The sequence below is a fragment of the Terrimonas ginsenosidimutans genome (genome assembly GCF_022012415.1).
GTDB classification, from domain to species: Bacteria; Bacteroidota; Bacteroidia; order Chitinophagales; family Chitinophagaceae; genus Terrimonas_A; species Terrimonas_A ginsenosidimutans.
The window spans coordinates 115,344-173,014 of sequence record NZ_JAKLTR010000004.1 but is presented as its reverse complement, the minus strand read 5'-3'; the positions used below and the strand labels follow the sequence as shown (position 1 = coordinate 173,014).

At 45.9% G+C, this 57,671-nt stretch carries 41 protein-coding genes and 1 riboswitch (2 of these 42 cut by a window edge); of the genes, 25 read left to right on the top strand and 16 right to left on the bottom strand.

What is annotated here, in order from left to right:
• Window positions 1-117 carry the 3' portion of a SusD/RagB family nutrient-binding outer membrane lipoprotein gene (locus tag LZZ85_RS08300; RefSeq protein ID WP_237870555.1) on the top strand. It extends 1,398 nt beyond the left edge of the window, so the window shows 117 of its 1,515 coding nt (coding positions 1,399-1,515); its start codon lies off the left edge, out of view; its stop codon occupies window positions 115-117.
• A 185-nt stretch (window positions 118-302) separates the two neighbouring features.
• Here LZZ85_RS08300 and LZZ85_RS08295 read toward each other — a convergent pair whose 3' ends face one another.
• From LZZ85_RS08295 to LZZ85_RS08285, 3 genes are all read right to left on the bottom strand, one after another.
• Complete coding sequence (locus LZZ85_RS08295; protein WP_237870553.1) at window positions 303-2,690, bottom strand: TonB-dependent receptor; 2,388 nt, start codon at window positions 2,688-2,690, stop codon at window positions 303-305.
• Window positions 2,691-2,927: 237 nt separating this feature from the next.
• Window positions 2,928-4,010 (bottom strand): helix-turn-helix domain-containing protein, encoded by a 1,083-nt coding sequence (locus LZZ85_RS08290; protein ID WP_237870551.1) that lies wholly within the window; start codon window positions 4,008-4,010, stop codon window positions 2,928-2,930.
• Between the two features lie 217 nt (window positions 4,011-4,227).
• Window positions 4,228-5,106 carry an NAD(P)H-binding protein gene (locus LZZ85_RS08285; protein ID WP_237870549.1) on the bottom strand — a complete coding sequence of 293 codons (879 nt, stop codon included), beginning with the start codon at window positions 5,104-5,106 and terminating at the stop codon, window positions 4,228-4,230.
• 80 nt (window positions 5,107-5,186) lie between these two features.
• Here LZZ85_RS08285 and LZZ85_RS08280 point away from each other — a divergent pair, with 80 nt between their 5' ends.
• On the top strand, window positions 5,187-5,546 hold the full coding sequence (locus LZZ85_RS08280) for a winged helix-turn-helix transcriptional regulator (protein ID WP_237870547.1): 360 nt from the start codon (window positions 5,187-5,189) through the stop codon (window positions 5,544-5,546).
• A 117-nt stretch (window positions 5,547-5,663) separates the two neighbouring features.
• Here LZZ85_RS08280 and LZZ85_RS08275 read toward each other — a convergent pair whose 3' ends face one another.
• The gene (locus LZZ85_RS08275; protein WP_237870546.1) at window positions 5,664-6,863 is read right to left on the bottom strand and encodes a peroxiredoxin family protein; all 1,200 of its coding nucleotides are present in this window, start codon (window positions 6,861-6,863) and stop codon (window positions 5,664-5,666) included.
• A 107-nt stretch (window positions 6,864-6,970) separates the two neighbouring features.
• Window positions 6,971-7,081, bottom strand: a riboswitch (SAM riboswitch).
• Window positions 7,082-7,320: 239 nt separating this feature from the next.
• On the opposite strand from LZZ85_RS08275, the gene LZZ85_RS08270 reads away from it, so the two are divergent.
• Window positions 7,321-7,935, top strand: coding sequence for a Crp/Fnr family transcriptional regulator (locus LZZ85_RS08270; RefSeq protein ID WP_237870544.1), 615 nt, complete (start codon window positions 7,321-7,323; stop codon window positions 7,933-7,935).
• A 136-nt stretch (window positions 7,936-8,071) separates the two neighbouring features.
• The gene (locus tag LZZ85_RS08265) at window positions 8,072-8,512 is read left to right on the top strand and encodes a carboxymuconolactone decarboxylase family protein (RefSeq protein ID WP_237870542.1); all 441 of its coding nucleotides are present in this window, start codon (window positions 8,072-8,074) and stop codon (window positions 8,510-8,512) included.
• On the opposite strand, the gene LZZ85_RS08260 is transcribed toward LZZ85_RS08265, so the two are convergent.
• Entirely contained in the window at window positions 8,484-8,723 is a 240-nt protein-coding gene (locus LZZ85_RS08260; RefSeq protein WP_237870540.1) for a hypothetical protein, read from the bottom strand. The two genes, LZZ85_RS08265 and LZZ85_RS08260, sit on opposite strands and share 29 nt — an antisense overlap.
• Before the next feature lie 149 nt (window positions 8,724-8,872).
• Between LZZ85_RS08260 and LZZ85_RS08255 the strand changes: the two genes are divergently transcribed.
• Both LZZ85_RS08255 and LZZ85_RS08250 read left to right on the top strand, forming a co-directional pair.
• On the top strand, window positions 8,873-9,205 hold the full coding sequence (locus tag LZZ85_RS08255; protein ID WP_237870538.1) for a DUF2185 domain-containing protein: 333 nt from the start codon (window positions 8,873-8,875) through the stop codon (window positions 9,203-9,205).
• 118 nt (window positions 9,206-9,323) lie between these two features.
• Complete coding sequence (locus LZZ85_RS08250; RefSeq protein ID WP_237870536.1) at window positions 9,324-9,887, top strand: cupin domain-containing protein; 564 nt, start codon at window positions 9,324-9,326, stop codon at window positions 9,885-9,887.
• Window positions 9,888-10,003: 116 nt separating this feature from the next.
• Here the strand turns inward: LZZ85_RS08250 and LZZ85_RS08245 are convergent, their stop codons facing one another.
• Entirely contained in the window at window positions 10,004-12,421 is a 2,418-nt protein-coding gene (locus LZZ85_RS08245; RefSeq protein ID WP_237870534.1) for a TonB-dependent receptor, read from the bottom strand.
• A 1,309-nt stretch (window positions 12,422-13,730) separates the two neighbouring features.
• On the opposite strand from LZZ85_RS08245, the gene LZZ85_RS08240 reads away from it, so the two are divergent.
• Together LZZ85_RS08240 and LZZ85_RS08235 are read left to right on the top strand one after the other, a co-directional pair.
• On the top strand, window positions 13,731-14,405 hold the full coding sequence (locus LZZ85_RS08240) for a hemerythrin domain-containing protein (RefSeq protein ID WP_237870532.1): 675 nt from the start codon (window positions 13,731-13,733) through the stop codon (window positions 14,403-14,405).
• Between the two features lie 28 nt (window positions 14,406-14,433).
• Window positions 14,434-15,261 carry a helix-turn-helix domain-containing protein gene (locus tag LZZ85_RS08235; RefSeq protein WP_237870530.1) on the top strand — a complete coding sequence of 276 codons (828 nt, stop codon included), beginning with the start codon at window positions 14,434-14,436 and terminating at the stop codon, window positions 15,259-15,261.
• Between the two features lie 157 nt (window positions 15,262-15,418).
• On the opposite strand, the gene LZZ85_RS08230 is transcribed toward LZZ85_RS08235, so the two are convergent.
• The 8 genes from LZZ85_RS08230 to LZZ85_RS08195 all read right to left on the bottom strand — a co-directional run bounded on the left by LZZ85_RS08230 (window position 15,419) and on the right by LZZ85_RS08195 (window position 21,589).
• Complete coding sequence (locus LZZ85_RS08230; protein WP_237870528.1) at window positions 15,419-15,979, bottom strand: hypothetical protein; 561 nt, start codon at window positions 15,977-15,979, stop codon at window positions 15,419-15,421.
• Between the two features lie 47 nt (window positions 15,980-16,026).
• Window positions 16,027-16,422 (bottom strand): hypothetical protein, encoded by a 396-nt coding sequence (locus LZZ85_RS08225; protein WP_237870526.1) that lies wholly within the window; start codon window positions 16,420-16,422, stop codon window positions 16,027-16,029.
• A 135-nt stretch (window positions 16,423-16,557) separates the two neighbouring features.
• Window positions 16,558-17,208 (bottom strand): porin family protein, encoded by a 651-nt coding sequence (locus LZZ85_RS08220; protein WP_237870524.1) that lies wholly within the window; start codon window positions 17,206-17,208, stop codon window positions 16,558-16,560.
• 430 nt (window positions 17,209-17,638) lie between these two features.
• Window positions 17,639-18,880, bottom strand: a complete 1,242-nt coding sequence (locus LZZ85_RS08215; RefSeq protein WP_237870522.1) for a sensor histidine kinase — start codon at window positions 18,878-18,880, stop codon at window positions 17,639-17,641.
• Window positions 18,877-19,917 carry an ATP-binding SpoIIE family protein phosphatase gene (locus LZZ85_RS08210; protein WP_237870520.1) on the bottom strand — a complete coding sequence of 347 codons (1,041 nt, stop codon included), beginning with the start codon at window positions 19,915-19,917 and terminating at the stop codon, window positions 18,877-18,879. Before LZZ85_RS08210 ends, LZZ85_RS08215 begins: the two co-directional genes overlap by 4 nt.
• Complete coding sequence (locus LZZ85_RS08205) at window positions 19,910-20,323, bottom strand: anti-sigma regulatory factor (RefSeq protein WP_237870518.1); 414 nt, start codon at window positions 20,321-20,323, stop codon at window positions 19,910-19,912. Before LZZ85_RS08205 ends, LZZ85_RS08210 begins: the two co-directional genes overlap by 8 nt.
• On the bottom strand, window positions 20,307-20,717 hold the full coding sequence (locus tag LZZ85_RS08200) for an STAS domain-containing protein (protein ID WP_237870516.1): 411 nt from the start codon (window positions 20,715-20,717) through the stop codon (window positions 20,307-20,309). Before LZZ85_RS08200 ends, LZZ85_RS08205 begins: the two co-directional genes overlap by 17 nt.
• Window positions 20,718-20,722: 5 nt before the next feature.
• Window positions 20,723-21,589, bottom strand: a complete 867-nt coding sequence (locus LZZ85_RS08195) for an STAS domain-containing protein (protein WP_237870514.1) — start codon at window positions 21,587-21,589, stop codon at window positions 20,723-20,725.
• 413 nt (window positions 21,590-22,002) lie between these two features.
• Between LZZ85_RS08195 and LZZ85_RS08190 the strand changes: the two genes are divergently transcribed.
• The 9 genes from LZZ85_RS08190 to LZZ85_RS08150 all read left to right on the top strand — a co-directional run bounded on the left by LZZ85_RS08190 (window position 22,003) and on the right by LZZ85_RS08150 (window position 41,894).
• Window positions 22,003-25,101, top strand: coding sequence for a SusC/RagA family TonB-linked outer membrane protein (locus LZZ85_RS08190; protein ID WP_237870511.1), 3,099 nt, complete (start codon window positions 22,003-22,005; stop codon window positions 25,099-25,101).
• Between the two features lie 11 nt (window positions 25,102-25,112).
• Window positions 25,113-26,828 (top strand): RagB/SusD family nutrient uptake outer membrane protein, encoded by a 1,716-nt coding sequence (locus tag LZZ85_RS08185; RefSeq protein ID WP_237870509.1) that lies wholly within the window; start codon window positions 25,113-25,115, stop codon window positions 26,826-26,828.
• Between the two features lie 24 nt (window positions 26,829-26,852).
• Window positions 26,853-29,993 carry a SusC/RagA family TonB-linked outer membrane protein gene (locus LZZ85_RS08180; protein ID WP_237870507.1) on the top strand — a complete coding sequence of 1,047 codons (3,141 nt, stop codon included), beginning with the start codon at window positions 26,853-26,855 and terminating at the stop codon, window positions 29,991-29,993.
• A 43-nt stretch (window positions 29,994-30,036) separates the two neighbouring features.
• Window positions 30,037-31,842: a RagB/SusD family nutrient uptake outer membrane protein gene (locus tag LZZ85_RS08175; protein ID WP_237870505.1), complete on the top strand. Its 1,806-nt coding sequence runs from the start codon at window positions 30,037-30,039 to the stop codon at window positions 31,840-31,842.
• Window positions 31,843-32,028: 186 nt separating this feature from the next.
• Window positions 32,029-33,342, top strand: coding sequence for a BNR repeat-containing protein (locus LZZ85_RS08170; RefSeq protein WP_237870503.1), 1,314 nt, complete (start codon window positions 32,029-32,031; stop codon window positions 33,340-33,342).
• 14 nt (window positions 33,343-33,356) lie between these two features.
• Complete coding sequence (locus LZZ85_RS08165; RefSeq protein WP_237870501.1) at window positions 33,357-34,511, top strand: glycoside hydrolase family 88/105 protein; 1,155 nt, start codon at window positions 33,357-33,359, stop codon at window positions 34,509-34,511.
• A gap of 367 nt (window positions 34,512-34,878) precedes the next feature.
• On the top strand, window positions 34,879-35,886 hold the full coding sequence (locus tag LZZ85_RS08160) for a glycoside hydrolase family 43 protein (protein ID WP_237870499.1): 1,008 nt from the start codon (window positions 34,879-34,881) through the stop codon (window positions 35,884-35,886).
• Between the two features lie 47 nt (window positions 35,887-35,933).
• Window positions 35,934-39,074, top strand: coding sequence for a beta-galactosidase, LacZ type (lacZ, locus tag LZZ85_RS08155; protein ID WP_237870496.1), 3,141 nt, complete (start codon window positions 35,934-35,936; stop codon window positions 39,072-39,074).
• Window positions 39,075-39,446: 372 nt separating this feature from the next.
• Window positions 39,447-41,894 (top strand): ABC transporter permease, encoded by a 2,448-nt coding sequence (locus tag LZZ85_RS08150; protein ID WP_237870494.1) that lies wholly within the window; start codon window positions 39,447-39,449, stop codon window positions 41,892-41,894.
• Between the two features lie 255 nt (window positions 41,895-42,149).
• Here LZZ85_RS08150 and LZZ85_RS08145 read toward each other — a convergent pair whose 3' ends face one another.
• The gene (locus LZZ85_RS08145; protein WP_237870492.1) at window positions 42,150-44,327 is read right to left on the bottom strand and encodes a T9SS type A sorting domain-containing protein; all 2,178 of its coding nucleotides are present in this window, start codon (window positions 44,325-44,327) and stop codon (window positions 42,150-42,152) included.
• Window positions 44,328-45,227: 900 nt separating this feature from the next.
• Here LZZ85_RS08145 and LZZ85_RS08140 point away from each other — a divergent pair.
• Window positions 45,228-46,574, top strand: a complete 1,347-nt coding sequence (locus tag LZZ85_RS08140) for an FAD-binding oxidoreductase (RefSeq protein ID WP_237870490.1) — start codon at window positions 45,228-45,230, stop codon at window positions 46,572-46,574.
• A 535-nt stretch (window positions 46,575-47,109) separates the two neighbouring features.
• Window positions 47,110-47,751 carry a porin family protein gene (locus LZZ85_RS08135; protein WP_237870489.1) on the top strand — a complete coding sequence of 214 codons (642 nt, stop codon included), beginning with the start codon at window positions 47,110-47,112 and terminating at the stop codon, window positions 47,749-47,751.
• Between the two features lie 92 nt (window positions 47,752-47,843).
• On the opposite strand, the gene LZZ85_RS08130 is transcribed toward LZZ85_RS08135, so the two are convergent.
• Window positions 47,844-48,875, bottom strand: a complete 1,032-nt coding sequence (locus LZZ85_RS08130) for a GntR family transcriptional regulator (protein ID WP_237870487.1) — start codon at window positions 48,873-48,875, stop codon at window positions 47,844-47,846.
• Window positions 48,876-49,098: 223 nt separating this feature from the next.
• On the opposite strand from LZZ85_RS08130, the gene rhaT reads away from it, so the two are divergent.
• From rhaT to LZZ85_RS08100, 6 genes are all read left to right on the top strand, one after another.
• Window positions 49,099-50,187 carry an L-rhamnose/proton symporter RhaT gene (rhaT, locus tag LZZ85_RS08125; RefSeq protein ID WP_237870485.1) on the top strand — a complete coding sequence of 363 codons (1,089 nt, stop codon included), beginning with the start codon at window positions 49,099-49,101 and terminating at the stop codon, window positions 50,185-50,187.
• Window positions 50,188-50,334: 147 nt separating this feature from the next.
• Window positions 50,335-52,458, top strand: a complete 2,124-nt coding sequence (locus LZZ85_RS08120; protein ID WP_237870483.1) for a bifunctional aldolase/short-chain dehydrogenase — start codon at window positions 50,335-50,337, stop codon at window positions 52,456-52,458.
• A gap of 145 nt (window positions 52,459-52,603) precedes the next feature.
• The gene (gene rhaM / locus LZZ85_RS08115) at window positions 52,604-52,918 is read left to right on the top strand and encodes an L-rhamnose mutarotase (RefSeq protein ID WP_237870481.1); all 315 of its coding nucleotides are present in this window, start codon (window positions 52,604-52,606) and stop codon (window positions 52,916-52,918) included.
• 14 nt (window positions 52,919-52,932) lie between these two features.
• Window positions 52,933-54,207 carry a sugar isomerase gene (locus LZZ85_RS08110; RefSeq protein WP_237870479.1) on the top strand — a complete coding sequence of 425 codons (1,275 nt, stop codon included), beginning with the start codon at window positions 52,933-52,935 and terminating at the stop codon, window positions 54,205-54,207.
• Between the two features lie 173 nt (window positions 54,208-54,380).
• Window positions 54,381-55,745, top strand: a complete 1,365-nt coding sequence (locus LZZ85_RS08105; protein ID WP_237870477.1) for an FGGY-family carbohydrate kinase — start codon at window positions 54,381-54,383, stop codon at window positions 55,743-55,745.
• A 271-nt stretch (window positions 55,746-56,016) separates the two neighbouring features.
• Window positions 56,017-57,671, top strand: the 5' portion of a protein-coding gene (locus LZZ85_RS08100) for a SusC/RagA family TonB-linked outer membrane protein (RefSeq protein WP_237870475.1). It continues 1,525 nt past the right edge of the window; the window shows 1,655 of its 3,180 coding nt (coding positions 1-1,655); the start codon lies at window positions 56,017-56,019; its stop codon lies beyond the right edge, outside the window.

Below are 57,671 nucleotides of genomic sequence, written 5' to 3'. Positions count from 1 at the left end.
ACTTCAAGACCGTTGCGATTGATGTATCCCGAGACAGAAAGAATGACCAATAATGCAAATGCGTCTGCCCAGGGATCGGATGATATGCTGAACTCACCGGTTTGGTGGGATAGATAATCCGGACCAAAATATCTCTTGCCCTTGTTTGGCGTAGGAGTATCGCAGAGAGCGCAAAGAGCCGCAAAGAGCCGCAAAGTTCGCAAGGTTATTTCTTTGCGTCCTCTGCGGCTCTTTTCGTTCTCGGCGATGCTCCTTCGCTATCCAGGTCTGAGAGCCTTCGCAACTAATAGTTGCCTCTTTATTTACTGCTGCAAACCCGTCCTTCCTTCTTCTTCAACCCGCCTTCCCTGCTTGCTTTTATAAGTCGATTTCCCAAACGAATAGCTGATGGAAACTGCGACCCTGCTCGTGCCGAACCAATGCGCCAGTTCATTATTGATGATCTGTTTTTCTCTGAAGATATAATACACTTCGAAATCATTAAAGATGTCATAGTAGTTAATACGCGTATTCAGCCTGCCGTTTATCCATGTCTTCTGCAAGCCCATATCGATGAAGAAATATGACTTGTATCGGTATAATCCATTTCCTCCTTTTGACTGATACTTGTAAGTAAGATCGAAATTGAAAGAGCGGGGCAGACTGAAAACCTGGCTTCCATTGATCATATACTCCCAGATACCAATAGCAAATGTTTTGTCGTGGTACGGTGTCAATTCTTTTTTATAAAAAATATTAAGAGTATGATTCAGCTTCCACCATTTTGTAGGGGAGAACGCATAACTGAGTTCTGCATTACCGAAATGATTGTATGGCAGATTTCTTCCAAGGTATTCAAGCACATGAGTGGTGTCATTGTATTCCGGATACCTGTTCAAGGGATCGGTTTCTTTGCCACCGGATATTCTTGCAGAGAATGTTTTATAACTGTAGCCAATATTAAATGAACTCGTTTTTGATGGCTGTAGCAGGGGATTTCCTACATGGTAGTTCAACGGGCTCAGGTAAAACCGGAACGGATTCAATTGAGTAAATGTAGGACGGGTGATCCGGCGGGTAAAAGAAAAATGATATTGCTGTTGATCTTTTGTATACGTAATGCTCAATGAGGGCAACAGGTTCAGGTAAGATCGTTTCGTGATCTGCCGGTTGGTGATTGAGTTGGCTGTGCTGTTAGTTTGCTCACCACGGATACTTGCTGAGTAAGTGAGATTATTTTGCGTGCGCTCGTATTGCAAATAGGCAGCGCTGATGTATTCATCATAGGTGAAGTTATTGGAGCGACCCGCATCCAGTACAAAATAGCCGGAACTATTAAGCGTATCATAACGCAGGTCATTCTTTGTGGTAGTGAAAGCAAATTTTCCACCCCAGCTGATCCTTCCATCAAAAGCTTCTTGCGAAAGATCTGCCTGTGCGGTTCTGATCGTAATATTATTTTTAAGCAGGGTTGTCCAGTGGCTGATCAGTTGACTTCCCGCTGTCTGGCGACTTTGAATGTCCTCCTGTTGGCGGTTGCGTATGTCAAGCCAGGTAGCCAGGAATTGCAACGCTGTTTTGCCCAGAACTCCGGAATAGTTGAGGTTTGCCCCATAATTGTTCTGCTTTGGTGTTGCCGCATTGACGGTATGGGTATTTAAGACGATTTGGGTTTCCGTTGGATCTGTCGCGAAGAGCGTATTACGTGATCGCTGTTCCCTGTCAACCATGAATTGCCGGACCTGAAGTTCTACCTGGTGATTTTTGCTAATGCTATAATCTGCACCGAACTGGTAGTTGAAATTGTTATTGCTATTGGGTGTGTACGTCCTGGTGGAAAGAATTGTTTTGTCGGATAAATGCTGCCTTGCGCGATACCGGTAGATCTTTTTACCGGTAGCATAATTACCCCGTAATGTATACGCGATCTTTTTTGTTTTATAAGTAAGCAGCAGGTTCTGTTCCGCGTACGTGTATTGATTTCGTTGAACCGTACCAGTTATATTGCCTTTGAGACCCAGGTTTAGATCACGTTTTAGTTTTATATCAATAATGGCTTTGAATTCGCCGTCGTACCGGGCAGGTGGATTTGTGATCAATTCAATGGAAGCGATCATCTCCGGGTTAAGCGTAGACAGATAGTTTTGTATTTCTTCGGCGCTCATAGGGATCGGTTTGCCATCGATGAAGATCCCGGGGCTGTTCCGGCCTTCCACAAGGATGGTTCCGTCCCCGCCAACGGATATACCGGGGATCTTCCTGAAAATATCCAGCGCGCTGGCGGAGGTTTTAAATAGCTGGTTGCCGGAAACGGGCATGACCAGTTTGTCGCCCTTGCGCTGGAAAATAGGACGTTCGCTAGTGACGGTCACGCCTTCCAGCAACCGGTTATCCGGGGCCAGGAAAATGCTGTCGATCGCCTTTCCGGTGTTGATCTCGATACTGCGGTTGAGATAACCAACGGCTGTGATCTGCAGTTGATAAATTCCTTCGGGAAGATTGGTGATCGGGAACCGGCCGATGGAATCGGCAGTAAAAATCTGATTGGTTAACATATTGCTCTTTGAAGAAAGATGGATCGTTGCGAACGGAATGGGTTGCCGGGTGAGAGCATCAAATAGGCGGCCTGACCAGGTAACGGATTGAGCGAGGCTATTCGACTGGCAAAAAAGAGCAATGATCGAGAGCGTAAAGAAGGGGATGATTTTCACCGTTTGGGTTTTGAGCAAACCTATTGGTGAATGCGATTGGAAGAGTTTAGGGATTGAAAATCAGGAGTACGGAATTATAAAACCGGACGCTGTACCTACTATTTTTCCGGGGAATGTATGCTGAGAGAGTGGCGTAGGAGTAACGCCATGGCCGCAAAGGACCGCAAAGAACGCAAAGAATGATTGCGAAGGGTGATCACGTTGTGACCTTGCCGGCATTTGATCGTTCCCTTATTCTTATGCCGGGCCGGCTGCCGAAAGCTTTTCCTTGAACAAAGCCGGAGTCGTTCCTGTTACTTTTCTGAACGAGGTATAGAAAGTCGATTTTGAATTAAATCCGACTTCATATCCGATCGCTTCGAAGCTCCGCCGGTCGTCGGTCGCAATCAGTTTACATGCTTCATTGATCCGGTACTCATTGATAAATGTCGGGAAATTCTTTCCTAAATGTTCATTCAAGAGCTGGGATAACTGGTGTCCTGTTATATTGATCTTTTGAGCCAGATCACCGATCTTCAGATTGGGGTCTTTATATAGTTCCTTCCCTGCAAGTATGGCTTCCAGTTTTTCCACCCATGAGATCGCATCTGCTTCTGCGATCGTCTTCTTAATGGTCTTCGTGCGCGCCGCTTCCGGGATCTGCAGGATGTTCTCCATTTCCATTCCATACAGATAGTAGAAAAGTGTTACAAAAAGTATCACGGAAAATGCCATCGCGCCAGCAAGGCAAAGTCCGGAGAAGATGCCGGTCAGCGAAAGCTGATACGACAGGAAGATGATGCAGTTTCCGCCGTACAGCATCATCCAGAATTTCTCTGTTGTACTTAAAGCCGTTTCATGGGAGATCAGCCGCTGAAATACGGGCTTTAACAGAATGCCTGTTGCAATTAAAAAGAATGCCCACTGTGCATATACAATGTATGGAATAACGGTGCACCAGAATGGTGTTCTTTCAGTATAAGGAAAGGCCAGGCCGCCGATCACAATGATCGCACAGAGGATGCCCCAGACAAGTTTTGCGGAATGGGGTAAACCCGTTACCGGTTTATTAAGAGCAGCACGAAAAAAAAAGTACACAGCAGGACCGACCAGGAAGGCAGCGGAGTGACCAACCTGCAGATACAGCGTGGACAGATCATTGTTAAAATATACAAAGACCGTATTGCCGATCCGTATGCTGATCGCGAGCAGCATTATACTTAACAGGATCGCGGGAAGGGATCGCTGCTTTTTACGGAACAACAGGTACAGGCTTAACAGGATGCCATTCAGTGCGCCAAGAGCGCTGATCAGAAAAAGGATTTGTTGGCCGATACTCATCGCTGCGTGACGTTATTTGCTGATAAATATATCAGAAAAATAACGGATCGGCTTGCCATTTATAGAAAAGTAATGGCCGGGGACCGATGACCGATGGCCGGTTTGCAACAAACTTGGGTTGCGACTGCTTTCGGGGGCAGAGCAAATTGTTATTCAAACTCTTCTGAAGCTGGCCCTCGGTCATTGGTCCCCGGCTAATTACCGGATTTTACCAATGTCAATACTTCGCAGCGAATTCTCTTGCGAAATCTGCCAGCTTGATCTTTCCTTCAACGGGAGAACCCTCCTTTATAAAGTGAGCCGGGATGCGGCCTTCACGGAAACCTTTTCCCATTTCTGTATACAGTCCGGCCAATTCTGCCGGTAATCCCGCCTGTGTGAGTGCTCCGAGAAATTGTTCATCGGTCATTTCTGCCCAGGGAAGATTTTCTTTGCCCACAGCTTTGCCAAGTGTTGCAGCCAGTTGTTCCGCTGTTTTGATATCACTGATCACGTAACGGATCTTTTTACCGGCAGAAACCTGTTGCAGTTCTTCAGCCGCGGCTGCTGCGATGTCTGAAGGATGAACAAGGGGAAGGTTTGTTGCTGCAGGATAGTTTGCTCCCATGATGCCTAAGGCGCGGATCACAGGTAAGTCATTATAGAAGTTGAGATAGAAATATCCGGCTCGAAGGAATGTTACAGCAACTCCATCAAGTTGGTTATATAGTTGTTCAATATTATACAGACCTGCGATCGGTCCTGTGCCCGAAGGAAGGTCAGCGCCAATGCTGCTAAGCATCACCACCTTTTTTACGCCTGATTTTTTGATGGCTTCAGCGAATGACTTACCAGCTTCTGTCGTATTACTGATGATATTGCTTCCGCCGAGGTTGGGAGGGGTCATTGCAAATACTGCGTCCGCGCCGGTGAATGCGTTCGCAAGAAAGATGGCGTCCGTCACTGATCCGACTGCAGCTGTGGCGCCGATCGCCCCGATCGCAGCTGTTTTTGCTTCATCGCTTGTGATGATCGTAACAGCATGACCTGCTTTTACTAATTGTTCTGCCAGTGGTTTGCCTGTATTCCCGAGGGAACCTGTAAGTGTAAATTTCATGTTGAATGTGTTTTGATTTCCGGGAACAAAGTTATCTTTGTACTTACTTTTAGACAAGTACTTACCCTAAAGTAAGTGATATGGCAAAGATCAAAGAATCGTCAACAATACAGGAGAACAAACAGTATGCGATCCAGAAATGTCCTGTTTCGTATGTGATGGAAATGATCGGTGGTTACTGGAAGCCGATCATTATTTATCATCTTTCATCGGGTGATAAGCGGTACAATGAATTAAAAAAAGCGATCCCGGCGGTTACAGAAAAGATGCTGATCCAGCATCTGAAACAGCTGGAGGCGGATGGGTTGGTAGTGCGGGAATCGAAACCTGTTGTACCGCCCTTTGTTACATACAGGTTGAGTTCAGCAGGCAGGGGTATGATGCCCATGATCAACGCTATGGCGGAATGGGGCCTTGATCATATGAAGGGCAAATTTTAGAGTGTTTCTTATATAAATGTAAAGCGGCCCCAGGAATAGGGCCGCTTCTTTTCAAAAAATAACTGCTAAAATGGGTAAGTACTAAAACACTCTTCTATTGACGCTTTCTTCAAGCGACTATTTGATAATCTCTTCGAGGGTTGTCTGTAACTCTTCGCCACGGACATTCTTTGCAACGATCTTGCCGTCTTTGTCAAGAAGGAAATTCTGAGGGATGGCTTTTACATCATACAGCTTTGCCACTTCATTGTCCCAGAAGTTCAGATCGGATACGTGGGTCCAGGTCAGCTGATCATCATGGATCGCTTTCAGCCATTTTTCTTTTGCCCCGGGACGATCAAGAGATACGCCCAGCACGGTGAAATCTTTATCCTTGAATTTTTGGTATGCCAGTACAACATTAGGGTTTTCTGCGCGGCAGGGACCACACCAGCTTGCCCAAAAATCGACCAGCACATATTTCCCTTTAAAAGACGCGAGGCTGATCGGGTTACCTAAGGTGTCATTTTGTGTAAATGCAAAGGCTGGTTTACCGATCTCCAACTCCCGCGCGATATTGATCCTGTTCTGAAATGCAATGCCCGCAGGAAGCTTTTTCACAGATGCCCCCAGCAGATCATAGACTGGCTGCGCTTTGCTTGCATCTATGGAATAGCCTGTGTATTGAGCAAGTGCATAAATAGCGACAGGCGATTTCTTACCATTTACCTTTACGAATTCCTTGTATACTTTTTCATTGAGTTCTTCTTGCAGGTTGTCGATCTGTTTACGGATGCCGACTCCCGCGATTGAATCTTTTGATTTACGCGTTGCGCTAAGATCTGCATACAATTTTGTGAATCGTTCATCGTAAGAAGCAACCTGCTTCTTTAATGACTCATAGTCTTTGTTGGAGTTGGAGCCGGTTACTACCGTCGCACCCAATGAATCACCGGCTACTGCTTTCAATTTGCCTGGCTCTATATAGAGACTGAAATTGTCCCGGTTGAAAGATGGTCTCGCTTTTACGTTCTCATCTTTTACCGCCACAACACGCAGCTGGGCGAGAATAGGTTCGTCAAGTAATGAATTAAAGACAACCGATTTCTTGTCGGGCGTGATCAGTACACTATCTGTAAAACGGAATTTTGTAGTGGTATTATAGTACGTGAAAAACACTTTCTCTACAGGATATTTTAGTGACGCCAGATCAACGGTCAGTTGTAATGGCTTTCCTGTTGGTTTTGGCTGTGGTTTTACTTCTGTTTGCTGCGCCATGGCTGGCATAAAAGCTGCTGTTGCCAGGGTGAATGCAGCGATCTGTTTAATGCTTCTCATACTGGTTGATTCCCTTTTGATAATGATGAAATGAAAGTATTTATGAAGGCGGGGACAAAACATACAAGGAAGCCGGAACGCCTGTGGAGGCGAACTTATAAGCAGCAATCTCATCATCCCACCGCATCGGATGCGGGGTAGGATTTGGCACCTTTTATCAACCGATAGAGGTTGCCAAGACATCATCGGGCCTATCCCTCCGTCTTTCTTGATAAGTTTTAAGATCTCCGTCGATGACACGAAAATAAAGAAAAAATATATTAGTCCACCAAATTAATGGACTTTAATTTCAGCCGGCAGGCAAAAGAGATTAATGTGGGGGAGTAATTGGCAATGAGCTGCCCGTCTTTACCGGTTTAGCGCGGCCTTTGGCAATTGATCAGGGATTGAGCCCGATCATGTAAATGCTGTAAGTAATGACTATTTTTGTGCCGCCATACCACAAACTACCGGCTGCATGTCAATCGAATTGATCAATCATATCAGTAAGCACATATCTATCGATCGGAAAGACCTTGAGTCGGTCGCCGGATTTTTTACGCCTGTACAGGCGAAGAAGAAAGAAAACCTTGTAACAGCAGGGCTGCATTGCAAATACAACTACTTCGTGGTAAAGGGATGTATGCGCATGTATTTTATTACAGAACATGGCTCAGAGCAAACCATTCAATTTGCGCTCGAAAACTGGTGGATGACAGATCTGGAGGCTTTTAACAAAGGTAAAACGGCCTCGTTATCTGTTCAGACCATTGAGTCCTGTGAACTACTCGCAATAGATAAGCCTTCTATGGAGAAAATGCTGGCGACTCACCCCCAAATGGAGCGCTACTTCCGAATGATCTATGAACGGGCTTATTCCGCTTCTTTATTCCGTGTACAATTTATCTTCCAGTTTTCTAAAGAAGATTCCTACCTCCATTTCAGCAATGCGTATCCGAATTTCGTTCAGCGGATCCCTCAAAAGATCCTGGCCTCCTTTCTTGGATTCACGCCAGAATACCTCAGTGAGCTCAGACGGAAAAGAGTAAAAATAGGACTAAGAGGAAAAGCGGGAAAAGATCGAAAATCTTAGATAAACCGGTTTTCGAAGATGCCAGCCTATTTTCCAACCTTCTCCTCAGCTTCTTAAACCAGCTTAAGTTTTTTCTTCCCTGTTCTTCCCATTTTTGTGGGGTCAAAGAAAATTATCATAGTAAAAAATAAATAACATGGAACCAAGATTCAACATTCAAAGCGTTGTGCCAGCAGCGTACAAAGCGATGCTGGGCCTGTCAGCTTACCTGGGATCAACTCAGCTTACAAAAGTTCAGCAGGAGCTGATCAAGATCCGCGCCTCCCAGATCAACGGCTGCGCTTTTTGTATTGATATGCATACGAAAGAGGCGCTTAATATTGGTGAGACGCCTCAACGGATCTTTCTTTTGAATGCCTGGAAAGAAACAGATCTGTTTACGGAAGAAGAGAAAGCTTTACTGGCCGTTACAGAAGAGATCACGCTTATTAGTCAGCATGGTCTGACCGAAGAGACCTATCAGAAAGCAAAGCGGTATTTTTCTGAAGAGTTTATAGCGCAGACCATTATTGCGATCGTAACGATCAATGCGTGGAACAGGATTGCTGTTAGTACACATCTGCCAGTGGCGAAATGATCTTGATTGCTTTGCTCATCTGGAAGCCTGGAGTGAATGTATGGCTTCCATGTGAGGCGGTCTCAAGTGGCTTATGGTCGTAGGAGTATCGCGAAGAGCGCGAAGCAGCCGCGAAGGACGCAAGGAAATACCTGGCGACTTCTGCGGCTGCTTCGCGTTCTCTGCGATACTCCCGATGTTGCTGTATTGACCTCACGGCTATAAGTCTCAAACGGCGCCTTCCGCTGTTTAAAAGAGTAGATAGTAGTTTAATTTTTTATTAAGGAATTGAAATCTCAGCTGTCTTCTTTGCTGTCCCTTTCAATAAAAGTTATCTTTAGGTTACTACTTCTGAGAGGAGTATCGATCAAAAGAGAATAGATGAAAAAGCAATTCAAGCTTAAGGAAGAAGATATCAGGCAGCTCATCACTCCGATGGGTGGTTGTGTTGCTACAGATAAAATTACTGTACATGGCGAGCCCGTGGACTACATGGTAAGGGAAGAGCCTTTGAATGATATTGATAGCGGCTGGCAATTCTTCTCAGGAACAGAAACGCAGGAATATCTCGACGATGCAAAGAACAGCATGGTATTCGATGTTAATACCATTGCGAATTATGATCCCTCCATTATCCCTTACCTGAAACTACCTGTTGGATCCCAATTGGAGAGGGTGAGAGGAACGAATCATTTCAATATTATTCCCGGATGACCTGAAAAGTCCATTCACGGGTCTTTATTCCGTAAGTTTCGCACAGCGGTTTTTTTATCGGTTTTTTCAGGTAAATTAGGATAACGGATATTTCCGGTGATCATTAAACCTGAGAACCATGAAACGCTTTCATTTCCTGACCTCAGTAATGGCGATTGCTGTTACGCCATTTTCTGCTCTTGGCAGAAACCTGAATTTCTTCACGCGCAGCAAAGTATTTAAAACAAGATCCGGTGAGGGACGAAAACATGGTCATATCCAGCTGAAAGGTGTTAATGCAAATGTTCTCGATGTGAAAATATCCGGGAATGATACCGATGGTGATCTTGCGGTCTTCGAGCAAACATCTTTGTCTCCCGGCAGGGGCACTCCGTATCATATTCATCCGAACCAGGACGAGATATTTTATGTGTTGGAAGGGAGTTATCGCTTTAAAGTTGGTGAGGAACTTTTTGACCTGACTGTGGGTGAGTCTATTTTTCTTCCACGCGCTGTTCCTCATGCCTGGACACAGGCTTCGGAAAAAGGGAAGATGATGGTGATATTGCAGCCGGCCGGTAAGTTGGAGAACTTTTTCATTGCCATGGCCGCATTGAAAGCAGAGCCTGATCAGGCAACAATTAAAAAGATATTTGCTGAAAATGAAATGGAAGTGGTTGGGCCGCCATTGGCATTGAAGTAAAAAGGATGGCATTGTGGGATGGTCTTTGATATAATTAGCGACCCTGAAAGTTAATACCAATAACAAAGCCGCCGGAAATTCCCGGCGGCTTTGTTATTGGTATTGCATTGATGCTCTTAGAACTTGTACGCCACGCTCAGTCTAAGGCTGCGCGGAGCTTCAGACTGCCAGTAGTATGCATTCAGCCATGAATACCATGAACCGGAGTACAGGTATTTGTTGAGCACATTAAAGACATTACCGGTAACACGTACGTTGTTTTTCTCCCAGAACAAACCTGTATCAAGTTTGAAGTAGTCAGGAATTTCCGCACCACCTGCAGGAGGTGTTTCCCAGTAGGTCATCCGATCGCCCAGGTAAGAGAAGCCTGCAGAGATGCCTGTTCCTTTCAATGCGCCATCCTGAACTTTATACGTCAGCCACGCATTAGCCGTGTGTTTTGCATAGCTGGGCACATAGTCGCCCACTTTCATACCCGGGATATTATTTGCGTTCAGTTCGGTTATTTTAGATTCGGTGAGCGCATAGTTTGCCACAAGTGTAAGACCTCTTGCAACAGTACCTCTCAGATCGAACTCAATTCCCTGAGATCTTTTTTGACCAAGTTCAATGCTGAAGCCTGAGTTGGGCGGGCTGTTGGGATCAGCAACAAGCTCGTGCTCTTTCAGGATGCGATAAACTGCCACCGTTGTGTTCCAGCGTCCATTCGCCCAATCCCGTTTGATGCCGAACTCAATATTATTTCCTGTCAGTGGTTTTACTTTAGCGCCACTGGTAAGACGGCCATTCTGCGGTGTGAATGCCTGGTCATACAAGGCATAGATAGCTGTTTCATGATCGATGGATGCGCTTAATCCAAAACGTGGAGTGAAACGTTTTGCTTCCTGCGGTTCGCCTCCATAAGAAGCTTGTTTGATATTTGTATAACGTCCGGCGATGGTAAGACGAAGGCGGTTGTCAAGGAAGCTGATCTCATCCTGCAGGTAGACACTGCTGTAACGCTGATCGATCAAACCTCCGGCAGTTGTGGCGCGTTGCTCAATCGGCAGGCTTCGGTCAAATGAAGGATAGCCATTGTTGGGTGGTCCGAGATAAGGATTTCTTGGATCGAACTCACCGCCAGCTGTATCAAGATCGTGAGACTGTGACCAGTCAGCAAAGTATTCTTTGTTGCTGAGATCAAGGCCACCGAGGATCTTATGCATTACACGTCCTGTTTGGAACTGACCGTTTACAAAAGCCTGACCCATGGTCATACGGCTTTTCGCATCCCAGAGACTGATATTGCGGATCATGGTACCATCTGGGTTTACAATGCTCGGCCAGCTGGAAGAACCTTCCTGTCCGTAGTTATAGTAAGCCAGTTGCGCTGTGAAGCTCCAGTCACTGTTGAATTTGTGATCCAATTGAACTGAAGCGCTATGGTCATTGATCTTTGTACCGGGTACACCTGCAGGCAGCATCGTGAATTCTTTAGGATACACTGCATAGCCGTCCGGAGCAAATACGTAGTAGGATCCGACGTTGCTCATATTTGCACGCTGATAAATGTATTCAGCAGTCAGCTTTGTTTGTTCATCGAGCTGGTAGGAGATGACCGGTGCCAGCGTGTATCGGTCATTGTATTCATTGGGGCGGTGGGATTTTTTATTTTGTGCCGCCATATTCAAACGATACAGCAGTTTACCGTCTTTGCTGAGTTTGCCATCAAGATCGAGCGCAGTACGATACAGGTCGAAGCTTCCAACGGTCAGTGATACTTCACCTTTGGTTTGACCTGTCGGACGTTTCGTTACAACATTGTACAGGCCACTTGGGTCACCGCTTGAAAGCATGAATCCTGCCGGACCTTTTACAAATTCGATATGGTCAACAAAGCTCATGTCTTCAGTGAGCGGGCCCCAGTAGGAGCTTACTACATTGAAGCCATTACGGAATGCCTGCACCTGGGAACCGCGGGAGCTGATATTCGTATACATATCACCCCAGTGTTCCAATCGAACGGCGCCACTGACATTACGCACCAGTCCATCGCTCATGCTGATGATTTGTTGATCCGCCAGTGCTTTATTGGTAACGATCTGAATATTCTGAGGCGTTTCCAGTACTGGTGTTCTTAAACGGAGCGAAGAAGAAAGTTTATTTGTTTTATAACTGTTGATCTGGCTTTGCACAATTACTTCTTCCAGTTCTCCCTGCGTCAGTTTTAATTGAATGTTGACCTCCTTTTGCTCATTGTCAGCAATGGTCACGGTTTCCTGGAAGGTTTCATATCCTACAAATGATACTTCGAGTTCATAAGTGCCAGCATTGAGGTTGCGGATCTGGTAAGAACCATCTGCTCCGGTGGTTGTACCACGAACGCTTTTCTTGATCTTAACGTTGACGTTTGCCGCTGGCTGCCCTTCAGAGGTAGTTACCTTGCCGTGAATACCGCTATTGACTTCATTGGCCAGCAGTTCGACGGTGAATAGTAACATGCAGACAGGCAACAGCATGATGTTTTTAAATAATGTCAGATTAGGTAGTCTCATTGTTGATCGATTTTGCATTGAAAAAAAAGCAAGTCAGTCGTTAGTGCCGCCATTAGCAGCGCGATAAAAGTGTGCGAAAGTACAGGCGTTGTAAAGAGGCTTGCTTGCTAAGAAGGGAAAAGCGTCTTACGAAATACGGAAACCGGGGATAAGATGACAGCAGTATGACAGACCTTACAGGTGGTGAGCGCAAAATGGGATCAGATTATTTTAATGTATAAACTTTGAATTGATCAGGATCATTTTTGCGAAACGGGTAGTGGCGGAATTTGGAGGGCTTGTAGTGCCGGTTTTTTCGACGGGAGCGTTGAAAGACTCTGTTTACATTTTTTGCCGGACGGGCAAGGCGTTTTTTTTCGACGGGAGGTCGAAGGGTCCGTTTACTTTTTTTGCCTTGATGCAAAAAAAGTAACAAAAAAAGATCAAGGCTACGCGCAAATAGCCAGCCCCGCACTCGATGCGGGGGCTAAAAATTATGGGCTGCACCTGGCACTAAAATAAACTCGCCGGAGGAGGGTTTTGGATTGAGTGGCGTGTTGGCTCAGACAATATTTTAGCGCCCTCGCCTGCGGCTCGTCGGTTATGCCCATAATTTTTTTAACGCCATTTGCGCTAGGCCGCCGCTCTTAAAGCGGGCAGAAGGCCTTGACATAAATGTAGCCTCACGGTTCTCGCAGGTTTTCTGTTCTCTTATTACAAACGTATAAATAGAAGAGTGCCCTTTTCAAATTATGATACAGCAACTGAGATATAACGAATCTTCTTCGCAACCGAATCTTCCCCTCTCAACGCCCCCGGCCTTGGAAAAAATGGCGTTAAGAAAATGGGAGGCTGGCACCGTCTGAGCCACACCGAAGGTGTGCGAAGGCGCCAAAAACTGTCTGAGCCCAACACGCCAATCAATCCTAAACCTGGACGGGCGAGTTTTTTTTGGTGCAGGTGACATCCTCCCATTTTTAGCCATTTTTTCCCAGCCTTGATCTTTTTTTGTTACTTTTTTTGCATCAAGGCAAAAAAAGTAAACAGAGTCTTCGACCTCCCGTCGAAAAAAAAAGCGCCTTGCCCGCCGGCAAAAAATGTAAACGGAGCCCTTCGACCTCCCGTCGAAAAAAAACGCCTTCCCGTGCACGCTGTACTGCCGGCAGGCAGTTCATTCCACTATCCTGCTGTTTCATCCATTTCCCTTTGCAATTCCCCCGCTCTTCGTCCACTTTTACTGGTTGAATATCAATGAGCTCTTTAAAATGTCGTTTTTCTTCTATCCCACGCTCCTTGGGCCCGGTAGTTTTGTGTCCTAAATCAAAAAATAATGAACCGATACAACGTTTTCAACACGATCCACAAAGGCCTGAGATCTTTGATGTATGACACGGCAGCAATGATTCAGCGGACGGATTTTAGTGTAAACACCGCTGCTGAAACAGTAGCCCGTGTAAACTGGGTGATGGATATCTTTGATGAGCATGCACGTCATGAAGATAAATTCCTGCTTCCCCTGGCATTCAAGAACAATGAAGCCCTGGCGCAGGAATTTGAGAAAGAGCATGAGGTAGATCATCGTTTATCAGACGATCTCCGCACCGCTTTGAAGTCATGGGAAAATGCGGGCAATGATGCAGAACGCATCACGGCAGGTCAGGCGATCTTCTTTGCATTTAATGAGTTCATCGCTTTTAACCTGTATCACATGAATAAGGAAGAGAACGTTTTATTACTGAACTTGTGGACGCATTATACTGATCAGGACCTGCTGGCTGCGGAGAATGCAATTGTGCAAAGTATTGATCCGGCAACGCTGATGGAGGAAAGTAAATGGATGATGCGCAGTATCAGTAATCCTGAGATCATCGGATGGTTGAGTGGCATTCGTCACGCTGCGCCGCCACCGGTATTTGATATTTACCTGTCATTGGCAAAACAGGAAGTGCCGGCCGACAGGTTCGCTGAAGTAGCCGCTGCTTTAGGTGTTTCTACAGCGGCCTGATCAACATTAACCTGCTAAACCTTATCTAATGCAGATCACTTACAAGGAGTTCAAACCATCCTTTCACCTCAAACCTTTTGTGGAGGATTACTGGTACCAGGTCTTTGATGGTGCACCGGATGAATATTCGCCACTGCAGGTTTGTCTTCCCTTAGGTATGGCACAGATCATCTTTCATGTTAACGGTCAGGAATGCTCTGTATTTGCCGGAGGAGAATGGCATCGTTTGCCCGATGCGTTTTTTGTGGGCGTTTATCGAGAAACAGTCACCTGGCGTGCAAAAGGTAAATGCGTTTGTTTTGGTATAAACCTCAAGCCGGAGATACTCGTGCAGTTGTTCAAGGTCCCTGCTTCTGCTTTATTCAATTATTATACAGATGTAGCAAACTTCATGAATGCACGCATCAGTTCTTTTGCAGACCAATTGATGGGAGTGGAAGATGCGGACACACTTGTTCAGTTGACGGAAGCTTACCTGGAGAACAGGATCCGCCAGATCCGTTTTGAAGAAAGCTGCCTGCATCATGCAACAAGATTGATCCGTGATTCAAAAGGGACCATCACTGTCGATAATATTTGCAAAACATTGTACATCACAGAGCGGCAATTGCAACGTAACTTCAAGGACAATATTGGCGCAAGCCCTAAAACTTATACACGGATCATCCGTTTTAGGAATACCTATCGGGATCTGAAGAAGAATTCCTGCGAAAAGATCTCCTGGGCATCACTTTCATTTGATCATGGCTTCAGTGATCAGTCACACATGATCAGGGATTTTAAGGAATTTTCGGGCGTGAATCCTTCGCTGATCGTTTCAGCAGACGCCCCATATTACCAGCTAAGCTGTTCTTGATCCTTTATGAAAAACAGACATGGTAGTAGCACCCTGGCTCTGTTATAGAAAAAAATAAAGGTTTAAAAGTTGATTGTTCAGTTGTCAGAAAGTTACCAGGTCTTTCAACGCTGAAACTTTTAAACTTTTAAACCCTTGACTATAGATAGCCACCAGCTTACAATCCCATTTTCTCTTTGCAGGTTTGCTTACCGCGTTTAAAGAGCCAGAAGTTTCGTCCTGTTGCTGCCAGCACTCCGGCGGCACCGCCAAGATAGCTGAAGTTGTGCATCATTCCCACTGCGAGATAATTCCTGACATGTTGGACATTCCCATTTATATACCATTTAGAAGGAGTGCCTGACAGATTTGTAAAACCATAGATCAAGCCGATAAGTCCAAATATCAATGCAATGGTCAGCACTATTACAAATGATTGAATTGCTCTGATGAACATGGCCTGCCAATCCCTGAAGATCAATGATGACAGGCCAATAAAAAGCCCGATCCAGAAGCCGAACCACCAGGTGGCACGAAACCCCACTACTGCAGCTGCCCATCTGGGGTGGCTAGGGAGGTTGTCACTGGAGTGGCTCATCATCCCAAACTGAATAAACTTGAACTTAGTATAATATTCTTCTGAAATTGAATAGGTGAGTTGATCATGAAGTGCTCCATAGATGCCCGCAGCCAGCATAGCACAAAAAACGATCAACAGCAGTGTCAATGATTTTTCCATTTTATTTTAGATCCTTCTCCCGGAAGAATTCCATAGAAAAGTAAAGATTATGCTATCGGAATTATTCCTTCATCCGCCAGATCCATGATCGTTAAAAATAAAAGTATTAATTCAAGCAGCAGAAATACAACAATAAAGATCATAAACAGCCTTTGCGTATACTTTCTGCGTCGGAATGTGAACGATGCGATCAATAGCGATAGTTGGGTAGCGATGAATGGAATCAGGACAAATGTTACGATAAGAAAAAACAGGAATGCCGAGAGGCCGGAAAGAAATACCGGGGAGACCATTGTACCATCAGCATAGCCTGTGGTAAGAACAAGAATACAGTGAACGATCACTGTCAGGATCGCCAGCGTGAATAGCAGCCCAAATCCGGGAGGGATTTTGCGATCTCTACGCTCGATCTCGGTCAATTCTTTGTCAAGAAGGTCATTCATCCGGTGATTTGAGTATACAAAATAAGAAACGGGACCTGATAAATCAAGCCCCGTCTCACTGACAAGTTCAATCGTTGAGGAACTGTATGAACTTATCGTAAACCTACCACCTGCGAAATATATGAAACCTGTAACCTATAATTTGTATTTAAGACCGATCTCCAGACCCAGCGTTGAGTTGTATGTTTTGGCTCTGTTAGCCGGATAGTTCACATACTCTTTGTCTTCTGCATTAGTGAAATCGTAATCGAACCTCACGCCGGTTGCGAGCAGGATATTTTTAGACAAACCAAATTCAACACCTGCATTTGCCACACCGCCGAAAGTGATGTCTTTGTATACATCTTTGGTATCTGTTTTAAGACTACCTGCTTTCAATTCTGAATTAGTGAGTATGCTTAATTGGGGACCAAGTTTACCTACAAACGCAACATTCTTGCTGAATGGCGTGCGATAGCTCGCGTACAGGGGGATCTTTACATAGTCATTCTTCTGATCGTATTCTGTACCTGCAAGATCAAATTTTCTTCCCTGCAATGAATACAAGGCATCAAGACCGATTCCCCATTTTGGCGAGAATGCATATTCAACACCTAGCCCGAAGTTTCCTGTGAATTTTGATTTGCTTTCGAAGCCATTCGCATCCTTGTCATCCGAATTGTTCATCCATCCAAGAGCGGGAGATCCTTTCACACTTAATGCCCATTTACTGTCTTGTGCGTTGATAGTATTAAAAGATGCAGCCAGTAATGCAATAGCTATAACGCTTAATAATCTCTTCTTCATAATAAAAATTTTTCTTTAACATTAATCGTCTGTTGTTTCTTAATCTTTCTGATAGCGCTAATCAGGAACAAAATTCGGAAGCGCGGCGATGGTGGAAAAGGTCTGTTTGTATGTTTTTTATGTCTATTTCGGAACTAAGAGGAAAAGGAGTGAAGGCGGGTAGTGAATGAGTTGTTAATAGTGGAATTGCAAAGAACAAATAATGGCAGAAGTTGTTATGCGGCTTTTATTGAATTATTTTCCTGTCGTGTAAGAGTGGTAAATAGTAGTGGAGATCTGTATTATAAATTCCGGCTTTGTGCAAAGGAGTGTGTATTGATCATGCAGAAGAGGTCGCGAAAAAAAATAATAAAGATCTTCATCTTACTTAACGCTATTGCCAGGAGATATTAAGGCGTTGAAAAGATTACCGCCTTTGCATGGGCTGAGGCTATTCATACTTTACGAGGTCAAAAATAAACGTCGTGCCTGTTCCCGGTGTGCTCGATACCTGCACAGAGCCCCCGTTATTTTCCACCATTGTTTTGATCATATACAAACCGATCCCTTTTCCTTCGCCAACAGTGGTAAGCCGGCGGAATGGTTTGAAAATATCGGAAGAGTTTTGCGAAAGGTCTATGCCGATACCATTGTCTGTATAAGTCAGCCTGACACCTTTCTTTGTTGGTTCGGTAAGAATGGTAATAGACAACGGTAGTGCTGACCTGTATTTAACTGAATTGCTGATCAGGTTTGTCAGTATACTTTTTGCGTAACCTTCAAGATAAGAGAGTGTTTCTGCCTTTTTGAAGTTGAGGTGGATCTTTGCTTTCGTGCTTTGTATTGAAGCTCTGTGATCTTCTTCTACTTCCTGCATTAATTGGGCAAACCGGACATCACGGATTACTTGCTTGTCGGGGTTTTGAATATGAAGAATGTCAATAAGACCATGGATCGTTTTGTCCAGGCGGTTCACTGAACGATTGATCACATCAGTGAGCCTGGCATCCTTTTCACCAGGTTGCATTAACGAAAGGGAAAGCTTGAGGCTTGTCAGTGGTGTTTTGAGATCATGGGAAATCGCAAAAGTGAACTCCTGCATGTTTTTGTTGCTTTGCCGGAGCCGTTGGTTCAGTAACTCGATCTGATCCTTTTGCTGGCGCAGTTCATCTGTTATTTCCAGGAGTTGTGCATTGCGGATCTTTAGTTCTTCGTACGCGCTAAGGCTTGGTTCATCCTGGATATGCTTTTTCCATCCATCAATGATGATCTTGCTGAGTGAAGTCTTTTTTGAGAAAGATGTTTTACGTATGCGGACAACTGTTCCGCCGGTTCCGGATCTTATTTCGAACTGGTCAGACAGCCTCCTGGCAAAGATGATCCCCAATCCGCGGCCACGATAAGTCAAAGGATCACGCTCAAGGATCTTATCCAGACCTGTGATGCCTTTCCCTTTATCGCGGATCTCTGCCTCGATGGCTGCTTTCTCCGAATCGTTATCTGCGTAAAAGATGATATTACCTTCGCGGGCATATTCGAGGCAATTGCGGCAGATCTCGGAAACCGCCGTAGCGAACCGGGTTTGTTCAGGCAGACTAATACCGGCAAATTTGGCGATCTGCATGGCGCGCCGGTGTGCAAGCACTACGTCCATTTCATTGGCGATATTCAGCTTCGTAACCTCGATCTTCATGATGCATTTTTTACATAACGGATCACTGATACAGTAGCGTCATCGGTGCTCCTGAAATGGTCTTTGAATAGTGCAGCGCAAAGAATGGTGGAATGATGTTGGAGTATCTTCGGATATTTAGCGAGATCCCATCTTCCGGAAATGCCATCCGTATGCATGATCAGCATATCCAGTCTTTTATCCCATGGAATAACGGTGTTGTTTATCGTATTAGGAATAGTATGTCCAACGATCCCGTTATAGGAGTTAAATGTTCTTGAAGACATGGACAATGGCTGACTGATCAAACGTGTCAGGATATTACCAATGCCACAATAGGTCAGTTGTTTGTTTACATTATCAATGTATGCGATTGACATGACGGCTCCACGTGTTTTACGGATATCTTCATGAATGCTGCGTAAGTGTTCATTAGCCTGGGTGCCCGATTGCGCTGAAAATCCCGTGATCGCCCTGGTGGCGGCGGCACTTGCTTCCGGCCCGTGGCCAAGGCCATCTGCCATACATACCCTGGTTATTTTATCCGTTCCATTCATGCTCCAGTTATCACCACAGGCCGTTTCACCGGGTTTTGATACGCGAATGGATTCCATGACTATGCAATCAGTTGGCTTGAGGGCCTTCTTTGTTTTTTTGAAAACTCTGCTTATAAGAATGGTACCCCATCCAACCAGGGAATAGATGTCAAAGACGTCGGATAGACGTTTGATCGCACCGAGTCCCTGCCCTAATGTATTTTTTGTTGAAACGCCATCTCTCAGCATACTTGACGTAGCTGCAATCCCCGGGCCATTATCGATCGCGACAAGTTCAAGGCCATTCCGGTCGTCCTCTTCGAGGATCCGGCATAAGACCTGGCCGCCGTGTGTGGCATGTTTTACCAGATTTGTTGTTATTTCTGCTATGATGATCTCTGTTTCTGCAAGACGATGACCGGTAAGGCCTGCCTTTACAGCCATCGATTTCAACTCCGCACGTGCGATGGCCTGATAACTCCTGTCCGGCAGATTGATGATGGAATGAATATGATTAACCATTCTTCCATTTTGTAATAGTGACGGTAGTTCCCTTTCCCAGCTGGGTTTTTATGTCAAAAATGCTGACAAGTCTTTTCGCGCCGGGAAGTCCCAATCCAAGACTTTTGCCAGTGGAGTATCCGTCTTGCATGGCTTTCTCGATGTCGGGGATGCCAGGGCCCTGGTCAGAGAATGTTAAACGGACCCCGGTCTGAAGGGTCGCATGGCTAATGATCTCGCAGAGTACTTTTCCTCCATTCGCGTAACGCAACATATTCCGCACAAGCTCGCTTGCTGCCGTGAGTAATTTCGTTTTATTGACAAGACCCATCTTTATCTTGTCCGCATATTCAGCTACACGGTTGCGGAAAAAGACAACATCCTGCTCTTTTTCAATCTTGATGGTATCTTTATTCAGCACTATCATCTTCGTCTGTTGAAGTCGTTTCTTCCTCCTCGCTGTCCAGTATTCGGTTTCGCTTCAACAGTTCCATTCCTTTTTCTACGTTCAATGCGGTACGAACGCCGGTCATTGGCAGTCCGAGCTCGATCAGCGTGATCGCTACAGCAGGCTGCATACCCACCACCACTGTGAGGGCGTCCAGTATTTTAGACATCTGGGCGATATTGCTCAATATCCGCCCCATGAATGAATCGACAATATTCACAGCAGAGATATCGATCAATACACCTTTGGCCTGGTGTTTATTGATCATATTTACCAGGTCTGCTTCAAGATTCAGGGCGAGCCGGTCATACAGGTCAATCTGTACGGTGACGAGCAGGAAATCGCCCATTTTCAGAATGGGAATCTTCTCCATAGTAATTAACTGGCCGTTTTATCGGTTTTTTTTCTGACTTCGAGTCTCAATGTCTGAAATGCAAAACGCAATGCATGTGACAAGGAGGCTTTTGTATTTATTCCGGAAAGATCGATCCCAAGATGTACAATGGTCTGTGCGATCTCCGGGCGGATACCACTGATGATACATTCCGCACCCATCAGGCGCGTAGCACTTACTGTTTTGATCAGATGTTGCGCGACCAGGGAGTCAACCGCCGGTACGCCGGATATGTCAAGAATGGCGATAGTACTTTCTGTTTCAACGATCTTCATCAGCAGGCTTTCCATTACAACCTGTGTACGCGAACTGTCAAGCGTACCGATAATGGGAAGCGCAAGGATATTGTCCCAAACCTGTATTACGGGGGTTGATATATCCGAGATCTCGTTGGTTTGACGGATGATCACCTCTTCTCGGCCCCGGATGAAGGTTTCAAATGTGACAGTGGCCAGGCTGTCGATGAGTTTGTTCACCCGAAGTATTTCGGTGTACAATTTTTTGAGATCCGTGATCTCCTTCTCCAGCGTTTTAAAGATTGCTTGTTTGAGACTGAAAATATAATAGCCGGTCTCCCGCGGCGAAAAACCGTGGCGGGCCCGGTTAATAGAGATGCCGGCAAGCATCTCGTTCAACTTATCAAAGTTGCTGCTGTTGCTGTCTTCCAGGAGATCATCTTTAATAGCAGCCAAAAACGTCTTCAGAAATTCCTCCGACTCTAAGCGGAGCTCTTCGTTAGAGATCAGGTCTTCCCGCAAACCCTCGTCCTGCATTTGCTGCGTAAGCCAGTCCTCATGTAATTTTTTAGCGTTCTTGTTAAGAGCCTGGTATACGGTGATTTTTGCTGCCATATAAATGATTATATCGCAATATACCCTATTGTCCCTGAGAGGGAATAAATATTTTCTGATAACCAGCCTTTTACGCTGATATCAGGGTTTTCCCGGATAGATGCACTGGTCGCAGGCCACTGATGATGCCCAACCTGCTGCCGGCAACGCTGACCAGCCAGTCTGTTGTCTTAGCGATTCTCTGTCGGTTATCGGCCCAGGCCCGCAGCCCCGGATCACGTACCTTCCGCACGTCTTTTGCCAGCCTTTCTCCCTTTTATCATCAATTTGTCCCCTCAACCTCATAATTTATCGATTTTACCCCCTTCTAATCTGATTCACCCCCCTGAATCAGGCTAAACTGACTATTAGTTTTAACATGAAATTGACACCTGGCGCTTTGCCAGCATACTAACGACCAAAACAACGGCCATATGACTGACCTGCTTTCTGTATGTCTCAAACTGAGCCAGCAGTTAAAAAACCAGCCCACAAAGCGGTTTCGAACCTGGACTCCCCGTATTTTTCTTCTATCCATCGTATTAATGACCGGGCAAACCGTGCTGAATGCGCGGGAGAATGCAGCCGGGAAAGCGGATTTTCTTCCGCAACAAACTGAAAAAGAATACAAAGGGCGATTGATCTCTGTTGATAGCACTCCGCTTGCCGGGATCATCATCACTAACTTGCGGTCTTCCGCATCTGCCGTAAGTAATGCTGAAGGCAACTTTATCATTTATGCGAATGCTGGCGACCGACTACGGTTCGCCGGTGCGGGTTTCCAGACCCAGGAGCAAACGGTGGGTAATGAAATGCAGCTATTATATATTATAGATGAAGAGCAGGAGCTGAACGTGATCGGCATGCCGGTACGCAAAACCACGGAACGGATCTACACTTCCGATCCTCAGCATCTTTCTGTCGCTTCATCCGATGTAGTATACAGTCCGCAGATCACCCGCACCCCGGTCACCAGTTTTACGAACACACTGGCCGGCCGGCTAGCTGGCCTTTACACACTTCAGTCTGCCGGTCTTCCCGGTGGAGACGGCGCCAGTCTCAGCCTTCGCGGCCAGCAACCTGTCATACTGATCGATGGTGTGGTCGCCAGCCTCAGCACATTCGACCTCGAAGAGATCGAATCGATCACGGTTTTGAAAGATGCCCTCGCTACGGCCATGCTTGGCTCGAGAGGTGCACGCGGAGCAATCCTTGTGACCACCAAAAAAGGCAAACAGGGGACACAGCAGATCTCTTTCACCGCACAATCGGCGATCCAGAAACCGATGGGCTTTCCCGTAACACTCAGGGCGTATGACTATGCCAGACTGCGCAATGAAGCATTACGGAATGACGGCATTGATAGCCTGAACTCCGGTCTTTACTACAGCCAGGCAGCCCTCGACGCCTACAGAACAGGCAGCAACCCGTTCGCTTATCCAGATAATGACTACCGCGAACAACTCACGGAAAACTCCTCAACATTCAAACGTTATACCGTCAGCGCAAGCGGTGGTAACCGCTACGCACGCTATTTCGTTTCACTGGAACATGCCAATCAATCCGGATTTTTCAGAACGGTTGACAGCAATAGCTACAATACCAACAACTCTTTCAAAAGCTACGTGATCCGATCAAATATTGATGTGAACATCACACCAAAACTGACCGGTGGAATTTACCTGCTCGGACGGATCATGAATTCGAATGAGCCCGGTGTAACTACGGGGACGGTTTTGGCGAATATGCTGCTGACTCCGGCAAACGCTTATCCTTTACTGAACCAGGATCAGAGCTTTGGTGGTTCTCAACTTTTCCAGGATAATATGCTGGCACAAACGATCAATTCCGGGTATCGTCAGCGTTATTTCAGAGACATCCTTGTAAACGCTTACCTCAAGCGTTCGCTTGATGAAGTAACTCCCGGACTGTATATCAAACTTAAAGCAGCTTACAACTCGACGCTTGGTGAAGATATCAACCGTAGCAAAACTTTCGCTGTCTTTCAGCAAATGCAAACCGGATATACACAATTTGGTTTGAACGGCGCGCAGGGTAATAGTAATGGTATCGCTTACCAGGGCCGTACGGATTATGAAGAGCTGAGCATTGGTTATGACCGCACTTTCGACGGCGTGCATGGTATCAGTGCTGTAGTATTGGCTAACCGCGATAATAATATCAATGGCGATGTGTTGCCATACACGATCACCGGCACATCCGGTCGTGTTGCATATAATTATAAAGGAAGATACATGGCGGAAGTGGCGTTCGGTATGAACGGCTCCAACAGATACCCTCCTGCAGGAAAAACCAAACGTGGATTCTTCCCGTCCATTGGCCTCGGATGGAATATTGAACAGGAAGATTTCATGAAGAATTCAAGCGTGTTCAACCGACTTAAACTTTATGCTTCCTATGGTAAAGTAGGTTGGGACGCTCCAGGATATTTCATTTACTATCCACGCTTCTTCGACGGTCCGGCCGCATACTTCGGTACCGGCGCAGGATCTGTGACAACCATTTCTGAATGGACATTACCAAATGCCGGTATCACTTTTGAAAAAGCAAACAAGCTGAATCTTGGATTGTCTGGCTCTGTGCTGAATGATCATCTCAGTTTTACAATTGAATACTTTAATAATAAGTACTCTGATCTGCTGATGCCAAGAGGTGGTAACAGTACTATCATAGGAAATGATTACCCGTTGGAAAATATCGGTGAGAACCGTTACTCCGGGTATGATGCGACGGCTACATGGCGCGGATCAGTTGGTAAGATCCAGTACTTTGTTTCTGCCAATGCATCCCGTGTAAAGAGTGAAGTGATCTATATGGACGAGGTATACCGCCAGTACGATTGGATGAAACAAACCGGCCAGCCTGTTGATCAGTTGATGGGATATCGTGCGCAGGGATTATTCCAATCCCAGGCCGAGATCAACAGCAGCGCTACGCTGCAGGGCTATACTCCGCAACCTGGTGATATTAAATATGCTGATCTGAATGGTGATGGAATCATCAACCAGTTTGACCGCACAGCCATCGGTCGCGCAAGACCTTTATTCTATTATGGAGTTTCTTTCGGTGTTAGCTGGAATGGTTTTGATCTTAGTGCACTTGGACAGGGCGCAGAGAACCGCGATATCTACCTTAGCGGTGCTGCTTATTGGGCATTTCAGAATAATGGAACAGGTCAGGCATACAGTCATAACCTCGACCGTTGGACTCCCTCAAATCCTGGTGCAACTTATCCACGCCTCAGTTATGGTCAGAATATCAATAATGATGCGGCCTCCTCTTTCTGGGTGAAAAGCGGTGATTATTTCCGGTTGAAAAATGTGGAGATCGGTTATACATTCCCTGTTTCACTGGTAGGAAAGATCGGTCTGAAAACAGTTCGTGTATTTGCGAACGGCTACAATGTATTCACCAAAGCCTCCAAAACGATCGGAGATAGAGACCCAGAATCATTTGTGGGCGCTTACCCGCTCCAAAAGCTCTACAACTTCGGTATCAACATTAAATTTTAAGACTGCGCTATATGAAGAAAATATTTCCAATAATCACGATGGTCGCTTTCGGAGGATTGTTGCTTGCCACATCTTCCTGCACCAAATATGAAGAAGAACCGAAGGACTGGTTCACTTCAGGACTGACATTCGATACGCTTGATCAGAATGGTACAGTGGCAGGGTTTAACCTGAACAATATCTATACTTATATACCGGATGGATTCAACCGTATTGGCGGCGATTTCCTCGACGCAGCTGCGGGTGATGCATTGCCATCCCGTTACAATACGCTTGTCGAGAACTATATCAAAGGCGCCGTAACGGTGGTGAATAATCCTGATCCTTATTGGGGTAACAGCTACTATGGCATCCGCCGTTCAACTATCTTCCTGCAAAATATGGACCGGGTGCCAATGGCACTCGCCACAAGAACGATCTGGAAAGCAGAAGCAAGATATCTCCGTGCATTCTTTTACTGGGAACTGCTGAAGCGTTATGGTGGTGTGCCTTTGCTTGGTGATGCCATTCTCAGCATGGATGATAATATCTCTCTTCCGCGCAATACGTTCGAGCAAACAGTGAATTATATCATTAGTGAATGTGATGCAGTGAAGGGCGATCTTCGTGCAGATAACGTTTCGACATCAGATTTCGGACGTATTACAAAGGGCGCTGCTGTTGCCTTGAAATGCAGAGTGCTGTTGTATGCAGCAAGCCCGCTCTTCAATGGAGGCGGTATCGAATCAGACCCGGTTAAAAAAGCACTGACCGGCTATCCGACGGCAGATCCAACCCGCTGGCAGAAAGTGGTGGATGCCGCTACAGAGTTCAACGCATTAGGCACTTACTTCAAACTGGTAACGAGCGGTACGCCAACCGCGTTCACCTCTGTGTTCATAAATAAAATGAATACAGAGATCATTTTTGCCAAACAGGTGGCAAACAATGCAAACCTCGAGAATTCACAATCGCCTGTCGGCTTTGTAGCATCGAATGCAAGAAGCCAGGGTTTGACAAGTCCTACGCAGAACCTTGTTGATGCATTTCCGATGTTGAACGGAATGATGATCAACGAAGCGGGCTCGGGTTACGATGCGGCAAATCCTTATGCAAACAGGGATCCCCGTTTAAGTGCAACCGTTTTTCATAATGGCGCAACATGGTTGAGCCGGGCTGTTCAAACCTACCAGGGAGGCCTTGATCGCCCGTCTGATAACTCTTTGTCAACGATCCAGACGAGAACAGGTTATTACCTGCGCAAATTCCTCGGAAACTTCGCGACGTCAACAGCCTATTCAAGCCAGAGCCACAACTTCCCCATCTTCCGTTATGCGGAGATCGTCCTGAATCATGCAGAAGCATTGAATGAACTGAACCAGGTGGAAGCAGCCGTTACGCAGATCAAAACACTGAGGGCACGTGCAGGCATCACTGCAGGAACGAATACTCGATATGGGATAAAAGCCGCGATCACACAGGCTGAAATGCGTGAACTGATCCGCAATGAACGCCGCATCGAGCTGGCATTTGAAGAGCATCGTTTCTGGGATATCCGCCGCTGGAAAATTGCCGACCAGGTATTGAACACAACACTTACCGGCATCCGCATTACCAATGGAACCCCACTTACATACCAGGTGGTACCTGTAGCAACATCGAGATTCGAGACAAGGCTTTACCATATGCCGATCCCTCTCGATGAGATCAATAAGAATACACAGCTCATCCAAAACGAAGGATGGTAATTATAAAAAACTAAATGCTTTTAGATGAAAAAGATTGTTTGCATATTAATCATGATAAATGCTTTCTGCCTGGGAGCTTTCGCCCAGGTAAAGCAGGTGTCCGGGCTTGTGGTTGATTCGCTTGGGACGCCTATCATCGGCGCGACTGTGCTGGAGAAAGGTGTGAGTGCCAATGGTACGAGCACTAACGCGGAAGGCCGGTTTACAATAACACTGAAAGGAACATCCCGTGTGATCGCCGTTTCTTATATCGGTTACCGCGACAGGGATTTTACAATAGGTACGAGTGGTAATGTGCAGGTAACATTATATAGTACGATCGGCAGCCTGTCTGATGTAGTGGTGGTTGGTTATGGCCGTCAGAAGAAGATCACTACTACCGGTGCTATCAGTACCGTATCAGGGGTGGAGCTTAGAGAAAACCCTTCCGCGAGTGTGCAGAATACACTCGCTGGCCGTTTGCCCGGTTTCTTCTCTCAGCAAACATCCGGTCGCCCGGGTGCGGATGGTGCGGCTTTTTACATTCGTGGTGTGAGCTCATACAACACCGGAAGTACCTCTCCGCTCATCATTGTGGATGATATCGAATTCTCTTATGATCAGTTTGCGAGACTGGATCCGAATGAGATCGAATCGATGAGTATCCTGAAAGATGCATCAACGACAGCTGTGTATGGTGTAAGAGGGGCGAATGGAGTTGTGGTTGTCACAACCCGCCGTGGTAAGATCGGTGCTCCGCAGATCTCGTTCCGCGGTGAAACAAGTTTGTCGCAGCCGACCATCATGCCAAAGTTCCTGAACTCGTACGATGCTGCTATTCTCTATAACAAAGGAAGAACCAACGATAACCAAACTCCATTCTTTAACCAAACGGCTCTCGACGCATTCCGGGATCATACAGACCTGTACACTTATCCCGATAATGACTGGAAAGAGATCCTTTTCAAAAAGTTCAGCACGCAATACCGCGGCAACTTTGATATCACCGGTGGTACAGAACGCGTCAAATACTTCATCTCTGCCGGTTATCTTAACCAGGATGGTATGGTGAAAGATTTCGGAAGCAAAGTGGGGATCAATAACAACTTCTACAACCAGCGTTATAACTACCGTTCCAACGTGGATATGAAGGTGACAAAGACAACAGATTTCCGTCTTGACCTTTATGGAAATATGAGCACCATCAACCAGCCGCAGGTCGGTAGTCCGAACGGATGGAATGATGTGTTTGCAGATTATGGCAGCCTCTGGACATTGGCGCCATGGGCGTACCCGATCTACAACCCGAACGGAACGCTGGGTTACAGCCAGTGGCAGAGAAGCCCGGGCACAGGCGGAACGGTTTATGATGCGAATAATATCATCGGACGTCTAACCTATCTCGGTTACACGCGTACATCGGAATCGAACATGAACCTGGTGGCAACGCTTAACCAGCGCCTTGATTTCATCACCCGTGGTTTGTCACTGAAAGGCACCCTTTCTTATGCGTCGAGCTATGCAAACCCGAACGTTTCTATGAGTGGTGGTGATTTTCCTTCCTATATCTATGATCCTGCCACTGAAACGTATGCGCCCCGAAACCCCAACGTATTCCGTGTAAGACGTTTGATCCGCGGATCGAATAACGGTAGTACTGTTCGTAACGTAACGGCGCAGATGTTCCTGAACTATGACAGAACATTCTCCGGCCGTCATCACGTCTATGGCCTGGCATTGTTCAGCCAGAACTCAGCAACTGCGGCGAGCGGAACAAGTGCATACAATTTCATTCCGAACAACTTCCGTGGTTTTACCGGTCGTGTCGGATATGACTTCAAACAGAAATATATCGTAGAGTTCAACGGAGCATATAATGGATCAGACCGTTTCTCAGAAGATAAACGTTATGGCTTCTTCCCGGCGGCATCAGCGGGCTGGAACATTTCAGAAGAACCATTCTTTAAAGACAATATCAGTGTGATCAACCGGATGAAGATCAGAGGTTCTTACGGTCTCGTTGGTAATGATAAGATCGGTTCAGGCTTCAGCTACTACTATCAGCAGATCTATTCTGCGCCAGGAAATATGGTGTTCTTCGGTGATCCGAACGCGAATGCAGCAGGTGCGGTGTTTGAAGGAACATTGGGTAACCCGGATGTAAGCTGGGAAAAAGAGAAGAAACTCGACATAGGCGTGGAAATGGGCTTCTTTAAAAATAAAGTCTCATTAACAGTTGAATGGTTTGATAATAACCGTTACGATATCCTTACAACCAGGAGTGGTCCAAACTCATCTGTTTCTTCTGTGATCGGACAGGGATTGCCTGCGGTGAACCTGGGTAAGGTGAACAACCGTGGTTATGAGATCGAACTGAACTATGCAGATAACATTACGAAGGATCTTTCTTTCTCCGTGAAAGGAACGTATTCTGTTGCGAAGAATAAGATCGAGTTCATGGATGAGCCTGCATACAGGTTCGCTTACCAGTCATTCACAGGTAATGCGATCAATGCACAGCGTGTTTATACATGGGTTGGCTTTTATAAAGATGCGGCAGATATCGCGGCAAGTCCGAAGCCTGCAATCGCAGTTCGCCCCGGCGACCTGAAATATGCTGATCTGAACAAAGACGGGATCATTGATGGTTTTGATACACAGGTACAGGGATATCCGAATATTCCTAATACAACAGGTGGTCTGCAATTAGGGATCCGTTACAAAGGCTTTAATATCGGTGTATTCTTCCAGGGAGCGATGAACTTTAACGTGAGAGGAGCAGCTGAAGCGATCCAGCCTTTCGGAGGTAATTTCAGAGCGATCCATCAACAGGCATGGACTCCGGAGCTCGGTGATAATGCGCAGTTCCCGATGTTGAGCTTTATCCCGGGTATCAGTGATTCCAGGGCTTATCCATCTACATTCTGGCTGATCCCGGGTGATTACATCCGTCTTAAAACAGCAGAGTTCGGATACTCGCTTCCCTCGAAATTCGTGAAGTCATTACGCATGAAAGATATCAGGGTTTATACGAACGGGTATAACCTGTTCACCTGGACAAAGCTCAACAAGCTTTATCAGCTTGATCCGGAGATCGGTCAGGGTTCAACAGGTACGAGTGGTACAGACCGTGTGAACTATCCGCCACAACGCATGATCAACTTTGGTATCAGCGCAACATTCTAACGATATTGTCAAATTGCGATTTATCGCTTCAACTATTTAGTAAATGAAAAAGATCTTAACCATCATCAGCTTTTCAGCCCTGCTGGCAGCCTGCTCCAAATCGGGCGGCTTCCTGGATGATAAATCAACAGCGCTTGATGAAGCTCAGGTTTTCTCAGATAGCTTACGTACGATACAATTCCTGAATGGTATTTATGCGGAAGGAACATTCGGTAACACGGATTTTGCCGGGATTGGTTTCTCCTTCAATAAACGCCGCTGGGAAACACATGGTAATCAGGAAACTTCTGCGGATGATGCAGAGTACTCATTGAGTTCCGCAACACGCCCTTCTGTAATGTTCTACCAGGGTACATTCTCTGCAGCAAACTATGGATCAAGCCCGCCAGCTACAGATTTCTGGCAGGTGCCTTACCGTAATATCCGCCGCGTGAACCTGCTTTTATCAAAACTGGAAAGCACACCTTTATCAGCCTACATGAAATCACGTATGAAAGGTGAAGCGAAATGTCTTCGTGTGTGGTACTATCTGCAGTTGATGATCGTGTATGGCAGCGTGCCTAACGTGGGAGACCAGGTGTATGGTATTGCAGACTTCCTGGATATACCAAGACAGAAGTTTTCAGATTTTGTAGCATATCTGACGAAAGAGCTGGATGAAGCAGCGGCACTGTTGCCCACTCCTAATGCAGCATTCCCGGTTGGGTATGACGCACTGGACTATGGCCGTGTAACAAAAGGTACTGCCATGGGATTGAAGTCACGCCTGCTGTCTTATGCAGCAAGTCCCTTGTTCAATGGCGGCGCAATTGATGCGGCGTCTCCCCAGCAAAAAGAACTGGTCAGTTATCCGGCATATGATGTTGCACACTGGCAAGCTGCCGCGGCAGCCGCAGAAGCGGTGATCAATTCAGGATATTATTCCCTCATCGTTAATAACACACAACCCGGCCTTGGTTTCTATCAGACATTTCTCACCCGGACAAATCCGGAGAATATCTTTGTGGTGACCCGTCCGAATAATAAAGATTTTGAAGCCTACTATCTGCCGCCCAGCAGAAGTGGTCAGAACTATTCAAGACCCACGCAAAATCTCGTTGACGCATTCCCGATGATCACAGGTAAAGCGATCACAGACCCAACTTCGGGATACGATCCGCAGAATCCTTATGTAAATCGTGATCCGCGCTTCCGATATTCTATTATGTTTAACGGTTCCCGTTATGCCGCAAACGATAATACGCAGAATTTTGTCTGGACTTATACCGGCACCGGTCAAACCGGTGACGCATTCTCTTCCGGCGGTAATACCGGTTATTTCACCCGCAAGATGTGTGACAGTACAGTTACCAACAGCATCGGTGCAAGCCCTGCGAGAAACTGGCCGATCATGCGGTACGCAGAGATCTTGCTGAACTATGCAGAGGCGATCAATGAAGCCGGACAAACGACGCTCGCTTATCCTAAGCTGGCACAGCTGCGCGACCGTGCAGGTATTGAGCCTGGTGGTGATAATCTCTATGGCATGAAGGCTGGTATGACTAAAGAGGAAATGCGCGCATTCATCCAGAATGAAAGAAGAATTGAACTGGCATTCGAAGATCATCGCTGGCATGATATCAGAAGATGGAAGATCGCGATGACATTATACAATGGAAGCAACAGAGGCTTTAACCGGGTAATGCATCCATTCCTGGTGTCAGGAACAACACCTGCTACTTATAAGTTCAATTATGTAATTGAGAACAATATTCGGGAACACGTTTTCCGGCCGGAGATGTACCTGCTGCCGATACAGGATGCAGAGATCAGGAAAATGCCGGCGATGCTGCAGAACCCGGGATGGTAAAATGTGGTTGAACGAAATCTGCCTGGCGTATGAGTATCGCAAGGGACGCTAAGGGGCGCAAAGGACGCGAAGATATCAGTCTTTAATACGTAATTGCGTTGCGTTCTTTGCGCTTCCATTGCGCTCTTTGCGATACTTCTACACGGCGGCTAATCAAAAACTGAAAGCTTCATAAAAGATAATCGTTTGAAAAACTGGCGGACGCATATTGTTTATGTTTTGTTTCTTGTTCTGATCGCTGAAACGAATGCTTCAGCTCAGAAAGTCAGAGTGGTGGATATCGCCAAAGGTTGGGCCGGCAACTCCATAAATACCGTCGTGTTCCGCAAGAATTCGCTGGCGAGTTTTAAAGACTATCAATTCACCGGTTTTTATGATTCACTCGGTTTTATGGTGATAGGGAGACGTAAGCTCGGTAGTAAAAGCTGGGAATTGAAGCAAACGTCTTTCAAGGGAAATATAAGAGATGCTCACAATAGCATCAGCATGATCGTTGATGGCGAGGGTTTTTTGCATATCGCCTGGGACCATCATAATTCAAAGCTTCGTTATGCCAAAAGCAAAGAGCCTTTGTCTTTGGAGTTGACGGAGGAAATGCCGATGATCAGTACATCGGAGAACAAAGTTTCTTATCCGGAGTTTTATACCATGCCTGATGGTGGTTTGTTATTCTTCTACCGCGATGGTGGTTCGGGTAATGGCAATATGGTGATCAACCGGTATGATCTTTTGCAAAAGAAATGGAACCGCGTTCAGTCAAACCTGATCGATGGAGAGGGCAAGCGGAATGCCTACTGGCAATCGTACGTTGACGCCAACGGCGTGATCTATCTGTCCTGGGTCTGGCGCGAGTCTCCCGATGTGGCCAGCAATCACGATATGTGTTTCGCTAAGTCAATGGATGGCGGACAGAGCTGGCAGAAGTCGACTGGCGAGAAATATAATTTACCTATTAATGCAACAAATGCTGAGTATGCGTGTCGTATTCCGCAGAAAAGCGAATTGATCAACCAGACGTCCATGCATGCAGATGGTTCGGGGAATATCATGATCGCTACCTACTGGCGCGATGCGAACAGCAACATTCCTCAATATCATCTGGTTTATAATAAAGGCCAGGGGTGGAAAGTGATGTCACTTGATTTCCGTAAAACTCCCTTTAGTTTAAGCGGAACGGGCTCGAAGAAAATTCCTGTTGCACGCCCGCAGGTATTGATCAGGAAGAAAGGAAAGAATACAAGCGCATGGTTGTTCTTCCGCGACGAGGAGAGAGGAAGCAAGGTATCTGTGGCAAGCATAAAAAATATTGGTCAGCAGAAGTTTACCGTGAAAGATCTGTTCGAAGGAGATACCGGCGCCTGGGAGCCTTCATTCGATACAGATCTCTGGAAAAAGAAAAATATTGTTCACCTGTTTGTACAACGAACCGTGCAGGCAGATGGGGAAGGGCTTACTTCAACGCCACCTCAAATGGTACAGGTGTTGGAATGGAAACCCTGATAAAAGAATTTATCATGATGAAGACGAGTTTTTATATCGCATCCTGTGTCGCGTTCGCCTTATTCACGGGTTGTACTTCGCAGAAAAAGTCCCTGACTTCGATGATGGGAACGGATCAGCAGCAGGTGCTGGCGGTGATCGATAAAGTGAATACAAACTGGCAACAGACCCATCCGGAACCCGGCCGCGCTTTCTGGGATAACGCGGCGTATCATACAGGAAATATGGAAGCTTATTTTCTTACAAAAAATGAGACGTACAAGAAGTATTCTGAAAAATGGGCTGAACAGAATTTGTGGATGGGCGCAAAGTCAACCGACAAATCGAACTGGAAATACAGCTACGGTGAAAAAGATGAGTATGTTTTGTTTGGTGACTGGCAGATCTGTTTTCAGACTTATATAGATCTCTACAATATCGATAAAGATGAAAAGAAGATCGCACGCGCAAAAGAAGTAATGGAATACCAGATAAGCACACCAAAGAATGATTACTGGTGGTGGGCTGATGGTTTGTATATGGTCATGCCGGTGATGACGAAGATGTATAAACTAACCGGTAATAAGCTTTATCTCGAAAAACTGCACGAGTACCTGGCTTATGCCAATAGTATCATGTATGATTCAGTGGAACATCTTTATTACCGCGATGCAAAATATGTTTACCCAAAACATAAATCCGCCAATGGGAAAAAGGATTTCTGGGCAAGAGGTGATGGTTGGGTCTTTGCCGGCCTGGCCAAGGTGATCAAAGATCTGCCGGCTGACGCGCCTTATCGCCAAGAGTACGTAGCAAGATTCAAAGCGATGGCGGCTGCAATAAAAAGCAGTCAGCAGCCCGAAGGTTACTGGACGCGCAGCATGTTTGATCCCGCGCATGCGCCCGGCCCGGAGACAAGCGGTACATCGTTTTTTACGTATGGATTTTTATGGGGAATGAATAATGGTCTTCTTGATAAGAAAACATATTTACCCGTTGTGCAAAGATCGTGGGCCTACTTAATGGATACAGCGCTTCAGAGTGATGGACGTGTGGGGTATGTGCAACCAATTGGTGAACGGGCTATTCCGGGTCAGGTGGTAGATAAGAACTCTACAGCGAATTTTGGTGTTGGAGCGTTTTTGCTGGCTGCCTGTGAAATGTACAGGTTGCTGGGTGGATCTGCGTAAGGTTCCCACAGATAACGCAGATTTTATACGCGATGCTATTGAAGTGTTTTGCCCAGATAAGCTTTCTGATTAATCGAAGCGCAGATTACGCAGATAAGCGCCTTCTATCAGAGATCTATCTGCGAAATCAACGTATGCTAATGAAAAAAGTGATCAGGAGACTATAAACAGGTTGCAACTGGCGGAGTGTTTAATCTGCGTAATCCGCGGGAAACTACGCCAACCGAAAATAAAACCTGTCAGTACTATAAAAGAACTTGCCTTCAAAGGCAAAAGACTGTTGAGCAAAGCAGTTAATCGTAGCAACATTTAAAAGCAAACAGGCTGTTTCTACAGCCAGTTTTTAATTCAAATGAAAAATTTTATAATGATCAACTATTTTTTTACCCGCAGTGACCTTCGTTGTCTTGCATTGACCGCATGCATTGGATTGTCGGCTCTGTCAACCTCTGCTCAGTCAAAAACGGTAAGTGATTTTACTCCAGGCGCAGAGTGGTTTGATACAAAAGGAGAAATTATCAACGCCCACGGCGGCGGAGTGATCTATGATAACGGAAAGTATTACTGGTTTGGTGAGAAACGAGGCCGGCACGCATCGGAAGGTGTGAACGTATATTCTTCCACAGATCTCTATAACTGGCAGTATGAGTCACTGGCATTGGCGCAGGACAAGGACACCACAAGCGATATAACTGTTGGTTGTGTGATGGAACGCCCCAAGGTGATCTATAACCCGGCCACAAAAAAATACGTAATGTGGTTTCACCTTGAATTGAAAGGTAAAGGCTACAGTGCGGCACGGGCAGGCGTAGCCGTAAGTGATAAAGTGACCGGCCCGTTCAGGTTCGTACGCAGCTTTCGTCCAAACGGAAATATGTCAAGAGACATGACATTGTTCGTGGATAAAGATGGATCAGCTTATCATATTTATTCCTCACGGGAAAACTATGATCTGCGGATCGCAAAGCTGACTAAAGATTTTCTTGATGTGACTGCGGAAGATAAAATGCTTTTCAGCAATCATCGCGAAGCTCCTGCTGTTTTCCAGCAAGACGGTAAGTATTATATGATCACAAGCGGCTGCACCGGATGGGCGCCGAACAAAGCTGTATTGCATACAGCCACATCTGTCTGGGGGCCATGGGAAGCATCAAAAGTGAACCCGATGAGCGGTCCGGGTGCTGATACAACATTTGGCGGGCAATCAACTTATATACTACCGGTCAGAGCGAAAAACAATGCCTATATTTTCCTGGCAGACCGGTGGAACCCGCGTAACCTGAAAGATAGCCGCCATCTCTGGCTGCCCATCCGTTTCCGTGACGGATTGCCCATCGTTGAGTGGGCCGATAAATGGACGCTTGATAATTTTTAAACCACACCCCATAAATCGCAGTATTACTGTATTCACAAAGAGAGTATATGATGAAACGAGTTGTATTGAAGACTTTCAAGTTAAGCTGTTTACTACTGACCGGTGTTTATGCTTTGGCGCAGAACACAAACAATGATTGGGAAAATCCAACCCTGTACGAAGTAAACAAGGAAGCTCCGCACGCCAGCTTTATGCTTTTCGATAACCAGCAGGACGTGATCACGGATGATTATAGCAGATCGCCTTTCCATCAGTCGCTGAATGGAACATGGCGTTTTATTTACACCGATAAATATGCCAATCGTATCCAGGATTTTTATAGAGATGATCTTGATACTAAAAGCTGGTCGGATCTTGCCGTTCCATCCAATTGGGAGATCAAAGGATTCGGCGTGCCGATCTATACAAACATCACGTATCCGCATCCAAAGAATCCGCCGTTCATCGGTCCGGATAATCCGGTTGGAACTTATCGGCGTGATTTTACCGTACCCGAGTCCTGGAATGGAAAAGAAGTGATCCTTCACTTCGGCTCCATTTCCGGCTGTGCTTTTATATATGTAAATGGTCAGAAGGTTGGGATGACAAAAGCATCCAAGACCACTGCCGAATTTGATATCACGAAGTACCTGCGTAAAGGAAAGAACCTTCTTGCTGTACAGGTTTTCCGCTGGCATGACGGAAGTTATCTCGAAGACCAGGATTTCTGGCGTTTGAGCGGCATCGAGCGTGATGTATTTCTTTATGCAACACCCAAACAAACGATCTGGGATTTCTTTCTGAAACCGGGATTGGATGCGGCTTATAAAGATGGATTGTTTGAAGCGGATGTAACGTTGAGAAACTTTAATCCAGACCCGTCTTTCAAAGGAACGGTGAGTGTATCATTGTTTGATGCAGCAGGTAGATCCGTTTTCAAACAGGAGCAAAAGATCATCGGCTCATTAGATTCATTCCAGACAGTTACGGTAAAAGGAAAAATCAAGGCTGTACAGAAATGGAGTGGCGAATCACCTAACCTGTACAGTTGTGTGATCATTTTGAAAGATGCAGCAGGTGCTACAATATACACAGGTGCGAAGATCGGTTTCCGTAAAGTGGAGATCAAAAATGCACAACTGATGGTGAACGGCATGCCGCTGATCGTAAGAGGCGTTAACCGTCATGAACACGATGATGTGCACGGCCACGTGCCGCTTCGCGAAATGATGCTGAAAGATATCCGGCTGATGAAGGAGCTGAACATTAATGCGGTAAGGTTATCACACTATCCGAATGATCCGCTTTGGTATAAACTCTGCGATCAATACGGACTTTATCTGGTTGACGAAGCAAATATCGAAACACATGGAATGGGCGCGGAATTCCAGGCATGGTTTGATAAAGCAAAACATCCCGCGTATATGCCGGAATGGGCGGCTGCACATATGGACCGTGAGAAGAGAATGGTGGAGCGTGACAAGAACCATCCGTCTGTAATTATCTGGTCGCTGGGAAATGAATGTGGTAATGGTCCGGTGTTCCATGATGCGTATAAATGGATCAAAGAGCGTGATGCGTCCAGACCCGTTCAGTTTGAACAGGCGGGTGAAGACTGGAATACAGATATCGTTTGCCCGATGTATCCTGCCATCCGAAACATGAAACGCTATGCGGCGGATAGTTCAAAGAAGCGTCCTTACATCATGTGTGAATATTCACATGCGATGGGTAACAGTAATGGTAACTTCCGCGAATACTGGGATATCATTGACAGTTCACCGCATATGCAGGGCGGATTTATCTGGGATTGGGTTGATCAGGGTATCAAAACCAAGGATGATAATGGAAAAACATTCTGGGCTTACGGTGGTGATCTCGGTGGGTTTTATTTTCAGAATGACGAGAATGGCGTAGCAGATGGCATGATCAGTTCTGACCGCACACCTGACCCCGGAGCGTATGAAGTGAAGAAAGTGTATCAACCTGTTTCTTTTTCTACAAAAGATCTTCTAACCGGAAAAGTACTCGTGAAGAATTTGTTTGCGTTCACGAATCTCAGTCAATATCAGTTTCGCTGGGAGTTGATCAGTGATGGAAGAAAGGTAGCCGAATCTTTATTTACGGTGGACGTTGTTCCGGGTAAAGAAAAGGAGATCACCATCCCTGTATCAACGTTCAACGTGCCTGACGGTACTGAGACATTTGTAAACATTTCTTTGATAACAAAATCAGAAGAGGCGATGCTGCCTGTTGGGCATGTGGTCGCGACGGAGCAATTTAAATACAAAGGAGATTTCTTTGCATCAAGACCCAAATCCGGCGGAACTTTGACCATCAAAAAATCAGCAGATAAGATCGAGTTTCAATCTGGTGATATAAGCGGAGAGATCGATCTGAAGCAGGGGACTGTGCGGAATTATAAATCGAAGAATGGCGCGCAGCTCGACCGTTTCCCGGAACCTTATTTCTGGCGTGCCCCGAATGATAATGATTTCGGGAACAATATGCCATCCAATCTTGGGATCTGGCGTGCTGCCCACCAGGGAAGAAAACTGAAGTCAGTTGCCGCGGGAGAGCAAACAGAAGCAGGTATTCCTGTAAAAGTTGAATATGAATTAACGGGTATCAATGTTCCGTATACGATCGAATATCTTATTCGTAATGATGCGAGCATCCGTATCACTGCATCCATGGATATGACAGGACGTGATCTGCCGGAGCTTCCGCGCTTTGGCATGCGAATGCGTTTACCGGGAAGGCTTGACAGTTTGCAGTACTATGGTCGTGGACCATGGGAAAATTATAGTGACAGGAAAGAGTCTGCATTCCTTGGCGTGTACGGAGATAATGTGCGAAACCAGTATTACAAAGGTTATATCCGTCCGCAGGAAAGTGGGTATAAAACGGATGTGAGATGGTTTTCGCTTACTTCGTCGCGTGGCAGTGGAATTATTGTAGAAGGTTTACAGCCGATCTGTTTCAGTGCAACGAACTACTCAACCGAAGATCTTGATCCGGGATTGACGAAGAAGCAGCAACATCCAACGGATCTGCCGCCGTCTAATGTGGTGCATGTGAATATTGATCTGAAGCAGCGTGGGGTAGGAGGTGATGATAGCTGGGGTGCATTGCCGCATGAGCAGTATCGTTTGCTGGATAAGAAGTATTCGTATAGTTATATCATCCACCTGGTAGATAGTAAATAGCAGACCGGAATATTGCCGATCTGGACCTTTCCAGTGTGGCGTATCAGCTACGCAAAGAGCGCAAAGAGCCGCAAAGGTCGCAAAGGAATTGCTCAAGCAAGATTATTCTTTGCGTTCATTGCGGCTCTTTGCGCTCTTTGCGTAGCTGATACGCCATCCAATATTTAGCGGTATTATTATAGTGGAGAATACAGGGTTGGGAACCTGCCCTCCGTCGTTCGTTTCCCGTACATCAACTGTCCGTAAACGAACACTTTCGTGTTTCCGCTAATCCGCAAAGGATTGTTATTGAATCTATTATTATTTTGGAACGGATTTTATTGAGAATGCGTGTGCTGCTTTAACGCAATGAATTCACCAAAAACTATCCGGATGTCCACCAATTTTAAAACGCTTCTCAGGCGTCTTGCCCGCTATCGCTTATTTACCGCATTGAATGTGCTCGGTCTGGCGATCGGCATCGCTGCCTGCTGGGTGATCTACACGCTTGTCAGCTATGAGTTCAGTTTTGAGAAAGATCTCCCGCAGCGTGATCGCACTTATCGCCTGGTGACAGGTTTTATTTTCGATGAAAAGGAATCGTACAATGGTGGCGTGTCTGCCCCGATGTACCAGGGAATCCGCGAGCAGGTGCGCGGGATTGATCGTGTTGTTCCCGTTTTTGGTAAGTGGATGAATACAGCAAAGGTTGAAAGGGCTGGCGCAGAGCCGCTGATCGTGGAGGAACCGAAATTCACTGTAGAGGTAGACACGAATTACTTTGCCATGGTGCCGTATAAATGGCTGGCGGGGGATGTACAAAGCGCATTCAATACTCCCAGTAACGTGGTGCTTACGGAAAGCCGGGCCAGATCTTATTTTGGATCGATTGACCCACAACAATATATAGGCAAAACGATCATTTATAATGATACACTCCCAAAAAGAGTTGCCGGTATCGTAAAAGATATTGAATGGTCAACGGAATTCAAGGCACAGGAGTTTTATCCAATGCAGTCAAAAGTGTATGAACTTGGTGCCTGGACAAATACGAATGGCAGTGACAAAGTCTATCTACAGCTTTCTCCTGATGCAGATACAGCGAAAGTGCTTGCACATATCACTGCGGTAGCAACAAAAAAGTGGAATGAATTTGAACAGGAAAAAAAACCAACCTGGTCAATGAAACGATGGTTTGAGTTGTTGCCCATAAAAGAATCTCATTTTTCTACCTATATAAAAGAATATGATACCCGCAAGGCAAGCAAAACTGTTTTGTATGGTTTGATGGCTCTTGGCGGTTTCTTGCTGATCCTTGCCTGTATCAATTACATTAATCTCAGTACTGCATTAGTACCTCAAAGAAGCAAGGAGATTGGTGTAAGAAAAGTTTTGGGAAGCGGCAGGCTGGCACTGATCAGACAAGTGTTTTCGGAAACGATGGTGACCGTCGTTCTGGCAATTATACTTGCTTTCTTATTAACAAAGCTTGCATTTCTATTGCTGAAAGATATCATTCCTGAAGGGACCGTGGAGTATTCAAATCCATGGGGATTGGTACTGTTCCTGGCTCCATTGCTTTTGCTGGTTACAATTCTTTCCGGATGGTACCCGGCCTGGTTGATCGCGAAAGTTCAGCCAGTAAGTATCATGAGAGGTCAGGCTATGTCCAGCACTGGTAATAGCAGACAGGTATTAAGAAAAGTGCTGATCATTTTCCAGTTTGTAATAGCACAGGTCTTTATTATTGGCGCATTGATCATGGGTTCGCAATTGAGCTATACCATGAAGAAAGATATGGGCTTTGATAAAGAAGCAGTCCTTCTGGTGGATGTTCCCTGGAAGATCCTTCGCAATGAAAAATTTGAAACCAAACATTTCACATTAGCGGAAGAATTGAAAAAAGAAGCAGGTATCAGTGCAGTTTCTTTGGGTACAAAACCGATGTCAAGTGGTTATTCTTCCAGCATGTATGAATATAGGGGAGAGGATGCAGGCAAAGAGCCGATAAAACGGCAGGTTTTTCGCAAGTCAGTCGATACCTCTTACATTTCCCTTTATAAAATGCAACTGCTCGCTGGTCGTAATTTGCATGCATCTGACACTACACGGGAGTTTGTGATCAATGAAACAGCAGTTAATGCCTTTGGCTTCCAATCTCCGCAGGATGCGCTGGGAAAGTTTATCGGGCAGGAGAATCAAAAGTATCCGATAGTTGGTGTGGTGAAGGATTTTCATATGCTGGACTTTCACACAACTATTGATCCGGTTGCGCTTATGGCAAATAAAGACAATCTCAATTCTATAAATATCAAGCTGAATACAACCGATCCTGCGAAATGGCAGGAAACTATCAAGCGTATTGAAAAGAAATGGGCGGCACTTTATCCGCCGGGTACATTTGCATATAAGTTCTATGATCAGGAACTTGAAGCGATGTATAAGGAAGAAAGGAATTTCTCGATGCTGATCAATCTCGCCACCGTTATTGCCATTGTGATCAGCTGTCTTGGTTTGTTTGGTTTAGCTATTATCACTTCATTCCAGCGTACCAAAGAGATCGGGATCCGAAAAGTACTTGGTGCTTCGGTAAGTGGTATCGTCAGAATTCTTTCATCCGATTTCATCAGGCTGGTATTAATCGCACTGGTAATTGCGTCACCCATTGCGTGGTGGGCGATGAATAAATGGCTGAGTGATTTTGCGTATCGGGTGCAGATCAGTTGGTGGATGTTCGCGGTGACAGGTCTTCTGGCCGTGATCATTGCCTTGGTTACGGTTGGATTTCATGCGGTGAAAGCAGCGGTAGCGAACCCGGTGAAATCATTGAGGAACGAATAAGGTTATCGAAGATCATGTTGAATCGGCAGGCGTAGAAGTAACGCGGCGGACGCGGCGATACGCGGCGAGCGCAACGCAATACAATTTTCAATGGCTGTTTTCGCCGCGTCCGCTGCGTATCGCCGTGTCCGCCGCGTTACTTCTACGCAAGTCAACTTAATAGGGCAACCCAGAAAAAGAAGAGGCGCAGAAATGATCTGCGCCTCTTCTTTTTCTGGGTTCTTAAATAACCGACCGTCTGCGGTTTGTCTGTATTTACTTCTTGATCATTTTGAAAGTAACAACTTCACCAGCCTTGTACGCTTTCACCACATAAATGCCGCTTCCGAGATCTCCGAGTTGAATGGTTTGTCCGTTAACCGGATTAGCCAGTGTTTTTACCATTTGGCCGTTCATGTTATACCACTCAAGACGATCGATGATCGCACTGCTGCGCAATACCGCGGATCCGGATACAACAGGGTTCGGGTTCAGGTCCAGTTGCAGGTTGCTGTCTTTCCTGATCGAGATCGTTCTGCTGTATTCTACCGTTCCGTCAATGCTGTTCAGTACAAGTCTGTAATAAACGGTGTTAGCAGAATAGCTTGCTGCATCGAGATATTCATAGTTGAATACGCCTTCCTGCAAGGGGATGTCTTTTGAATAGATATTTGTGAAATTGGTTCCGTCGATGGATGACTGCACTGTATAGTTCTTACCATCATTATGTTCTTCCACACTCCATTTCAACAGTGCCCCGGTGCCTGATCTTGCACCACTGAAGCTCAGCAGGCGAACAGGGAGAGGCGTACCGCAACCGCTTTCCAGGCGGATGGCGTCTGGCGCTATTGCCTGAACACAATTTTCCGACAGCGGTCTTGATGCGGTTGAATCCAGGGTGCCCGTCGTCTGACCTCTGTAGTACAGCTTGCTTTGCAGCAACAATGTTGCAGGGGTAACGCCTCCGATATCAGCGCAATCCTGGCTGATGGTCACTTTATAGGTCATGTTATAGCTGACTGCATTATTCCCTGATACACTTCCACCGGAAGATGGGCTGCTGCCGGCACCAATACGCGCGATCACCGTTCTGATCGATGCATCATAATTGGCTTCGTCGTCTCCACCGGCATCTGATTTTGCGATCCCGTTTACCGTGATCGAATTAGGGACATACCTGAAATAAGCAGGAAGCGCATTGTCAGCGCGAACACCTGTTGCAACATCGGTACCTGTATTTCTGATCCGGCTTGTCACGAGCATGGTGTCTCCTTTGTCAACAGCCGGACCGTTAAGATTGGTCACCGTGTTCTCCATCAGCATTTCAGGATCGTGTGTATCGATCTCTGAAGTAACTACGCCAAGAACATATCCTTCGTTGATCGTTCTCAAACGGAACTCCAGGGAATTATCATTATTGCGAAGGTACTGCTTGGTGCCGTTATTTAGTTTGTATACGTGAGCATCATAACCATAAGTGTTCTGGTGTGCAGGGATCCTGTTGGTTACAAGAGAAGTGGTATCGGTGATAGAGCTGTTCCATGCGTCACCGGAGTTAGCAAAGATCTGAGCGCCTTCGCCGGCATCCGTCTGAGATTTGAACTGATTATCGGTATTTCTTTTTACATCGAATCCATCTGTTTGCCCGCGGTCGCCATCATATACGATCATACCCATTCTTGCAGCGACATCCCCGGTTGGCGGCGCTCTGAACCCGGTAACGGTGATCGGGCGTGAGTCGAGACCGGCTGAGTTGGTGATCACCACCAGGCCGTCAAAGATGGTCATATTGCGAAGCGGCTGAGTTGCATCGCGATAAACGATCACCATCGTCCAGCCGCCATAGGCGTTGTTGATCGGCTGGCGGGCCGCATTCACTGTATCGCATTTCACGTTTGCGATGGTATAGAAGCCGCTTCCACCGGCGCGAACCAGATCGGTTACATCAGCAAAGGCCTGGTAACCGTGGAAAACAGCATTTACGGTATCGATACGATCTGCTGTAACGGTTGCGTAAGAGCCGCCCGGTGCTTTGAACCGGACCTGGTTCCATCCACCTGCAGACATGGGCAAGGCACCATTGTTCACCTGGTTTTTAGCAATGCCCGCTCCCCAGTAAAGTGCTGCGTACGCTACGCTGCTGCAATCCGGCAGCGTGAGCCCCGCACTGGAACTGTTGAAGGTTGTCGGATCATTATCAATATCGATATTAGTGTTGTTCTCATTGTCATTTTTACAGAGAGCCGGTGAAGCCGGGCAATCAGGCGGTATCGCCGTGTACGTTACCGGACTACCACCCGGCTTTTGCTTGGTAGTGATAATATTATTAGATACAAATACCATCCGGCCTTTGGTATCAGTCGTATACCGAGGTGTGAAATTCCGGATAACCTGGGAAAAGGAGTTTCCCGAGAATAGCAGGGCTACTCCCAAAAGGGCGTAAAGCTTTTTCAAGATTGTAAAGTTTAAAGTGAGCGATTGATTCCGGGAGTCTCGGTAGGTATTGGGTTGAGCGGGTGGACTTTTATGGGTACCCACGGGAGGTCAAATATCGTGCAAAACAGTGTTTTGGACTTTCACTATTTTGTAAAATTTTAAGATTTAGGCGGGCGTTAATGATTAATTAATAGTTCCGGGGTAAGCAATCGTGCCCCTGCTGCGGTGAAATGGTTTATGTTCTTTTTCTTTCATATCATCTTACAGGGTCAACATAATGCTGGTTTCACACCCTCAGCAGGATTCCAGGAACCGGTAAACTGAAAAAGCAGTGCGTCGGCAGGAAGCATCATCTCCCGGGATTGCTGGCACCTCCCCCAATCGTGCCCTACCGTGTACCCACATCTTTTAAGCAATTTGACTGGAACCTACGCAACTCAAATTTGTGGGCACACGGTAGGATCGTGCCGTGGACGAACCCGCGAAAACCGAAACAGGCTTTAAACTGACCTTGAAATTACTTCTGAACAACCGTCAAAAACATCCTAAAACCGATGATTTGACCATTTTTAAGCCCGAATGTGGTAGTATTTTTTGGTTGAATAAAAGCTCACTTGATCTATAATGCTACTATGTGGATCTGGCGGAGGATATACTTTAGCGCAAATCCTGTCCACCAGTGTCGGTAAGTTCAAGATCTCCATTTGGGAGATGCCCGCCTTTTTTTGGCAACTATCAAATGTCGGAGCCCGGCCATCGGCAAAACGCAGGGCAACCCTTAACTTAACAACATTGCCCTGAACGCTCACGACCGGCTTGACGTCCGATACGGTCAACACACCATTCAAACAGGATTACCCCTGATTTAACCCAAAAAATTATGATTGTCGTGATCTATGTAATAAGTTTACATCCGCTATGGCAACAAAACAAAAGGAACAGTTGGCTGGTTGGGGTAACTTCCCTGTTTCAGCTTCTTACAATGTGTATCCCTCCTCAGAGGCGGATGTCGCGAAAACAGTAAAGAATGGAAGCCTGGTTCCGCGGGGTCTTGGCCGCAGCTATGGTGACCAGGCCATCAATGATGATGGTAAAGTGGTGATCTGCACACATTTAAATCATTTTCTCTCTTTCGACGAGGCAAATGGCATTCTTGAATGCGAAGCCGGCGTAAGTCTTGAAGAGATCATCAATGTCTTCGGGCCGAAAGGCTGGTTGCCCATGATCTGCCCCGGAACCAAGTTTGTAACGATCGGCGGTGCCATTGCGAACGATATTCACGGTAAAGCGCACCACGTTGACGGTTCTTTCTTTAATTGTGTTATTTCATTCAGGGTTATGCTGGCTGACGGAACGGTGGTGAATGCTTCAAGGGAAGAAAATGCTGATCTGTTTGAGGCAACCTTTGGTGGCCTCGGCCTGCTTGGTGTGATCATCAGCGCGAAGGTCAAACTCCGCAAAGTGGAGACGACCTATTTCCGCCAGAAGTCGATCAAGGTGAAAAACCTGGAAGAAATGCTGAAGGCGCTGGAAGAATATGACCATTTCAACTATTCAGTGGCCTGGGTTGACCCGCTTGCTAAAGGCAGCAAGCTTGGCAGTGGCGTACTCACCGTTGGCGAAGCCGCGAGTGTGAACGATCTGCCGCCTTCGCTCAAAAAAGAACCGCTGAAGATCCATAAGAAATCAAAACTGACAGTTCCTTTCTTCCTGCCAGGGTTTTTGCTGAATGGATTTACGGTAAGAATATTAAACCGGCTGATAGCATTTGTACAGAACTCTCCGAAAGAGTTTGTGCACTACGAAAAATTCTTCTTCCCGCTTGATATGATCAATAACTGGAACCGTGGTTATGGTAAGCGCGGGTTTATTCAATACCAGTTTGTGATTCCCCCGGGTAAGGAAGGAGCAGAGAATGTAAAGAGGATCATGGAAATGATCGCTACCAGTGGTTGTACGCCTTTCCTGAACGTATTTAAGAAAATGGGTAAGGGGCAGGGGATCCTGTCTTTCCCTTTCGAAGGTTATACACTGGCCATCGATTTCCCGGTGACTAAAAATCTTCATGCTTTCACCCAAAAGATGGATGCGGAGGTGTTGAAGGCCGGCGGACGGATCTATCTGGGCAAAGATTCCATGCTGGATAAGGATACGTTCCAGGCGATGTATCCGCAGTACGGCGAATGGATCGCGATCAAACGCAAATACGATCCCAATAATAAATTCACTTCTGATATAGGAAGAAGACTCGGGCTGCAAAGCTGATCTTTGTACTTGAATATTATAAGGCTGCTTTCGTAAAGGAAGCAGCCTTTGTTTTGCCCGGCGTAAGAGTATCGCAAGAGCGCAAAGGATCGCAAAGAACGCAGAGATAACTTAGCGAACTTTGCGGTCCTTTGCGATACTCCTACGCCAATCAACTTCACGGCTGCTCTGAACGGTTTGATGTTACAATAAAACAACTGCGAATTACAACTGACTAACAAAAAACATCAATTCACTCATTAGCTTATTTTACCAAAGGCATTTCAGTCATAATATTGCACCCGGGTAGAGTTAGGCGTAAGGGGATCTCTACCCACTCATAAGCGATTAGTTTTGGTGAAAGGGGGGAGTTTTTACTCCCGCCTTCTTTTTTTATATACACCTGCCGATCGTTATCGCTGCTATTTTATTCCATTCGGTCATTGATCTTTCTCCTGAAACATTTGAAGCAGTTAAGTCCTGGTTTTTGGCATTTCAATACATAACCGATTTTCACTGCTGTTGTGGTGATGTAGTTTGCATGAAAATTATAGCCATGAAATGTATTGCCACAATTGCGTGCCTGTCTGCACTGCTGTCTTCCACTGTTGCTTTTTCCCAGTCTAAAGGATTAGGATTAAAAGCGGGATTGAACTTTGTAAACGTAAAGAATGTAAAATCGATCAGCGATGCAAACTCGGGTAGCAAGACCGGGTTTCATGCAGGTATCTTCTTTGCTCCAAAAACATCAGGCCTGCTCGGATATCGCTCGGAAATTCTCTTCTCACGTCAGGGATATGACTTTAAAACGACTACTGCTACCGGTGACGTAATGATGGATTATATTCTGTTGCCTCAATTGATGACCTTCAGCTTTACTAAATATGTTCAATTGCAGATAGGCGGCCAGATGGGGATCCTGATCAATGCAAAAGCAGATAGTGTGTCTTCAAGTTCACAGCCTTCCACACTGAACAAGGCGATGGACTACTACAACAAGATCAACTATGGCGTTGCGGGTGGTGTGGAGATCAAGCCAATTGCGGGACTGGTGATCGGCGGCCGCTACAATGCGTTCTTCGGAAGTTTAAATGAACAGGCTTCTGCCGGTACAACGGGCATGCCATCGTTTATTCCTAAAGACGGAAAGAAATTGAAGAACGGACTGGTGCAGGTGTATGTGGGGTATAGGTTCTAAGGTTTAAAAGTTTAAAGGTTTAATAGTTTAGAAGTTTACCCTGTGAAGGGTGTTAGAACCTTTAAACTATTAAACCTTTAAATTTTTGAACTTTACAGCGATGCCCTCACATTCAAAGAGAACGGTATCTGCACATGCTTCAGTGTGTTTCCCTGGATGATTCTGGCAGTTTCTATCCCCATTGCTTCGAAGTCTGTTGAGATGGTAGTGATGCCGTCAAGGATGATTTTTTTTAATGGTGTTTCGTTGTAAGAGATCACACCAACATCTTTGGCTACTTTCAGTTTTGATTCGATGATCCTTTCGATCAGTACTACAAGATCATTGTCCATCAGGTTGATGAATACTTCACCTTTATTGATCGACTCTTTTTCGATATCATGCACTACTTTGTAGTTGAATGTATAGTTCTGGCAGAACGATTCAAATCCTTTAATGATCTCTTCCGGATAATAGCTGTTCTCCGGGAAGATGATCTTAACGGTATGATATTTTTCCAGCAAGGGGAGTGCCTGCTCCAGTGAACTGTAAATGTCCTTCTCGAAATTTTCATACACGGCCCCGAACTGTCCTGTTACGCCCGGAATGATCTTATCGAGCAGGATCAGCTTTTCCTTTGGGATCGTGTTCAATATTTTGTGTGCCGTCTCTTCACCTTCTATAAAATGCGGCAGTATTACGTAATAGTTATAATCATTCTTGCTGTTCTGCAATAACTTTTTGAACAAAGCCAGATCGTTATTATATATATAGAAATCGATCGTGGCACTATCGCCCAGCGTACTCACCAGCGAATCATAGATGATCTTTTTGTGCGGGCTGAGTTTGTTGAACATGAGGAAGATCTTCGTCGTCCGGTTCACATCTACACTTTTAATAAAGTAGCCTTTTCCCGGTACGGATCCGATGATACCCTGGTTTTTCAGGAATTTATAACCCTTTTCGGCTGTATCCCGGCAGATCTCGAATTGAAAGCTCAGTTCATTAATCGAGGGCAGCACATCATCCACCTGCAGTTTACCATCTTCAATCGCCTTTACGATCGAATTGGCCAGTTGCTGGTATTTCGGTGTAGCGGAAAAATCGTCGAAGTAGATCAGTTTGTATACGGGTGAAGACTTCATGATCCTGGATTAGAAAATGTATTGAGTTAGGTTCGTTGACCGTTCCCGGTTGACCGTTGTCCGGAAGAAAACGGTCTGTAAACCGCAAAATATGCTTAGTATCACTGTTTTCCGGTCAACAGACAACGGACAACGGTCAACGAAATTACATGATAGTCCATGATGGGCAGCCAATACCGATCTTTTATTTTTAGCGCTATATTGTATTGCTATATAGAAAATTATGCAAGTAATCCTTGGAGTTATCTTCCACTTTATAGGTGGATTCGCATCCGGCAGTTTTTACATGCCTTATAAAAAGGTAAAAGGCTGGAATTGGGAAAGTTACTGGATCGTGGGTGGCCTTTTTTCCTGGTTGATCGTTCCCCCTCTGGCAGCATGGCTAACCATTCCCGGGTTTGCGGATATTATCCGCGGAGCTTCATCCAGCATTTTCTGGTACACATTGTTGTTTGGTGTGCTATGGGGCGTCGGCGGACTGACCTATGGGTTAGGCGTCAGGTATCTGGGAGTTTCATTAGGCAGCAGTATCATTCTTGGGTTGTGCATGGTCTTCGGAGCGCTGATCCCGTCTGTCTACTATGATATTTTCCCGAAAGAAGGGAAAGATACCTTTACGATGCTCATCGGTACCAACTGGGGGCTGACTGTTCTCGCGGGACTGGCGGTTTGCGTACTGGGGATTATCATTTGCGGACGGGCAGGAATGATGAAGGAAAAAGAATTGAGCTCTTCTGCTACTGATCCACACGGGGCAGTTGTGAAAACAGAATATAAATTCGGACTGGGAATGCTGGTTTCTGTGATCTCCGGCGTGTTGAGCGCCTGCTTCAACTTCGGTCTTGAAGCCGGTAAACCAATGGCAGATATCGCCAACGAAACCTGGAAACTTGCAAACCCCAATCAGGGAGAGTTCCTATACCAGAATAATGTTGTGTATGTGGTGATACTTTGGGGCGGACTTACTACCAATTTTATCTGGTGTATGATGCTGAATGCAAAAAATAAAACATTCGGTGACTATACCAATAAGAAAACGCCGTTAAAGTCAAACTACTTTTTTGCTGCACTCGCAGGCACAACATGGTTTCTCCAGTTCTTCTTTTATGGCATGGGGGAAAGTAAGATGGGCAACGGACCCAGTTCGTGGATCCTGCACATGGCCTTCATTATCCTGATCGCAAATATGTGGGGCCTGGTGTTGAAAGAATGGAAAGGAGTTTCAAAGAATACAACAAGAACGATCATAACCGGAATTATTACCATTATCATTTCCGTACTGATCGTTGGAAAGGGTAATTCGTTAAAGTAAAAAGTGAAAAGTAAAAAGTGAAAAATCAAAAGTCAAAATTTGTTAGATACTTTCTGCTAAATGAATATTTTTTTACTTTTTAATTTTGACTTTTTACTTTTCACTTTTCACTTGCTTCGATAAGACAATAACAATAAAAAAGCAACTATGTCGACTGTAGCTATCAAGCAGTTCAAACACGTGAGTTATTTGTGGGATGAAGCAAAAGCAGCTTCCCTGGCGGGCGATGAAGTGGCCCTGCTGATCTATCGTTCCAATATGCTGGGAGCGGACCTCCGTTTGACCAATTATGGTGGAGGCAATACATCCTGTAAAACGATCGAGAAAGATCCATTGACAGGTGAGGAAACAGAGGTGATGTGGATCAAAGGATCGGGCGGAGATATTGGTACATTGACCCGTAGCGGTCTGGCCGGTCTGTATGTTGATCGCCTGCGCAGCCTGACAAAAGTGTATCGTGGCCTGGCGCATGAGGATGAAATGGTAGAGTTGTTCAACCATTGCATTTATGATCTTGCATCAAAAGCCCCGTCGATCGATACACCGCTACATGGATTTTTACCTTTCAAACATATTGACCACCTGCATCCTGATGCGGCTATTGCGATCGCTGCCGCGAAAGATGGTAAGAAGATCACGCAGGAATTGTTTGGCGGAACGATCGGTTGGGTAGAATGGCAGCGTCCGGGATTTGATCTTGGTCTGAAATTGAAACAGTGCCTCGACGAGAACCCGGGTATCCGTGGCATCATGCTGGGTTCGCATGGCCTGTTCACCTGGGGCGATACCGCTTATGAGTGCTATATCAATTCACTGGAAGTGATCGATAAATGCGCATCCTATATTGAGTCTGCTATTGCAAAGCAGCCCGCTGTTTTTGGTGGTGAAAAAGTAAAAGCATTGCCAGAAGCACAACGCATCTCCCAGGCTACATTGTTGTCGCCGGTATTGAGAGGCTTCTGCTCTTCCGCGGTAAATATGATTGGTCACTTTGTACATACCGATGTTGTATTGCAATACATCAATTCCAAAAATCTTGCTAAACTGGCGCCAATGGGTACCAGTTGCCCCGATCACTTCCTGCGTACGAAGATCAGTCCGCTTGTGCTGGAGCTTGCTCCTGATGCTGATCTTACTGATCCGGCTGCATTGAAAACAGCACTGGCTCCGCAGTTTGAGGCATACAGGAAGATGTATACTGAATATTATGAAACCTGCAAACATCCGAACAGCCCGGCCATCCGTGATGCAAATCCGGTGGTGATCCTATACCCCGGAGTAGGGATGTTCACTTTTGCGAAAGATAAATCTACCGCGCGTATTGCAGCGGAGTTCTATGTGAATGCGATCAATGTCATGCGTGGAGCGGAAGCAATCTCTGAATACACTTCACTGCCGCGCCAGGAAGCATTTGATATCGAATACTGGTTGCTGGAAGAAGCAAAGCTGCAGCGTTTGCCAAAGCCAAAAGCCTTATCAGGTAAAATCGCACTGGTAACAGGAAGCGCGGGTGGAATTGGTAAAGCTATCGCGAAGAAATTCATCGAAGAAGGAGCTTGTATTGTGATCAATGATAATGATGAGTCAAGACTGAATACTTCACTCGAGGATTTCTCCAAAAAATTCAATAAAGATAATTTCGGTTCAGCTGTGCTGGACGTAACAGATAAAGCTGCTATCGAAGCTGCGTTTGATAAAGCGGCGTTGCAGTTCGGTGGCGTGGATATCGTAGTGAATTGCGCTGGTTTGTCCATCTCAAAGCCACTGGAAGAGCATACTGAAAAAGACTGGGATCTGTTGTATGACGTATTGGTAAAAGGCCAGTTCCTGGTAACACAGGCGGGCGTGAACCTGATGCGTAAGCAGGATCTCGGTGGAGATGTCTTGAATATCGTTAGCAAGAATGCATTGGTATCTGGTCCGAATAACGCAGGGTATGGTTCAGCAAAAGCTGCACAGCTTCATCTCAGCCGCCTGAACGCGGCAGAATTGGGTAAAGATCATATCCGTGTGAATACGGTGAACCCTGATGCGGTGATCAGTGACAGTAAGATCTGGGAAGGCGCCTGGGCGCAGGGCCGTGCGAAAGCATATGGTGTTGCCGTGGAAGATCTGCCGGCATTCTATGCAAAAAGGACTTTACTGAATGAGATCATTCTTCCTGAAGATATCGCCAACGGATGTTATGCATTCGTGAATGGATTGCTGAGCAAATCAACCGGGAATGTGCTGAACATTGACGGGGGAGTTGCTGCAGGATTCGTGAGGTAGAGAAAGAGAGTTTAACAGTTTAAAGGTTTAATAGTTTTTAATGCCTTAAGCTATTACTGAAACGTCCCTGGCTGGAGTAACGTTAAACTATCAAACCTTTAAACTATTAAACTTTTTAACTAACAAACTTTTAAACTCTTCCCTTTTGACACGGCTCGCTTTCAAAATGAAACTCTTCAAAGGCTATGAAGAAGAATACAAACGCCGCCACGATGAACTCTGGCCCGAACTGCAATCTTTGTTGAAAGGAAGCGGTATCAGCGATTATTCCATCTTCTTAGATAAAAACGATAACACTCTTTTTGGAGTATTGCAGATCGAAGATCCGGCGGTAATGGCTAAATTGCCGGAGGAGCCGATCATGAAAAAATGGTGGGTGCACATGGCGGATATTATGGAGACGAATGCAGATAAATCGCCCGTAAGTATCCCGCTTGATGAAGTTTTCTATTTACTTTAAAAACGTCTATTGCTATGCTGATTGAAAAATATAGGATACAGGAGTTAAACGATAGTCAGTTATCCACACATAAAGCAAAGCTTTCCGGGTTGACTGGCTCGATTGCAAATACAGCTTCGGTCATCGAGAAACTTATAGCATTTCAGGTGGCCATCCCAAGTTGGGCACTTGGCGCAGGCGGCACAAGATTCGGAAGGTTCTCCATAGGGGGTGAACCCCGCAACCTTGAAGAGAAGATCGAAGATGTTGGGTTATTGCAGGCCCTCAACCAATCCAGTGGCGCGATCTCCTTACACATCCCATGGGATATACCAGAAAATGCAACGTCTATAAAAGCACTCGCTGCGCAACACGGTCTTCGTTTTGACGCAGTTAATTCCAATACATTCCAGGATCAGAAAGGACAACAGCATAGCTATAAGTTTGGCTCTTTGCAGCACGTCGATAAAGCGGTACGCAAACAGGCGATCGAACATAATATTGAAGTGATCAGGCAGGGTGTTGCACTCGGTTCCGAATCATTGACTGTTTGGCTGGCTGACGGCTCCTGTTTTCCCGGGCAGCTGAATTTCAGGAAAGCATTCCAGAACACATTAGAAAGCCTGAAGGAGATCTATGCTGCATTGCCTGATAACTGGAAGGTCTTTGTGGAGTACAAAGCATTTGAACCAAACTTTTATTCAACTACGGTAGGCGATTGGGGCCAATCGTTATTATATGCAAGCAAGCTGGGGCCAAAGGCATACACACTTGTTGATCTTGGGCATCATCTGCCGAACGCGAATATCGAGCAGATCGTTTCGTTATTGCTGATGGAAGGTAAGCTGGGTGGTTTCCATTTCAACGATTCCAAGTATGGCGATGACGATCTGACTGTTGGCAGTATCAATCCTTATCAATTATTCCTAATCTTCCAGGAACTGGTGGAAGGAATGGATGCGAAAGGGATGAATCATGCAACTGATCTTGGCTGGATGATCGACGCTTCACACAACGTAAAAGATCCGCTGGAAGACCTGCTGCAGTCTGTTGAAGCGATCCAGCTCGCCTATGCACAGGCTTTGCTGGTTGATGCAAAAGCATTGGATCAGGCGCGGCAGGAAAATGATACAGTAAAAGCGCAGGAATTACTGCAGGATGCATATCGTACAGATGTTCGCCCGCTGGTGGCTGAAGCAAGGTTGAGGGCTGGTGGCGCATTAAACCCGATCGGCCTGTATCGCTCACTGAAAGTACGTGAGAACCTGATCAAAGAAAGAGGACTGGTGACCGTGGCGACAGGCTTGTAAAAGATCTTCGATAAATCTTTCCGTGTGCCTGGCGTAGGTTCCCGCAGATGACGCAGATCAGGCGCAGATCCGCGGATCAACTAATAATAACAGATGGATCTCTGCGAATCTGCGCTTGATTTGCGGAAGGCCGCGCCTGGCAGCATTAAATGACTAACATTAAATTAAACGCATTGGCGTCAATTCCTGTCATAGCCATCATAGATGTTGGAAAGACCAACAAGAAGCTCTTCCTGTTCGACGAAGATTATAATATCGTGCATGAACGTTCCGCCCGCTTTACGGAAACAACCGATGAAGATGGTGATCCGTGTGAAAACCTCGAAAGCCTTCGCTTGTCTGTATTCGATTCATTACGGTTTGTTTCATCACAGAATAAGTTTGATGTAAAAGCGATCAACTTTTCAGCATATGGAGCCAGCTTTGTTTATATAGATGAGGAAGGAGCCCCGCTGACGCCGTTGTACAATTATCTTAAACAATATCCGCCTCAGTTAAAAGAAGACTTTTATAGCCAGTATGGTGGTGAAGAACTGTTTTCTGTTCAAACGGCATCACCTGTACTCGGTAGTCTTAATTCCGGTATGCAGGTTTATCGCCTGAAACATGAAAAGGCCGACATATTCAAACGATTGAAATATGCACTCCATTTACCACAATATCTTAGTTATCTCGTATCCGGACGGGCATGTTCGGATATTACGAGCATAGGCTGTCATACTAACCTGTGGGATTTCAAAAAAGCTGCTTACCACAACTGGGTAAATAAAGAAGGCTTCGATAAAGTATTTGCGCCGATAGTTCCTTATCACGAAACCGTGCCTTCTGTATTTCCTCCGGATGCCTATAAAGTTGGCGCTGGCTTGCATGATAGCTCAGCGGCTTTGATCCCTTACCTGCTTAATTTCCGCGAGCCGTTTGCATTGATATCAAGTGGTACCTGGTGCATCAGCCTGAACCCTTTTAATAATACACCGCTAACACCAGAAGAACTTCGCCAGGATTGTTTGTGCTATCTTGACTTTAAAGGAAATCCTGTAAAGGCTTCACGTCTGTTCGCCGGCTACATGCATGACGAGCAGGTAAAGCGTATTGCTGATCATTTTCAGCAAGACCCTGTCCGGTACAGGAACGTTGTCTTTGATGCGGTGACAGTGCGCAACCTCAGGGCGCAATATCCGCAGGGAATTTCATTTGAACAAAGAGATCTTTCTGCATTTACCAGTGACATACAGGCATATCACCAGTTAATAGCCGATCTTGTTGTGCAGCAGGTGCAATCGACCCAACTGGTTCTCAGCGGGTCTCCGGTAAAACGCATCTTCGTTGACGGCGGTTTCAGCAAGAACGGAATTTACATGAACCTTCTGGCTGCAGCATTCCCCGGCATTGAGATCTACGCAGCAACTATTGCTCAGGCAACTTCATTAGGCGCGGCGCTTGCCATCCATCAATCATGGAACAAAAAGAATATTCCCAATAATATCATTGAGCTGATGTATTATTCACCACAGATAGATGTGATATCAGCAATCTGAGTTTAATCAACTGACAGAGCAGCCTTCATTCAATGAAGGCTTTTATATTGATACTATTTTAGCCTTCGCTGTTCTAATAGTATCATTTAATGATCAGAATAATTCACCCTCACTCTTTTCATCTCCTCTCTTTCTCTTCGACGGGCCGCGCGGGCTTTAGCGTAAGAGGAGTTTCATCTCTTTAACCTCTTAGCCACAGGATGGCACAGGATGATCTATAAAAAAAGTTAAAATAGCTTAGGTTCGGTTTTACTTTTTAATTGCTTGTTATATGATGAAAATTACTTCCTTCACCGGGGGCATACTTGCCTCCTTATGCCTGCTTATTTTTTTAAGCCTCAACTCAATTGCTCAAGAAAATTTTCCTGTAACCGGTAAAGTCACTGATGAGCTTGGCGCCCCTCTGGTTGGCGCCACCATCAAAGTGAAAGGGACTGACCGGAATGCCACCAGTGATGCGCAAGGGTTCTTTCGTATCAATGCTAATTCGGGCACTGCAACCCTCATCGTATCTTATGTCGGCTACGAGATCCAGGAAGTTGCAATTGCCAAACGTTCTGAGATCGCATTCTTATTAAAGCCACTGATCAATTCAATGGAAGATGTAGTCGTGATCGGTTATGGTACACGCAAGCGCAGTGATGTGACCGGTGCGGTATCATCGATCAGTGCGAAACAGATCGAACAGGTTCCTACTACCAACCTTACGCAGGCATTGCAAGGGCGTTTGCCTGGTGTGGTAGTAAATACGACGAACTTCAGGCCTGGTGAAACGCCATTCATCCGCATTCGCGGTAACCGTTCTTTCGCCACTGGTGGCGGTTTTAACTCTGTTGATAATCCGGTAGTGGTTGTTGATGGGATCATCACTCCATATAGTTTGAGTGATTTCAATCCGCTCGATATCGAATCAGTGGATGTACTGAAAGATGCGTCCGCAACAGCCATCTATGGAGCACGTGGCGCCAATGGTGTGATCATCGTTACTACTAAAAAAGGAAAGGCGGGTAAACTCAGCGTTGATGTACATAGCTATATGTCATTCGATAGTCCGCTTCGTGACCTGGATGTATTGAATGCCGGCGAATTTGCTGAGCTGCGCAGGCAGGCTAACAGAAATGTGAACGCAACATTCCCGAGATATGCCACACCTGCGTCAGATCTCTCTATCTTTCCCGAGCCAATTACAAGAGAGTCAGTATTGATGGGATATCAATGGCGTGATCGTGCAAACCTGATCCCGGTAATGCGCGTCACCACTGCAGATGAAAAGTCGGCCTGGGGTGTTGACAGTGTACCTGTCTTTGATCCTTCCGGTGTCCGAAACACTGACTGGCAGAAGCTGGGATTACAGACCGGCATCACGCAGAACTACCAGGTGCGGGTAAGCGGTGGTACGGAAAAAATGCGCGGGTCATTTTCGGGTGATTATTATAAACAGAAAGGCGTTCAGTTAGGCTCTGATTATACGCGCTATTCCGGCGCTTTGAATCTCGATTTTAAGCCGAGTAAATTATTTGGAATGGGTGCTGTGATGAATGCAAGTACCGTTATTCAAAACTACGGGCCCGAAATATACGGCGGTGTATCCGGTCAGTTACCGATCGCATTACCTGATACCAATGGCGTGTTCATCTATCGGCCTGGTGAGGATATCAACATCGTAAACCCTTTACGTGATCCTACCAGCATCTTTGATGAAAGAAGGATCAATCGATTCTTTGGAAGCTTCTATGCGGAACTGTCGCCGCTTAAAGGCCTTCGCTTCCGCGTCAACTTCGGTCCTGATATCAGCAACGTGAGAAGAGGTACATTTAACGGAAGTGCTTCTTCCAGCAAACAGGGAAATGCATTGGCTGATGCGAGTTATAACTATAACAACTACTTCAACTGGGTCCTGGAGAACCTGGTGTTTTATGATAAGCA

What these genes read in the sequence shown, in the direction of transcription:
- lacZ (WP_237870496.1), top strand. Translation starts at nt 35,934, where the DNA reads ATGATGAAACGAGTTGTATTGAAGACTTTCAAGTTAAGCTGTTTACTA.
- LZZ85_RS08140 (WP_237870490.1), top strand. Translation starts at nt 45,228, where the DNA reads ATGGCAACAAAACAAAAGGAACAGTTGGCTGGTTGGGGTAACTTCCCT.
- LZZ85_RS08255 (WP_237870538.1), top strand. Translation starts at nt 8,873, where the DNA reads ATGAAAAAGCAATTCAAGCTTAAGGAAGAAGATATCAGGCAGCTCATC.
- LZZ85_RS08240 (WP_237870532.1), top strand. Translation starts at nt 13,731, where the DNA reads ATGAACCGATACAACGTTTTCAACACGATCCACAAAGGCCTGAGATCT.
- LZZ85_RS08265 (WP_237870542.1), top strand. Translation starts at nt 8,072, where the DNA reads ATGGAACCAAGATTCAACATTCAAAGCGTTGTGCCAGCAGCGTACAAA.
- LZZ85_RS08185 (WP_237870509.1), top strand. Translation starts at nt 25,113, where the DNA reads ATGAAGAAAATATTTCCAATAATCACGATGGTCGCTTTCGGAGGATTG.
- LZZ85_RS08180 (WP_237870507.1), top strand. Translation starts at nt 26,853, where the DNA reads ATGAAAAAGATTGTTTGCATATTAATCATGATAAATGCTTTCTGCCTG.
- LZZ85_RS08130 (WP_237870487.1), bottom strand. Translation starts at nt 48,875, where the DNA reads ATGAAGTCTTCACCCGTATACAAACTGATCTACTTCGACGATTTTTCC.
- LZZ85_RS08290 (WP_237870551.1), bottom strand. Translation starts at nt 4,010, where the DNA reads ATGAGTATCGGCCAACAAATCCTTTTTCTGATCAGCGCTCTTGGCGCA.
- LZZ85_RS08250 (WP_237870536.1), top strand. Translation starts at nt 9,324, where the DNA reads ATGAAACGCTTTCATTTCCTGACCTCAGTAATGGCGATTGCTGTTACG.
- LZZ85_RS08135 (WP_237870489.1), top strand. Translation starts at nt 47,110, where the DNA reads ATGAAATGTATTGCCACAATTGCGTGCCTGTCTGCACTGCTGTCTTCC.
- LZZ85_RS08165 (WP_237870501.1), top strand. Translation starts at nt 33,357, where the DNA reads ATGATGAAGACGAGTTTTTATATCGCATCCTGTGTCGCGTTCGCCTTA.
- LZZ85_RS08150 (WP_237870494.1), top strand. Translation starts at nt 39,447, where the DNA reads ATGTCCACCAATTTTAAAACGCTTCTCAGGCGTCTTGCCCGCTATCGC.
- LZZ85_RS08210 (WP_237870520.1), bottom strand. Translation starts at nt 19,917, where the DNA reads ATGGTTAATCATATTCATTCCATCATCAATCTGCCGGACAGGAGTTAT.
- LZZ85_RS08205 (WP_237870518.1), bottom strand. Translation starts at nt 20,323, where the DNA reads ATGATAGTGCTGAATAAAGATACCATCAAGATTGAAAAAGAGCAGGAT.
- LZZ85_RS08280 (WP_237870547.1), top strand. Translation starts at nt 5,187, where the DNA reads ATGGCAAAGATCAAAGAATCGTCAACAATACAGGAGAACAAACAGTAT.
- LZZ85_RS08200 (WP_237870516.1), bottom strand. Translation starts at nt 20,717, where the DNA reads ATGGAGAAGATTCCCATTCTGAAAATGGGCGATTTCCTGCTCGTCACC.
- LZZ85_RS08110 (WP_237870479.1), top strand. Translation starts at nt 52,933, where the DNA reads ATGCTGATTGAAAAATATAGGATACAGGAGTTAAACGATAGTCAGTTA.
- LZZ85_RS08275 (WP_237870546.1), bottom strand. Translation starts at nt 6,863, where the DNA reads ATGAGAAGCATTAAACAGATCGCTGCATTCACCCTGGCAACAGCAGCT.
- LZZ85_RS08235 (WP_237870530.1), top strand. Translation starts at nt 14,434, where the DNA reads ATGCAGATCACTTACAAGGAGTTCAAACCATCCTTTCACCTCAAACCT.
- LZZ85_RS08245 (WP_237870534.1), bottom strand. Translation starts at nt 12,421, where the DNA reads ATGAGACTACCTAATCTGACATTATTTAAAAACATCATGCTGTTGCCT.
- rhaT (WP_237870485.1), top strand. Translation starts at nt 49,099, where the DNA reads ATGCAAGTAATCCTTGGAGTTATCTTCCACTTTATAGGTGGATTCGCA.
- LZZ85_RS08195 (WP_237870514.1), bottom strand. Translation starts at nt 21,589, where the DNA reads ATGGCAGCAAAAATCACCGTATACCAGGCTCTTAACAAGAACGCTAAA.
- LZZ85_RS08175 (WP_237870505.1), top strand. Translation starts at nt 30,037, where the DNA reads ATGAAAAAGATCTTAACCATCATCAGCTTTTCAGCCCTGCTGGCAGCC.
- LZZ85_RS08220 (WP_237870524.1), bottom strand. Translation starts at nt 17,208, where the DNA reads ATGAAGAAGAGATTATTAAGCGTTATAGCTATTGCATTACTGGCTGCA.
- LZZ85_RS08230 (WP_237870528.1), bottom strand. Translation starts at nt 15,979, where the DNA reads ATGGAAAAATCATTGACACTGCTGTTGATCGTTTTTTGTGCTATGCTG.
- LZZ85_RS08190 (WP_237870511.1), top strand. Translation starts at nt 22,003, where the DNA reads ATGACTGACCTGCTTTCTGTATGTCTCAAACTGAGCCAGCAGTTAAAA.
- LZZ85_RS08270 (WP_237870544.1), top strand. Translation starts at nt 7,321, where the DNA reads ATGTCAATCGAATTGATCAATCATATCAGTAAGCACATATCTATCGAT.
- LZZ85_RS08120 (WP_237870483.1), top strand. Translation starts at nt 50,335, where the DNA reads ATGTCGACTGTAGCTATCAAGCAGTTCAAACACGTGAGTTATTTGTGG.
- LZZ85_RS08285 (WP_237870549.1), bottom strand. Translation starts at nt 5,106, where the DNA reads ATGAAATTTACACTTACAGGTTCCCTCGGGAATACAGGCAAACCACTG.
- LZZ85_RS08160 (WP_237870499.1), top strand. Translation starts at nt 34,879, where the DNA reads ATGATCAACTATTTTTTTACCCGCAGTGACCTTCGTTGTCTTGCATTG.
- LZZ85_RS08215 (WP_237870522.1), bottom strand. Translation starts at nt 18,880, where the DNA reads ATGAAGATCGAGGTTACGAAGCTGAATATCGCCAATGAAATGGACGTA.
- LZZ85_RS08225 (WP_237870526.1), bottom strand. Translation starts at nt 16,422, where the DNA reads ATGAATGACCTTCTTGACAAAGAATTGACCGAGATCGAGCGTAGAGAT.